Raw genomic sequence first — 57,671 nt, 5'->3', positions numbered from 1 at the left:
CCGGCTGCGGCCATTGCTATCTGGCACTCTGCTAAACCGGAAAACCGCGCAAAAGTGGGCGGTATCATGATTTCCGCCGCGCTGACCTCGTTTTTGACGGGTATTACCGAGCCTATCGAGTTCTCCTTCATGTTCGTGGCGCCGATCCTGTACATTATTCACGCGATTCTGGCAGGTCTGGCATTCCCGATCTGTATTCTGCTGGGGATGCGTGACGGTACGTCGTTCTCCCACGGTCTGATCGACTTTATCGTGCTGTCCGGTAACAGCAGCAAATTGTGGCTGTTCCCGATTGTTGGCGCCGGTTATGCGATTGTGTACTACACAGTGTTCCGCGTGCTGATCAAAGCGCTGGATCTGAAAACGCCGGGTCGTGAAGACACTACTGATGACGCAAAAGCGGGCGCGACCAGCGAAATGGCGCCGGCTTTGGTTGCGGCGTTTGGCGGTAAAGAGAACATCACTAACCTGGATGCCTGTATCACGCGTCTGCGCGTGAGCGTAGCCGATGTAGCGAAAGTGGATCAGGCTGGCCTGAAGAAACTGGGCGCGGCAGGCGTTGTCGTCGCGGGTTCCGGCGTTCAGGCTATTTTCGGTACGAAATCCGATAACCTGAAAACGGAAATGGATGAGTACATCCGTAACAGCTAAGCAGTAATGATGTTGGGGAGAATTAAGGCAGCCATTCGGCTGCCTTTTTTAATGGCGCTTTATATGCCGCTCTCCGACAGTCTGTCAGAACTGATAATTGGCGGTGAGGCTGACGTTACGCGGCGCGCCGTAAACAATGGAACCATCAATATTGGTGTCGTAGGTTTTATCGAACAGGTTGTTGATGTTTCCCTGTACGGAGAAATTTTTCGTCACCTGATAGCGGGTAAACAGATCGACCAGCGCATAGCTGCCCTGTTCGGCGCGGAAAGTGCCGTACGGCGTCGTGGTATCTTTGTAAACCCGATTCTGCCAGTTCACGCCGCCGCCGACCGTCAGCTCCGGCATCGCCGGCAGACGATAGCGGGTGAATAACTTCACGCTGGTGCGCGGGAGATTAGGGTTCACGGCGTTACCTTCATTGTCCTCGGCAACATACCGGGTAGCCCCGAAAGTCATCTGCCAGTTATCGGTAATTGCGCCGTTCACTTCAAATTCGACGCCTTTGCTCACCGTTCCGTCAGTAGACTTCCAGGCAAACTCCCCATTACTGCCAGGGATAGGAATAGTGGTTGCCTGAGCGACGTTATTCTGCTCAATGCGGAACACGGACAACGTGGTGGTGAGGCGGCTGTTCATCCAGTCGGACTTCAGGCCCGCTTCATAGTTATTACCGGTAATCGGAGCCAGATATTGACCTGCTTTGTCACGTTTATTCTGCGGCTGAAAGATAGAGGTATAACTGGCATAAGCGGACCAGTTGTCGTTGATATCATAAATCAGCCCGGCATACGGCGTGGTATGGTTTTTCTCCATGCTGTAGGTCAGTGTATCAACACGCCAGTTGGTATAACGAGCGCCAAGAATCAGATGCAGCGGATCAGCCAGCGAAATGCGCGTAGCGGCATACAGCGATTTCATATGCGTGGTATCGTCCTGCGCCAGATTTTGTGGCGCCCAGTGGGTTTGGGGGAAATTACCGTTAAAGGCGCTGAAGTTGCCAATGTCGTCCGGAAAGACGTTCGCCCAGGCGCTAAAATAGCGGTTATTCTGCTTACTATAACTGCCGCCAAACATCATATTGTGCTGACGGCCAAACAGCTCATAAGCGCCATCGGCAAAGAGATCTATGGCATCTACTTTGCGCTTGCCGCTGTTCCAGCCCGTACCGCCGACCACGGGGTAGCTTGCGCCATAAGGACTCACTAGCGTACCTGTCTCTTTATCGACTAACGCATCGATATACATCATTTTACTGTCGAATTTGACCTCAGTATGGGTCGCATTCAGGGTCGCCTGCCAGCTTTCGGCAAAACGCTGCTTAAGCGTGACGAAGAATTTATTTATCTCTTTGTTGTTATAAGCCCAGTCCGGGGCGGTACTACGCGCGCGGTCATAGCTATTTTTGCTGCCATCGGTGTTCCAGCGCGGCAGACCGCCCCAGGTCGGGCTATTGACATCAATTTTTTGATATTCATAACCGGCTGAAAGGCCAGTGGTTGCACCCAGATCGGCATCGACAATTCCGGAAAAGAACGCTTTCTCACTGTTATAGCGGTCCAGCCAGGAATCATTATTCTGATAACCCGCCACGATGCGCCCACGGACATTGCCGTCTGCGGTGAGCGGACTTTGCAGATCCATGACGTAACGCTGCTTATTCCAGCTACCGTATTCTGTGGAGACGTTACCTTTGAACTCCCGACTGGTGGCGTGTTTACGAATCATATTTATTGAGGCAGAAGGATTACCGGTTCCGGTCATCAGCCCATTCGCGCCGCGAACCACCTCCACGCGCTCATACAGCGCGGTATCCGTTAGCGCATCGCCCAGATTCCAGCGGGACTCAAAATACGTTGGAATACCGTCAACCATATAGTTGTCAATTTCAAACCCGCGCGAGTAATAGCTGATGCGATCGGAGTCAGCCTGGCTTCCGCTGATCCCCAGCGTATTGGTCATCACCTCGCCCAGGGTTTGCAACTGCTGGTCTTCCATACGCTGTTGGCTGACAATACTGACCGACTGCGGGATATCGCGCTGAGTCATCGTCATTTTGGTGCCCGCAGCGGTCGTTTTCACGCTGTAATCCTGTTCTTCGCGGTTTACGGCGTCAGCGGTCGTCGCGCCCTCGACAATAACGGTATCCTCAGCCGCGAAGGCGGCAGGCATAAATGCCATCGCCATACCCATAGCTAACAGCGACGGTGCGGCGGTGGACTGAAGGTGTTTGTCCCGGCGGTATTGAATGAAAGACATCTGAAAATCCTTGCTTGTTATTGGGGTAAGTTCAGGACGTATGACGTTGAACCTTTTCATTCTTTGCTAGTTAATGCGCATAAAAATGCAAATGAGAAATATACGCATTTGTATTAAATGTGTAAAACGGTATAAACAGGCAAACTAAAAATATTTTTTAAGCGTACAAAGGCGTCATGGCAGGGGGATATGGCGGTAAGTCCAGCATGTAGTCATTTTTCGCTTAATAAATCGTGGGTTAAAGTTGAAAGAGCGTCGGTAACTCGCTCATACTCTATACTCGCAGTATGGCTCGGCGTAGCATGTGCGCTGCAAGGGCTATTATGAAAAAGGAAAACGTCGTGGCAGAAGAAACTATATTCAGCAAAATTATTCGTCGTGAAATCCCTTCGGATATCGTTTATCAGGATGAGCTGGTCACCGCCTTTCGTGATATTTCACCGCAGGCGCCGACGCATATCTTGATTATTCCCAATATTCTGATCCCAACCGTCAATGACGTGACGGCGGAACATGAACAGGCGTTAGGTCGGATGATCACCGTGGCGGCGAAAATCGCCGAACAGGAAGGCATTGCCGAGGATGGGTATCGTTTAATCATGAATACCAACCGTCATGGGGGCCAGGAGGTTTATCATATCCATATGCACCTACTGGGCGGCCGCCCGCTAGGCCCGATGCTGGCGCATAAAGGCTTGTAAGTATGATCAAAGGATGCATCGCGGTTTCTCTGGGCTTGCTGCTGCTTACCGGCTGCCGGTCACACCCTGAAATTCCGGTAAGCGACGCGCAGTCGCTGGTGATGGAGTCCACGGTTCTGGCGGCGGGCGTGACCGCAGAGCCGCCTGAGCTGACGGCGTCTGATATCCAGCCATCAGCCTCTTCCCGCGTCTATAACGAAAGGCAAGAGCCCATAACCGTTCATTATCGGTTTTACTGGTATGACGCGCGGGGGCTGGAGATGCATCCGCTGGAGGCGCCGCGTAGCGTAACCATACCCGCGCGTTCGTCGGTAACGCTATTTGGCAGCGCCAATTATCTGGGGGCGCATAAGGTCAGGCTTTATCTTTATTTGTGAGGAGTGAATTTTGATGACAAAAATGCATCGCTACGCTGCCATTGCTGCGCTGGCGATATTTCTCTCCGGGTGTATGGCGCAACGTCAACCTGCGCCAGTTGAAGAGGTAAAACCAGCGCCAGAACAACCCGCGCAGCCACCACAGCCTCCTGTTGTGCCGTCTGTGCCAACCATTCCACAGCAACCGGGGCCGATCGAACATGAAGATCAAACGGGCCAGCCAGCGCCTAAGGTGCGCCACTATGACTGGAACGGCGCGATGCAACCGCTGGTCAGCAAAATGTTGCAGGCTGATGGCGTGACGGCCGGAAGCGTATTGCTTGTCGACAGCGTGAATAACCGGACGAATGGGTCGTTAAATGCGAACGAGGCAACGGAAACGTTACGTAATGCGCTGGCGAACAACGGTAAATTTACGCTGGTCTCCGTACAGCAACTCTCGATGGCAAAACAGCAGTTAGGGTTGTCTCCGCAGGATAGTCTGGGAACGCGCAGTAAAGCTATTGGCATTGCGCGCAATGTCGGGGCGCAATATGTACTTTACTCCAGCGCATCCGGTAACGTTAACGCGCCTGCATTACAGATGCAGTTAATGCTGGTGCAAACGGGCGAGATAATCTGGTCAGGTAAAGGTGCGGTCCAACAACAATAATCCCTTAACGCGCGACGAGATCCTGTCGCGCTATTTTCCCCAGTATCGTCCCGCCGTCGCCGCATCGCAGGGGCTAAGCGGCGGGAGCTGTATTATTGACCACGATACTCACCGTGTCGTGCTGCGTCGTCATCACGACCCCGACGCTCCACCAGCCCATTTTTTACGTCATTACCGCGCCTTATCCCAATTGCCGGCCAGTCTTGCGCCGCGAGCGCTTTTTTATACGCCAGGCTGGATGGCGGTAGAATATCTGCATGGTGTGGTAAATTCCGCTCTGCCAGATGCCGACGAACTGGCGGCCTTACTGTATCATTTGCATCAACAGCCGCGTTTTGGCTGGCGTATCGCGCTATCGCCACTATTGGCGCAGTACTGGTCGTGTTGCGATCCGGCAAGGCGTACGCCGTTTTGGTTGCGGCGGCTCAAACAGTTGCAAAAAAACGGAGAACCTCGCCCGCTGCGGCTCGCGCCTTTGCATATGGATGTCCATGGCGACAATATAGTATTAACGTCCGCCGGGTTGAAACTGATTGACTGGGAGTATGCCGGCGACGGCGATATTGCGTTGGAGCTGGCGGCAGTATGGGTTGAGGATGAACGCCAGCACCGACAACTGGCAGACGCTTATGCCGCGCGCGCGCGAATCGACGCCCGGCAGCTATGGCGACAGATACGATTATGGCACCCCTGGGTCATTATGCTAAAAGCAGGGTGGTTCGAATACCGCTGGCGACAAACCGGCGAGCAACAATTTATCAGGCTGGCCGATGAAACCTGGCGCCAGCTACGTATGAAAGGATAAGGAGAGCAGTGTGGGCCCAGTAATGTTGAATGTCGAAGGATGTGAGCTGGATGCGGAGGAGCGCGAGATACTGGCGCATCCGCTGGTTGGCGGGCTTATTCTGTTCACGCGTAATTACCATGACCCGGAACAGCTGCGCGAATTAGTGCGCCAGATTCGGGCGGCATCGCGTAACCATCTGGTGGTGGCCGTCGATCAGGAAGGCGGGCGCGTACAGCGTTTCCGTGAAGGGTTTACCCGCCTGCCCGCGGCGCAATCTTTTTTTGCGCTGCATGGGCTGGAAGAGGGGGGACGACTGGCGCAGGAGGCAGGGTGGCTGATGGCCAGCGAAATGATCGCGATGGATATTGATATCAGTTTTGCGCCAGTGCTGGACGTCGGGCATATCAGCGCGGCAATTGGCGAGCGCTCCTATCATGCCGATCCCGCAAAAGCGTTGGCAATGGCAACGCGCTTTATTGACGGCATGCATGACGCCGGGATGAAAACGACCGGTAAGCATTTCCCCGGCCACGGCGCGGTCACGGCGGACTCCCACAAAGAGACGCCGTGCGATCCACGTCCTGAAACGGATATCCGTGGCAAAGATATGTCGGTGTTCCGCACGCTGATTAGCGAGAATAAACTGGATGCGATTATGCCTGCCCACGTGATCTACCGCGCTATCGATCCACGCCCGGCAAGCGGTTCGCCGTACTGGCTGAAAACGGTGCTGCGTCAGGAGTTAGGCTTTGACGGCGTCATTTTCTCCGACGATCTGTCGATGGAGGGCGCGGCGATTATGGGCAGCTATGCTGAGCGCGCTCAGGCGTCGCTGGATGCGGGTTGCGATATGATTCTGGTCTGCAATAATCGTAAAGGCGCAGTCAGCGTGTTGGATAATCTGTCGCCGATCAAAGCAGAACGTGTTACACGTTTGTATCATAAAGGTTCATTTTCACGCCGGGAGCTCATGGACTCAGCACGCTGGAAAACAGCCAGCGCCCAGCTCAACCAGTTACATGAACGCTGGCAGGAAGAAAAAGCAGGTCATTAACTCGAGTTTTCGTGAGGGTGCCAGATGATTATTTATTTACACGGTTTTGATTCAAATAGTCCGGGCAACCATGAAAAAGTGTTGCAATTACAGTTTATCGACCCGGATGTTCGGCTGGTAAGCTACAGTACGCGGCATCCTAAGCACGATATGCAGCATCTGCTGAAAGAAGTGGACAAAATGTTGCAGTTGAATGTGGACGAGCGCCCTTTAATCTGTGGCGTGGGGCTGGGCGGTTACTGGGCGGAGCGGATTGGCTTTTTGTGCGATATCCGTCAGGTGGTTTTTAACCCGAACCTGTTCCCCTATGAAAACATGGAGGGGAAAATCGATCGCCCGGAAGAATATGCGGACATCGCCACAAAGTGCGTGACCAACTTTCGCGAAAAAAATCGCGATCGTTGTCTGGTGATCCTCTCGCGTCATGACGAAGCGCTGGACAGCCAACGCTCAGCGCAAGCTCTTCACCCGTATTATGAAATTGTGTGGGATGAGGAACAGACTCACAAATTCAAAAATATTTCGCCGCATTTGCAACGTATCAAAGCGTTTAAAACGCTGGGGTAACGCCCCCGGCAATATGGCGTTATCAGTGACCGGATAACCAGCCTTGCGGCTGGTTTTTTTATGCTCAATTCTCGCAAGCTGTCTATCTTTTCAGCATGAAAACTTGATGCACATCAATTTTGGTATGACCAATGCACCGTTCATGCTATTCTCATATCAGAAGCTTATTCTCATTAACGTAACTTGTTGTTAATTAAAGGCTATACTAATAACGTTTAATTAACAATTGGTTAATAAATTTAAGGGGGTCACGTTGACTACACCATTAAAAAAGATCGTGATTGTCGGCGGCGGCGCTGGCGGGCTGGAAATGGCGACGCAGTTAGGCCATAAACTGGGGCGCAAGAAAAAAGCGAAAATCACGCTGGTAGACAGAAATCACAGCCATCTGTGGAAACCATTGCTGCACGAAGTGGCGACTGGCTCTCTGGACGAAGGTGTGGATGCGCTGAGCTATCTGGCTCATGCGCGTAATCATGGTTTCCAGTTCCAACTGGGGTCGGTGATGGATATCGATCGCGAAGCGAAAACCATCACCATTGCCGAGTTGCGTGATGAAAAGGGCGAACTGCTGGTGCCGGAGCGCAAAATCGCGTATGACACGCTGGTGATGGCGCTGGGCAGCACCTCTAATGATTTCAACACGCCGGGCGTGAAAGAGCACTGTATCTTCCTCGATAACCCGCATCAGGCGCGCCGTTTTCACCAGGAGATGCTGAACCTGTTCCTCAAGTATTCGGCTAATCTGGGCGCGAACGGTAAGGTCAATATCGCCATCGTTGGCGGCGGTGCGACGGGGGTTGAGCTGTCGGCTGAACTGCATAATGCGGTAAAACAGCTGCATAGCTATGGTTATAAGGGGCTGACCAACGACGCGCTGAACGTGACATTGGTTGAGGCTGGCGAGCGTATTCTGCCTGCGTTGCCGCCGCGTATCTCCAGCGCCGCGCATAATGAACTGACCAAACTGGGCGTTCGCGTGCTGACGCAAACTATGGTCACCAGCGCCGACGAAGGCGGTCTGCATACGAAAGAAGGTGAATATATTCAGGCCGATCTGATGGTGTGGGCGGCGGGTATCAAAGCGCCAGATTTTATGAAAGAGATTGGTGGTCTGGAAACGAACCGCATTAACCAACTGGTGGTGGAGCCGACGCTGCAAACCACGCGCGATCCTGATATTTATGCGATTGGCGACTGCGCTTCCTGCGCACGTCCGGAGGGAGGTTTTGTGCCGCCTCGCGCTCAGGCGGCGCATCAGATGGCTACCTGCGCGATGAATAACATTCTGGCGCAGATGAATGGCAAACCGCTGAAAGCTTACCAGTATAAAGATCATGGTTCGCTGGTCTCTCTGTCCAACTTCTCTACCGTGGGTAGTCTGATGGGGAACCTGACCCGCGGTTCAATGATGATTGAAGGACGTATCGCCCGCTTCGTGTATATCTCGCTATACCGTATGCACCAGATAGCGCTGCATGGATACTTTAAAACTGGCCTGATGATGCTGGTGGGCAGTATTAACCGCGTCATTCGTCCGCGCCTGAAACTGCATTAATTTCTCTGCGCCTCACCGGCTGCTCGCGCCGGTGAGCGCTTCTCCATCACTCGCTTCGGAGTTGTCCGAATCCTTCAGCTTTACCGCCTCATCCCGCATTTTTCATCCTCATTCCGATTGGCTTTGTTCGCATACTGGTTGCAAAATTGTTACCAATAGCAACGAAGGAGGAACTCCCGTGAATAAATCAATGTTGGCGGGTATAGGGATTGGCGTAGCGGCTGCGCTGGGTGTGGCGGCAGTGGCCAGTCTCAACGTATTTGATCGTGGTCCGCAATATGCGCAGGTGATATCGGCTAAACCGATTAAAGAGACGGTAAAAACGCCGCGTCAGGAGTGCCGTAATGTCACGGTCACGCATCGCAGACCGGTTCAGGACGAAAACCGTATTGCCGGCTCGGTGCTTGGCGCAGTAGCAGGCGGCGTGATTGGACATCAATTTGGCGGCGGTCGTGGTAAAGATGTGGCGACGGTCGTCGGGGCGCTGGGCGGCGGTTATGCTGGCAATCAAATCCAGGGATCAATGCAGGAAAGTGATACTTATACTACCACGCAGCAACGCTGTAAGACGGTGTATGACAAATCTGAAAAGATGCTTGGCTACGACGTGACCTATAAAATTGGCGATCAGCAGGGCAAAATCCGCATGGATAAAGACCCCGGAACGCAAATTCCCCTCGACGGCAATGGTCAACTGGTTCTGAATAACAAAGCATAAAAAAGCTGTACTCTGCAAGTTAGCCCCTCATTCGCTCAGGCTGAGGGGCTTTTTTTATCCGAAGCTGCGTTGTTCAGGACTTGAGCAGTTCAGGCCAGATGCGCAGGGTCGTACGCGTAATTTGCATCAGTTGTTCGAAGGTGGCTCCCTCGCGGGCGCTGATCGACATTCCCTGTAAAATACAGTTGATATATTCCGCGAGCGCCTGCGGGTTACAGTGCGCCGGAATTTCACCGCGCTCCTGACGTTGGCGCAAAAACTGGATGAGCGTCTGTTCCTGCATGGCGTGGCGTGATTTTACCGTGCGAGCGATATCGCGTGAGGAGGCGGCGAGGGTGGCGGACGTATTAATCATAAAGCAGCCAGCCGGCGTGTCCGTACTGGTAAAGCAGGCGGCAATTTCTGTGAAGTAATCTTCCAGCGCCGATTCCACGCTTTTCTCTTCACAAAAGAGCTGGGCTTCGTGCTTTGAGGCAAAGCGAGTGATGTAGCGATCCAGGACAGCGCGAAATAATCCTTCTTTGTTAGTGAATTCCGCATAGAGAGTAGGCGCTTTCGCCCCGGTAGCCTCTACGAGATCGGCAAGCGAAGTTGCTTCATAGCCGTGCTGCCAGAAGAGAGTCATGGCCTTATCAAGCGCAGCTTCCCTGTCGAACACTTTTGGTCGGCCACGGCTTTTCTTCGCGCAACTCGTGGTATCCGTTGTCATGATGCCGTTGTACCTGTTTAAAGAGCGGTCTCTCTATTATAAAAACAAACCACTTCTGGCTCCAGAGTATTCATTAGAAAAATAAATCAATTCTATTCACATGAAAAATAACATCTTTATAAATTATATAACGATCATTATAAAAAGAAGTTGACGTGTGATGTAGATCACATCTATGATTAACTTATCGATCGTTAAGTTAATGCTTACGACACCCATTCATCTGCTAAAGGTCATCACTATGAAAAACATAAAAACCCTCATCGCTGCTGTGGTACTGAGTTCGCTCTCATTCGCCAGCTTCGCCGCCGTTGAAGTTCAGGCAACGCCAGAAGGTCAACAGAAGTTTGGCACCATTTCCGCGAATGGCGGCACGAATCTGGGCTCGCTGGAAGATCAGCTGGCGCAAAAAGCGCAGGAGATGGGGGCGAAGTCTTTCCGTATTACCTCTGTTACCGGCCCGAATACCCTTCACGGTACGGCGGTAATCTATAAGTAAGCATTAACCCTCATTAATGCCGCTGCGATTGCCACAATAAAAAGAGAAAGCCTCGCGATGCATCGCGAGGCTTTTTTGTCGGTCAGCTATTCACGCTTACAGCGACTGCGGTTTCGCCTCTGATTGACGGGTTACATCCACCGGCATTCCGGAGCGCACTTCCATAACATGTTCCATCACCGCGGCGTCGGTCTGCGGCGCGTCCTTAAAGGTCTGCATCGGGCCATTCAGCACAATCGGCAGCACCTGCGGATCGTCGCCTATATTTTTAGACAGCGGCTGATGAACTTCCACCAGTCGCACGCCGCCTGGCTCCACCGAGGCTTTAATCGGCGTATTGATAATATTCACTTTGGTTCCCGGCGTGACCTGACGGAACAATGTCTCTATATCACCGTCGCGCAGACGGATACAGCCGGAACTGACGCGCATACCAATGCCAAAATCGGCATTCGTGCCATGTAACAGATAGACGCCGCCGTAGGCCGCTAAACGAATCGCGTGATGCCCCATTGGGTTATCGGGACCGGCAGGCACCACGGCGGGGAGATCGATGCCTTGCGCTTTATAACGGGCGCGAATATTGGCGGTCGGCGTCCAGGTTGGATTGGCGCGTTTATCCGAAATGGTCGTCACCATCGTTGGCGTCAGGGTATCGCCGCCCAGTTGGCCAATCCCGATAGGGTAGACCGTGACCGTATTTTTCCCCGGTTGATAATAGTAAAGCCGTAATTCCGCGAGGTTAATGACGATACCTTCACGTGGCGCGTCCGGTAGCAGCGTTTGCAGCGGAATCGTCAGCACGCTGCCTGCGCGTGGCACGTAAGGATCAATGCCGGGGTTGGCCTGTAACAGGGCTAAAAAGCCCACGTTATATTTTTTGGCGATCGCCTCCAGCGAGCCGCCGTCGTCTTCAACGACATGGAATTTATTTTCTCCCACCAGTCGACTGCCGGGGGGCGGAAGAGGCCACGTATTTGCCTGCGCGGGAAGGGCAAGCATGATGGTCGCGGTAAGCGCAAACAACGCCCACCAGCGAGAGAGTCGCGTATTGTTGAACATTATAATAAACCCATGATTATTATGTGGTTATTTTTATAAAAGAGGAAATAAGAATTATGGCGGCTGGCTGTGTCTGGAACTGCAGGGAAGTGCAAAGAATTTGTAAAGATTAGGCCGGACGCAGGGTAATGACGCCCGGCCTGACGCTTATGCAATAGCGTTTTCTTCCAGTTGCTGCATGAACTGGCGTACCCAGTCTATACGCGTTTTACGTTCGCTTAAATCCTGAATAAACTTGAGGCGCGTCGGGCCATCCAGACGGAAATGCTGCGGTTGTTTTTGCAGCAACCCGATAAGCCAGGCAGGGTCAACGTGGTTTTTCTCGGCGAACTCAATCGTTCCGCCTTTCTCGTTACCCTCCAGTTTTCGGATGCCGAGCTTTTGCGCCTGTTGGCGAAGGTGGGCGATATCCAGCAGATTACGCGCTGGATCGGGCAGCAGGCCGAAGCGATCGATCAATTCCACTTTGATCTCTTCCAGCTCGTTTTCGTTCTTCGCGCTGGCAATGCGTTTATAGAATGACAGCCGGGTATTAACATCCGGAATAAAATCATCCGGCAGTAACGACGGCATTCGCAGCTCGACTTCCGTTTGCTGACTGGTGAGATCTTCCAGCGAGGGTTCGCGGCCTGCTTTCAGCGCATCGACGGCGTTTTCCAGCAGTTCCATGTAGAGTGAGAAGCCGATGGTTTCCATTGAGCCGCTTTGCTCTTCGCCAAGCAGTTCGCCTGCGCCGCGGATCTCCAGATCGTGGGTCGCCAGCGCAAACCCGGCGCCTAAATCCTCCAGCGACGCAATCGCCTCCAGCCGTTTTTGCGCATCGGTGGTCATGGCCTTAGGATGTGGCGTCAATAGCCAGGCGTAGGCCTGGTGGTGCGAGCGCCCTACGCGGCCACGCAACTGGTGCAACTGCGCGAGGCCGAAATGATCCGCGCGTTCAATGATGATCGTGTTAGCGGTGGGAATGTCGATCCCCGTTTCGATAATGGTAGTACACACCAGCACGTTAAAACGTTGATGGTGGAAATCGTTCATGACCCGTTCCAGCTCACGTTCGCGCATCTGCCCGTGGCCTATAGCGATTCGCGCTTCCGGCACCAGTTCCGCCAGCCGCTCTGCGGCTTTCTGAATATTTTCGACGTCATTGTACAAATAGTAAACCTGACCGCCGCGCAGGATTTCACGCAGAATCGCTTCCCTTACTACTAGGCTATCATACTCGCGGACAAAGGTTTTTACCGCCAGACGACGGGCAGGGGGGGTGGCGATAATGGAGAGATCGCGCATACCGCTCATCGCCATATTCAGCGTCCGCGGGATCGGCGTCGCCGTGAGCGTCAGAATATCGACATCGGCGCGCATCGCCTTGATTCGCTCTTTGTGGCGCACGCCGAAACGGTGCTCTTCATCGACAATCAGCAGGCCGAGGTCGCGCAGCTTCACATCGCTTTGTAGCAGTTTATGCGTACCGATCAGAATATCGATCTTACCCTCGGCGGCTTCCGCCAGGATTTGCGTCTGCTCTTTGGCGCTGCGAAAGCGGGACAGCATCTCAATGCGTACCGGCCAGTTGGCGAAACGGTCGCGGAAGTTGTCATAGTGTTGCTGCGCCAGCAGCGTAGTCGGCACCAGTACCGCCACCTGTTTATGGTTTTCCACCGCCAGGAACGCGGCGCGCATCGCCACTTCGGTTTTGCCGAAGCCGACGTCGCCGCACACCAGCCTGTCCATCGCCAGCGGTTGGCACATATCGCTCAATACGGCGTTAATCGCCTGTGCTTGATCGGGCGTCGTTTCAAACGGGAAGCTGTCGCAGAATAACTGATATTGCTCACGATCATGCTTAAAGGCAAAACCCTCTTTTGCCGCCCGTTGCGCATAAATATCCAACAGTTCCGCTGCGACATCGCGCACTTTTTCCGCCGCTTTCTGCCGGGCGCGCGACCAGGCGTCGCCGCCCAGTTTATGCAGCGGCGCACTTTCTTCCGCGCCGCCAGCATAGCGGCTAATCAGATGCAACGAGGAGACCGGCACATACAGTTTGGCGTCATTGGCGTAAGTGAGCATCAGATACTCACCCTTGATGCCGCCAGCCTCCAGCGTGGTCATGCCGGCATAACGCCCGACGCCGTGCTCCAGATGCACTACCGGTTGACCGACGTGGAGCTCCGCCAGGTTACGAATCAACGTATCCGGGTTGATCGTACGACGGGAATCCAGGCGGCGACGTGCAACCCGCTCACCCAGGAGATCGCTTTCACAAATCAGAGCCAGATTGCGTTGGGTGTCAATAAAACCATGTTCTGCGGCGCCAATCATCAGATAGCGCCCCGCATCCTGCGCCTCGTCCAGGCGTAATATCCGCTTCGGCGCGATTTTTATGCGAGCCAGGAGCTCTCCCAGCGCTTCGCGGCGTCCTTCGCTTTCCACCGAAAAAATCACCGGGCCGCTGAAAGATTCGAGGAACTTACGCAGCGCGTCCAGCGGCGCTTTCTGCTGTGCCTGGATAGCCAAATCCGGTAATTTCTGGAAACCGAGATTGGTATTGGCGGCTTTTTCCGGCAGATGGTCGGTTTTAAGCTGGAGGCGAGGCCAGCGTTTAAGCTCGGAAAAGAGCTCATCTACCCGTAGCCAGAGGGCTTCCGGCGGCAAAAGTGGGCGCATAGGATCGACGCCGCGATTTTCAAAACGCGCCAGCGTATCGGCCTGAAAGCGTTCGGCGCTGGTTTCCAGCGAGCCGGTATTCACCACCAGAGTATTGGCGGGGAAGTAGCTAAATAATGGCGGTAACGGTTCGCTGAAAAAGAGCGGCTGCCAGTATTCGATCCCGGCGGGCAGGGTGCCTTTGCTGACCTGCTGATAGATGTGCTCGGCGTCGCGTTTTACCTCAAAGGTATCGCGCCACTGGCTACGGAAAAGCTCAATAGCGGCTTTGTCGGTAGGAAATTCGTGCGCGGGCAACAAATTGATGGCCTCGACCTCCTCCAGCGTACGCTGGGTATCCGCGTCAAACAGACGCAGGCTGTCGATTTCATCATCAAAAAAGTCGAGGCGATAAGGCTGTTCGCTGCCCATCGGAAAGAGATCCAACAGCGCGCCGCGCGTCGCGTATTCGCCATGCTCCATCACCTGATCGACATGCCGATAACCGGCGCTGTCAAGCTGCGCGCGCAGAGCGTCGCGGGACAGCCGCTGGCCTTTTTTCATCACCAGCGCATGACCATGCAGATAGCTATGCGGACAAACGCGCTGCATCAGGGTGTTTACCGGTACAATCAAGACGCCGCGCTGCATCGACGGCAACTGGTAGAGTGTGGACAGGCGCGAAGAGATAATTTCCTGATGCGGGGAGAAGCTGTCATACGGTAGCGTTTCCCAGTCCGCCAGGTTCATGACCATCTGATCGGTAAACTGGCGGATTTCATCATGCAATCGCAGAGCATTTTGCATGTCAGGCGCTATGAGTACCACCGGACCGGCATGGCGTTCGGCTATCTCCGCCACCAGCGTAGCGCAGGCGGCGCCGGTAAGTTCGCCCAACTGGCGCTGATCGCCCGCTTTTGTCGGCAGCGTGTAACGTTGTTTTTCAGGCATAACGGTTGTCAGTATCTCTTTTTGTTTTACGCCGCACTCTACGCGTCACCCTTCAGGCTGCTTCATGGTTGGCTGCGCGCCGGGACAGCATGAAGGACTCAGGTATTCAGGGGCATATGACTGATAAGCAATGTTCTTTATTATCCGCGATCGTTGTTTATTAGCAAATTGAATCCGCCGGATAACGCGCCGAACAGGTAAAGTATGAACATGTAAGTGACTTGATTTGTCGGCCTTTTTCAGAATAACGCTGACGAACTCTTACGGTTCAGACATTTACGCATTCCGCTTTCGCTTATATACTCGGGACTTTGCTAACAGCAACCAGACGGATTACATGTATCAACCTGTCGCTCTATTCATTGGCCTGCGTTACATGCGCGGGCGTGCAGCAGATCGCTTCGGTCGCTTCGTTTCCTGGCTTTCCACTATCGGCATTACCCTGGGGGTGATGGCGCTGGTCACGGTATTGTCGGTGATGAACGGTTTTGAGCGCGAACTGCAAAATAACATTCTTGGTTTGATGCCTCAGGCCATCCTCTCTGCTGAACATGGTTCTCTTAACCCGAATCAGATGCCGGAAAAAGCGGTGAATCTGCAAGGCGTTAACCGTATTGCGCCGCTGACGACGGGCGATGTCGTACTGCAAAGCGCGCGTAGCGTTGCGGTTGGCGTGATGTTGGGTATCGATCCGGCGCAAAAAGATCCGTTAACGCCGTATCTGGTCAATGTGAAGCAAAGCGAATTACAGCCGGGTAAGTATAATGTCATCCTCGGCGAGCAGCTCGCCGGACAGTTAGGGGTCAACCGCGGCGATCAGATTCGGCTAATGGTGCCATCTGCCAGCCAGTTTACGCCAATGGGACGTCTGCCCAGCCAGCGTCTGTTTACGGTGATTGGCACATTTGCCGCCAATAGCGAGGTCGATGGCTATGAAATGCTGGTCAATATTCAGGACGCATCGCGTTTAATGCGCTATCCGGCAGGCAATATTACCGGCTGGCGTCTGTGGCTGGATGAACCGCTGCAAGTCGATACCCTCAGCCAACAGACGCTGCCGCAAGGCACGAAGTGGCAGGACTGGCGCGAACGTAAAGGCGAGTTGTTCCAGGCTGTGCGCATGGAAAAGAACATGATGGGATTGTTGCTGAGCCTCATCGTGGCGGTCGCGGCTTTTAACATTATTACTTCGTTGGGTCTGATGGTCATGGAGAAGCAGGGCGAAGTGGCGATTTTACAAACTCAAGGGCTGACGCCGCGACAAATTATGATGGTCTTTATGGTGCAGGGTGCCAGCGCCGGGATTATCGGCGCGCTGTTGGGCGCCGCGCTGGGCGCATTGCTTGCCAGCCAACTGAATAACCTGATGCCGATCATCGGCGCGTTTCTGGATGGCGCTGCGTTGCCCGTGGCGATAGAGCCGTTACAGGTGATCGTTATCGCTCTGGTGGCAATGGCCATCGCGCTGCTTTCTACGCTTTATCCTTCCTGGCGCGCTGCCGCCACTCAACCCGCTGAGGCTTTACGTTATGAATAAGATCCTGTTGCAATGCGACAACCTGTGCAAACGCTATCAGGAAGGCACCGTACAAACCGACGTGTTGCACGATGTCAGCTTCAGTATCGGCGAAGGCGAAATGATGGCGATCGTCGGCAGTTCCGGTTCGGGTAAAAGTACGTTGCTGCATCTGTTAGGCGGGCTGGATACGCCTACCTCTGGCGATGTGATTTTTAGCGGCCAGCCGATGAGCAAACTCTCTTCTGCGGCAAAAGCGGAATTACGTAACCAGAAACTGGGGTTTATCTATCAGTTTCATCATCTCCTGCCGGATTTTACGGCGCTGGAAAACGTGGCGATGCCATTATTAATTGGCAAAAAGAAACCGGCGGAGATTGACGCTCGGGCGCGAGAAATGCTGCACGCCGTAGGGCTGGAGCATCGCGCAACCCATCGACCTTCGGAACTTTCCGGCGGTGAGCGCCAGCGTGTCGCGATAGCGCGCGCGTTGGTGAATAACCCGCGTCTGGTACTGGCGGATGAGCCGACCGGTAATCTGGATGCGCGTAATGCCGACAGTATTTTTGAGCTTCTGGGCGAGTTAAATCGTCTGCAGGGAACCGCGTTTCTGGTGGTGACTCACGATTTGCAACTGGCGAAACGTATGAGCCGCCAGCTTGAGATGCGCGATGGTCGCCTGACGGCGGAACTGAGCCTGATGGGGGCTGAGTAATGGCGTCGCCTTTATCATTATTAATTGGGTTGCGCTTCAGCCGTGGGCGGCGGCGCGGCGGTATGGTTTCGCTCATTTCCGTCATTTCTACCATCGGTATCGCGCTGGGCGTGGCGGTATTGATTGTCGGTTTAAGCGCGATGAACGGTTTCGAACGCGAGTTGAACAACCGTATTCTGGCGGTGGTTCCACACGGGGAGATTGAAGCGGTCAATCAGCCGTGGACTAACTGGCGTGAAGCGCTGGCAAAAGTGCAGAAGGTGCCGGGCATTGCCGCCGCCGCGCCGTATATCAATTTTACCGGCCTGGTAGAGAGCGGGGCGAATTTGCGCGCCATTCAGGTTAAAGGCGTCGACCCTAAGCAAGAGCAGCAGCTTAGCGCGTTACCGTCATTTGTGCAAAATCACGCCTGGGATCATTTCAAAGCGGGCGAACAGCAGATCATTATCGGCAAAGGTGTCGCCGATGCGCTGAACGTGAAACAGGGCGACTGGGTGTCCATCATGATCCCCAATGCGAATGCCGACCATAAGCTGCTCCAGCCCAAACGCGTGCGTTTGCATGTCATCGGGATTCTGCAACTGAGCGGCCAGCTCGATCACAGCTTCGCCATGATCCCGCTTGAGGATGCGCAGCAGTATCTGGATATGGGGTCCAGCGTTTCCGGTATCGCGCTTAAAGTCCATGACGTGTTTAATGCGAACAAACTGGTGCGTGACGCGGGTGAGGTGACTAACAGCTATGTCTACATTAAGAGCTGGATCGGCACCTACGGCTATATGTATCGCGATATCCAGATGATTCGCGCCATTATGTATCTGGCGATGATTCTGGTGATCGGCGTGGCCTGTTTTAATATCGTTTCCACCTTAGTGATGGCGGTAAAAGACAAAAGCGGCGACATTGCGGTATTAAGAACGCTGGGGGCGAAAGATGGTTTGATTCGTGCCATTTTCGTCTGGTACGGACTACTGGCGGGCTTGCTGGGCAGTTTGATTGGCGTGGCGATCGGCGTTGTTGTTTCGCTTCAGCTTACCGCCATTATTAATGGGATTGAAAAGGCGATCGGGCATCAGTTTTTGTCCGGCGATATCTATTTTATCGACTTCCTGCCATCCGAATTACATTGGCTGGACGTTGTTTACGTACTGGTCACGGCGTTGTTGTTAAGCTTACTGGCGAGCTGGTATCCGGCGCGGCGGGCGAGCAACATTGACCCTGCGCGAGTATTGAGCGGCCAGTAATCGCGGAATATAAAAACAAGGAGCGGTGATGTATTACGGGTTTGACATTGGCGGAACAAAGATTGCGTTAGGCGTATTTGACTCAACGCGGCGGCTGCAGTGGGAAAAACGGGTTCCCACGCCCCATACCAGCTATAGCGCCTTTTTAGACGCCGTGTGCGAGCTGGTCGCGGAAGCCGACCAGCGATTTGGCGTAAAAGGGTCGGTAGGGATTGGCATACCTGGTATGCCGGAAACCGAAGACGGCACGCTGTACGCCGCGAATGTCCCGGCAGCCAGCGGTAAGCCGTTGCGCGCCGATCTCAGCGCCCGACTGGATCGCGATGTGCGTCTGGACAATGACGCTAACTGTTTTGCCTTGTCCGAAACCTGGGATGATGAATTCACGCAATATCCTTTGGTTATGGGGCTTATCCTCGGCACCGGCGTCGGCGGCGGCCTGGTGCTAAACGGGAAGCCGATTACCGGTCAGAGCTATATCACCGGCGAGTTTGGTCATATGCGTTTGCCGGTTGACGCGCTAACGTTGATGGGGTTTGATTTTCCTCTCCGCCGTTGTGGATGCGGTCAGATGGGCTGCATTGAGAATTATCTGTCCGGGCGCGGGTTTGCGTGGCTATATCAGCATTATTATGATCAATCGCTGCAGGCGCCGGAGATTATCGCGTTGTGGGAGCAGGGCGATGAGCAGGCGCACGCGCATGTTGAGCGCTATCTGGATTTACTGGCGGTTTGTCTGGGGAATATACTGACGATTGTCGATCCCGATTTATTAGTGATCGGCGGCGGACTATCGAACTTTACGGCAATAACAACGCAACTGGCGGAAAGACTGCCGCGCCATCTCCTCCCTGTTGCCCGCGCGCCGCGCATTGAGCGTGCGCGGCATGGGGATGCAGGTGGGATGCGCGGTGCTGCTTTTTTACATCTTACCGACTAATCAAAAAAAGAGGTTGTTATGCAGTCGCGTCGGTTTCATCGATTAAGCCGCTTTCGTAAAAATAAACGTCTGTTGCGTGAACGTCTGCGCCAGCGGATCTTTTTCAGAGACAGAGTGGTGCCGGAAATGATGGAAAACCCAAGAGTATTAGTCCTTACAGGTGCAGGAATTTCTGCAGAGTCTGGTATTCGTACGTTTCGCGCGGCGGATGGCCTTTGGGAAGAGCATCGGGTTGAAGATGTGGCCACGCCGGAAGGATTCGCCCGTAATCCGGGGCTGGTGCAGACATTTTATAATGCCCGCCGTCAGCAGCTTCAACAGCCGGAAATACAACCCAATGCGGCGCATCTGGCGTTAGCGAAGCTTGAAGAAGCGCTTGGCGATCGCTTTTTGCTGGTGACGCAAAACATCGACAATTTGCATGAACGCGCGGGCAATCGCAACATCATTCATATGCATGGCGAGCTGTTGAAGGTGCGTTGTTCGCAAAGTGGCCAGATTCTGGAATGGAACGGTGATGTGATGCCGGAAGATAAATGTCACTGCTGTCAGTTCCCGGCGCCGCTACGTCCGCACGTGGTGTGGTTTGGCGAGATGCCGCTTGGCATGGATGAAATTTATATGGCGCTGTCGATGGCGGATATTTTTATCGCCATTGGCACATCCGGTCATGTCTATCCGGCTGCGGGTTTTGTGCATGAAGCAAAACTGCACGGCGCACATACGGTGGAACTGAATCTTGAGCCAAGCCAGGTCGGCAGCGAGTTTGAAGAGAAGCACTACGGCCCGGCAAGCCAGGTTGTGCCGGAATTTGTTGATAAATTCCTGAAAGGGCTGTAGTGCTGTTTGCCCGGTAACGCCTTATCCGGCCTACATTTCACGTTACGTTCATCTGTAGGCCCGACAGGCGCTTTGGCTGAATTAGCGTCCTGCTTTTAGCTTTTGATAATACTCTTCATAAATGGCGCTGGCGTCGCCGACATCGTTTTGCCACTCGCCTTTGCTGATGGTTTGCGCATCCGGATAGAGCGACTTATCATTGGCGACCTCCGGGCTTAACAGCTTACGCGCCGCCAGGTTGGGGGTAGGGTAGCCGATGGTTTCTGCCACCTCTTTCGCGACGTCAGGACGCAGCAGGAAGTTGATTAGCTTCAGCGCGCCCTCTTTATTTTTCGCGTTCGCCGGAATAGCCAGGCTGTCCATCCAGAAAATACCGCCTTCCTTCGGCCAGACGACCTCCAGCGGCGTGCCAGCCTGACGAGCAACGAAGGCCGAACCGTTCCACACCATCCCCAGGTTGACTTCCCCTTCCATATACGGATTCGCCGGATTATCGGAGTTGAAGGCCGCTACGTTCGGCATCAGTTTTTTCAACTCTTCATATGCCGCTTCGATCTCTTTCGGATCGGTAGTGTTACCGGAATAACCTAGCTTGCGCAGCGCCATCTGGAAGACTTCTCGCGCATCGTCGGTTAAAAGCAGGCTGTTTTTATATTCCGGTTTCCACAAGTCAGCCCAGCTGGTAATGGTTTTTGGATCGATAGCATCGCTGTTCACGCCAATTGCCGTTGCGCCCCAGATATATGGAACGGAATAATCGTTGTTGGGGTCAAACGGTTTGTTGAGCATTTCCGGATCGAGGTTGTGGAAATTGGTTAATTTCGACTTATCGATCTTCTGGATCATGCCTTCTTTGCGCATTTTGTCGACATAGTATGTAGAAGGAACAACCAGGTCATACGCGCCATCTTTATAGGTTTTGAGTTTGGCATACATGGTTTCGTTCGACTCGTAGGTCGAATAAATCACCTTAATGCCAGTCTCTTTAGTGAACTGTTCCAGCAGGCCCGGCGGCACATACTCAGTCCAGTTATAGAAATAGAGCGTGTCGTTGTCGGAGGCATGAGCGGCACTCATACCCAGCGCCAGGGCGCCCGCCGCGAGCAGGTGGCGTGACCATTTTTTCATTTAACGTCCCCTGAATTACGGGCCTTATCGGCCCTTGGTTTTATCACGAGCAATAAGCTGGCTGGCAATGACCATTACCAGAGACAGCACCAATAAAACGGTCGCCAGCGCGTTCACTTCTGGTGAAACGCCGACTTTTACCATGGAATAAATCTTTAAGGGTAAAATTTCATAGCCCGGCCCGGTGACAAACGACGAGACCACGACATCGTCCATCGACAACGTAAAGCTCAGCAACCAGCCCGCCGCCACCGCCGGCATCGCCAGCGGCAGAATGATTTTGCGTAAAATCGTTACCTCACTGGCCCCCAGGTCTTTTGCGGCTTCCAGCATTCTGACATCAAAGCCTTTCAGGCGCGAATAGACCGTGACGACCACAAACGGCAGGCTAAAGGTGATGTGCGAGAACAGCAACGACCAAAAGCCCAGTTGAATGCCGAGTAACATAAACAGCACCAGCAGGGAGATCGCCATCACGATATCCGGCGACATCATTACTACAAACAGCATCCCGCTGACGAATGGCTTCCCGCGAAAGCGGTAGCGATAAAGCGCCACCGCGGTTAACGAGCCAATCAACGTGGCGAAGGTCGCTGAAAAAATCGCCATCGTCAGTGAATGTTGAGCGGCCTGCAACAGACTGTCGTTATTGACCAGTAGTTCGTACCATTTAGTGGTAAAGCCCTGCCAGTTAATGCCGAACCGCGAACTGTTGAAGGAGTTCACGATCAGAATAATGATGGGAATATACAGATACGCATAGATGGCAGTCATGAAACCGCCACGGAGCAGCCGACCGATCATTCAAGTTCCACCTTCTTATTCAGAGGATGGGGTGCTTTTAGAGTATTGAAAATGATCAATTTTTTCTCTTCTCCAAAATCTCTCCAAAACGTCTCGCGGTTATCAGCAGCCAGGAAGAAGCAAGCTGCCGCTTGAAGCCGCGAATTTTACAACAAATTGCCAGACGAGCGGGAAAAAAAGGCCATTTAAATGACTATTCTCATCCGATCCGGTCATATGCGGCATTATTGCGCCAGGCAAGAGGTTACTCTGTAGGCAAACATGGAGTACGTGAGTAAACCCTGAACGTGACGTTTGAGAAAGCGTCGTCTGATTTTATAAAAAACAACATAAACAGCCGCTTTGTTGTTCTGAGCGAACGTGTAGCGTGGTTAACTGTTCTTCCGCCATTTTTTGTATAGCCTGGGGGTCTATTCTAAAAATGGCGTGAAAAACCTGATCAGAGAGGGTTTCGATTATCTCAGCTAACATGCTTAGGCTGGCGCTGGGATCCGTTACAAGGAACGCCTGAAACGTCTTATCCGCCAGTAAAACCTCTTCTACCATTTTTTCAATAGGTATGTGGGTATGCGGTGGTGGTATTTCAATCTGTTTTAAGCCACACATCGTCATTGTTTCTAAAAATGCGTTTTGCTGAGTACTTTCGGATATATTCGCATGCTGTAAAATGCGCGTTGTCTTTTCAATCCCAGACTGAATTTTCGCTGCCAGGTAGGTTACCTTTTCTTGCGTTTTCCACTCATCTAAATTTCCTTTTCTCCATTCAGAATATAAATACCCCTTTATGTTGTCTAATGGAACCGATAATGTCGGCGCGCCAGCAGGATTGAGACATAATGTCGAAGGGAGGGGGTAATCTACGATTTCGCTATATCTTCTATTAATCATGGCCGTCATTTGTGGATGCGGTTTTAAAATATCGGGGCGATCTTTTATTAAAAAATAAGCATTCCCCATGACTTCACAGGTAAAGGCATCGGTATTTTGAGTGATACGTAACAATTCGTTCTCTTCGTTTTGATCCATGATGCGAAGAATAATAGTGTCATCATTTTCATTAGGATTATAAACCTGAAATCTATCTCTTTGTGATGCGCAGGCTAACTCTTTTAACTCAAAAAAAATCTCTGTAAGCCGCTCTCGTGTGGGGGTGCGATCGGCAAACAACATCTCATGTAGACAACTGTCCGCTTTTGCTTTGCCAGTAGAAAAAAAGAAGTCTTTAATTTTTTCCCATAAAACTTTCCACCATGCTTCTTTCGTATTCCTTGGGGAGTTGGTAAGGATTTCACTTTTTAAAAAACCATTCCCTATAGTAATCGGCATATTAATCTCACTTATACTGGAGTAAAAATGACTACATAATTGATTAAATCGGCCCTTTCTATCTCTACTGCGGGCGCATCGGATGTAATATAATTTTTAAAAGAGACTGGCAATCAGTATAAAACCTGAGAGCTTCGCGTATAAACGCATTACTGTCTGTGATAGCGTCGCTACAGGTAAAAATAAAAGAAGGCCTGGCGCGGATGATGCTGTAGATTTGCAATACTGGCGGCAACTGCTTTCATGCGTTTTTTATGCCGGAGGCATGAAGTTTACCCTTGAATAAACTTCATGCCTGAATGCGTATGGATTTGTTAGCGTTGCGCAATTAATCGCTTATATCACTCACCTTCTTATTCAATAAGCGGGAAGCCCGCCAGTAAATCAACAGCATGAGTCCCATCACAATGGTCAGCGTAATGCTGGTAGCCGCGCCAAACGGCCAGTCGCGAATATTCAGGAACTGTACCTTAATGACGTTACCAATCAGCAGGTTTTTCGCGCCACCCATTAAATCGGAGACGTAGAACAGGCCCATTGCCGGTAGCATCACGAGCAGGCAACCGGCGACAATGCCCGGCATGGTTAATGGAATAATGATGCGGATGAACGTTTGCATTTTACTGGCGCCGAGATCGCGTGCGGCCTCCAGTAGTGGTTTGTCGAGCTTCTCAATGCTGGAGTAGAGCGGCATGACCATAAACGGCAGCAAAATGTAAACCAGGCCGATAATAACGGCGCTCGGGGTGAACATGATGCGAATCGGCGTATCAATCACGCCCAGCCACAGCAGGAATTCATTGAGATAACCTTTAGTGCTCAGGAATATTTTCAACCCATAGATGCGGATCAGTGAGTTGGTCCAGAAAGGAACAATCAGCAAAAACAGCAATAACGGACGTATCTTTTCCGGTAACTTCGCCAGAAACCAGGCAAAAGGATAGCCCAGCACCAGGCAGGAGAGGGTGGCGATCAGCGCCATATTCAGAGAGTGCAGGAGCACTTCAAAATAGAGCGGATCGAGCAGGCGTGCGTAGTTATCCAGCGTAAAGACCATCTTAACGAAACTGGCGTCGTCACGGGTCAGAAAGCTGGTGCCAATGATCATCAGGTTGGGCAGAAAAACAAACAACACAAGCCAACCGACGATAGTGACAATCACTACATTCTGGAATTTACTTGTGTTCTTCATCAGCCAGTACGACCTCCCAGCTTTCTACCCAACTAATGGCCATTTTTTGGTCAAGTGAATGGTCGAAGTCAGGATCGTCTTCGTTGAAGAATTCGCTGACCATCACCATTTTGCCATTTTCCAGTTCAACCACCGACTCCAGCGTCATACCTTTATAATTGCGCTCGCGCACGTAGCCGATAAGCCCTTCGATGTGGTTATCATCGTTGATCTCTTCGACGCGTAGATCTTCCGGTCGCAGCAGGACGTTCAGTTTTTGGCCTGGTTCGACAGCGAAATTGACGTATATATTGCACTCCCGACCTTCTACGCTGGCGCGGACGCGCTGTTCATCAAGCCGTTCAATGACGGTTGCGTCAAAGCGGTTAATTTCGCCGATAAAACCGGCGACAAACAGGTTTTTTGGCTCTTCATAGATTTCACGCGGCGTGCCGTCTTGCTCAATCACGCCATTACGCATTACCACGATACGATCGGACATGGTGAGCGCTTCTTCCTGATCGTGAGTGACAAAAACAAACGTGATACCGAGTTTACGCTGTAATGCTTTAAGCTCGTTCTGCATTTGTTTGCGCAATTTATAGTCCAGCGCGGAGAGCGATTCATCCAGTAATAACAGGCGAGGTTTATTCACCACCGCGCGGGCGATAGCCACACGCTGCTGCTGTCCGCCGGAAAGCTGGTGCGGTTTACGTTGTGCAAACTCTTCAAGCTGCACCATACGCAGCGCATCGGTCACGCGGGGCGCAATCTCGGCGGCTGGCGTTTTTTGCATCCGTAAGCCAAACGCGACATTTTCAAACACCGTCATATGCGGAAATAAAGCGTAGCTTTGAAATACGGTGTTCACATAACGATTTTCGGCGGGAACGTGGGTGATATCCTGGTTATCCAACATGATATGCCCGGCATCAACGGTTTCCAGGCCGGCAATCAGGCGAAGAACGGTTGTTTTACCGCAGCCGGAAGGGCCAAGCAGCGTGAGGAATTCGCCATTGTTAATGGTCAAATCCAGTTGTGAAATGACCTCTTTGCCATCGAAACTTTTGCTAATTCCCGACAAAAGCACCAGCGGTGAAAGCGAACGCGGTTGTTTATTCAATTTCTTACTCTGTCCCATGTAAACGCAACGGATGGCTGACCGCTGCGGGGTTTGTGGTTAACCACCTTAATCACTCTTAATGAGGGCGGTCATTCTACGGCAAACCACTGTGATCGCCAATCCTTGTTGCGAATTACTGACTTAGCTTTATAGTCAGAAAACGTGTCAAAGTGAAATATTCTTGTTTGCAGGGATAAAAGTGACCTGACGCAATATTTGTCTTTTCTTGCTTATTAATAATGTTGTCACGAAAAGTGAGGGTGACTGCATGGATAAACTACTTGAGCGTTTTTTACACTACGTATCGCTGGATACCCAATCAAAGTCGGGTGTTCGGCAGGTTCCCAGCACTGAGGGGCAGTGGAAGTTACTACGTTTGCTCAAACAGCAGCTCGAAGAGATGGGGCTGGTTAACATTACATTAAGTGAAAAAGGGACGTTGATGGCGACGCTCCCGGCCAATGTTGAGGGGGATATTCCCGCCATTGGTTTTATCTCCCATGTGGATACCTCTCCGGATTTCAGCGGTAAAAACGTTAACCCGCAGATTGTCGAGAATTATCGCGGCGGCGATATAGCATTAGGGATTGGCGATGAGGTGTTGTCACCCGTGATGTTCCCGGTACTGCATCAATTACTGGGACAGACGCTGATTACTACCGATGGTAAGACATTGCTGGGCGCGGACGATAAAGCCGGCGTTGCGGAGATCATGACCGCGCTGGCGGTGCTGAAAGGTAATCCTATTCCCCACGGCGACATTAAAGTGGCGTTTACGCCTGACGAAGAGGTAGGGAAAGGCGCGAAGCACTTCGATGTTGAGGAGTTTGGCGCGCAGTGGGCCTATACGGTCGACGGCGGCGGCGTGGGCGAACTGGAGTTTGAAAACTTCAATGCCGCCTCGGTGAATATCAAAATCGTCGGCAATAACGTGCATCCCGGTACGGCGAAAGGCGTGATGGTCAATGCGCTGTCATTGGCGGCGAGGATTCACGCGGAAGTGCCGGCGGATGAAGCGCCTGAAACCACTGAAGGTTACGAAGGGTTTTATCATCTGGCCAGCATGAAAGGCACCGTTGACCGGGCCGAAATGCACTACATCATTCGCGATTTCGACCGTAAGCAGTTTGAAGCGCGTAAACGCAAAATGATGGAGATTGCCAAAAAAGTCGGTAAGGGGCTGCATCCGGACTGCTATATCGAACTTGTGATTGAAGACAGTTATTACAATATGCGCGAAAAAGTAGTTGAACATCCGCATATTCTCGATATCGCCCAGCAGGCCATGCGCGACTGTCATATTACGCCGGAGATGAAACCGATTCGCGGCGGTACAGACGGGGCGCAACTGTCGTTTATGGGCCTGCCGTGTCCTAATCTCTTTACCGGCGGATATAACTATCATGGTAAACATGAGTTTGTGACGCTGGAGGGGATGGAAAAAGCGGTACAGGTGATTGTACGTATCGCGGAGTTGACGGCGAAGCGCGGCCAGTAGCGAATGTTACGCATTGTGGTGAAGCGTTTTATTATTTATGGCGGGATATTTTCCGCCATAAATTTTTCTGCCTGGAGCGCCGAATATCCGCCTTCCTGGTCTCAGCGCCAGCAACAATCTGCAGCATGTTTTATGACCGGCGATGAAACCTGCATAACGTTTATTGATGATGCGGTGAGGCTGGCCTCGCGGCAATATGGCAAACGCTCAATACAGCTTGTTCGTAGCCTGCTATTACAAAGCGATATTTATCAATGGCTGGGTAAACCGGAGTTAACGCCGCAAATGCTGCTGTGAGCGCGGGCAATAATGAAAACATTTCCGGCGGGCACTTATCCGGGCGATCGGGCCGATATGTTTGAACACCTGGCGGCGATCGTTGTGGATAGTTTGCGTCAGCCCGGCGGTCGCCGGGCATTGCGATGTTCTTATCCTTCGAAAAACCAGTATCCGCTATTCACCAGCGCCGCCAGCATCGCGAGGAAGGACGGGTCTTCCAGCGCATCGCCGAAGTTTTCAGCGGTCAGTGCAATATGACTGGCGAGCGCCTCCAGAGCGGGGCGATGCGGAGAGTCTATTTTTTCGCCATTCGCATAGACCTCATCGCCGATACGCAATACGCGAAGCCCGCCGAGACGTACTAATACCTCGCCTTGCTTTAAGGCATCGTAAATTTCATCAGGCTGATACGGCGGCTCCGGCGGCGCAATATCCAGTTCGTGGCGTGACTGAGAGAGAAACTCGCCAAGCCACTGTTGGAAATGCGCGGGTTCATTGATCAAATCGAGCATCATATTACGCAGTTTATCCATCTCCTGCGGCAGGATATCCGCCGGATGCTTGCGGGACGGCATATCCGGATCGCTGTAGTATGTATTGCCCAACTCCCGTTGCAGGACGTAATCGGCAAAACCGCTGATCAGCTCACGGCTATTGGGCGCGCGAAAACCAACCGAATAGTTCATGGCGTTTTCCAGCGCATAGCCTTCATGCGGGAATCCTGGCGGAATATACAGAATGTCGCCCGGCTCCAGCTCTTCATCAATAATGGCCTCGAACGGATCGACTTGTAACAGGTCGGGATGCGGGCAGTGCTGACGCATTTGCAGCTTTTCGCCCACGCGCCAGCGACGGCGACCGGTTCCCTGGATAATAAACACATCATACTGATCCAGATGCGGGCCAACGCCGCCGCCGGGGACGGAAAAGGAGATCATCAAATCGTCGATACGCCAGTCCGGCAGAGCGCGGAACGGGCGCATCAGCGCGGCGGTGGGTTCATGCCAGTGGTTTACCGCCTGTACCAGCAGCGACCAGTTGCTCTCACCCAGATGATCGTAGCTTTCGAAAGGGCCATGACTGACCTGCCATTTGCCATCCTGATGGCTAACGAGACGACTGTCGATTTCGCTTTCCATCGCCAGCCCCGCCAGCTCATCCGGCGAGAGCGGATCGATAAAGTTGCTAAACCCACGTTTTAACACCACCGGGCGTTTTTGCCAGTGGCGTTCAAGAAAGTCGGGCCAGTTAAGAGTTAATTGGTATTCCATGTTAAGTATCCGCAGGCTGGTATCTGACACCGATTATAACGGATGCTTAACGAGATGCGTGGAAGAACGCACAGAAATGTTTATTCCTCTTTCTGAGTGGGATGCTGTCGGCCAAAAACGACCTCCATACGGGCGCCGCCGAGCAGACTGTCGCTGGCAATGATCTGCCCGGCGTATTGTTCCGTAATCTCGCGTGCGACAGCCAGCCCCACGCCTTGTCCTGGTCGCAGGGTATCGGCGCGCTGACCGCGATCAAACACCAGGGAACGTTTGCTGTGGGGTATGCCTGGGCCGTCATCTTCGACGAAAATATGCAAATGATCGTCGGTCTGGCGAGCCGAAATCTCGACAAACTCCAGGCAATATTTACAAGCGTTGTCCAGTACGTTGCCCATTACTTCGACAAAGTCGTTTTGCTCGCCGACAAAACTGATCTCTGGTGAAATATCCATACTGATATTCACCCCTTTACGCTGATAAACTTTATTTAGCGCAGAAATCAGGTTATCTAACAACGGCGCGACGGGATGCAGTTCGCGGCTTAACAACACGCCGCTACCGCGCATACTGGCGCGATGCAGATAATAGCCGATCTGTTGGGAAATCCGGCTGATCTGTTCCAGCATCACCGGTTCAGCTTTGCTGACGCTCATCTTTTCGTTGCGTAAAGAGCGTAACGTACTCTGCAAAACCGCGAGCGGCGTTTTTAAACTGTGCGTCAGGTCGGTCAGGGTCGTGCGGTATTTGTTATAACGTTCGCGCTCGCTTTTGAGCAGTTGATTAAGGTTGCGCACAAGGCTGGTCAGCTCACGCGTCGTCTCCGGATTGAGCATTTCGCGATGATGATCTTCAAGCTCGCGCACCTCCCGCGCCAGCGCCTCGATAGGGCGTAAGCTCCACCAGGCGGCGATCCACAGTAAAGGAATGACTAACAGTAAATTGGCGGCCAGCACGTATACGAACCAGCTCCACACCATATAGGAGCGTTTTAGCTCTATCGGAATGGTATCGACCACCACGATGGTTAACTGCGGCATCCGCGCTGTGGCAGGATAAATATTTACCGCTACCGAGTGGGTCATCTCCGCATCATCGTCATCTTCACGTACTTCTTTGAGTTTTTCCTGCGCGGAATGGTCTTCGCTCAACAGCGTGCTGGTGGCGTCTACGTTGGTTTCAATTTCATGGAAGCCGTTCGTTTTTAACCATTCCGGTTGAATGCTTTTAATCAACCAGGGGATGTTGCGCTGCGTCCATAATAATTTGCCCGTTTCATCGTAAATAAGGGTCATGGTCGGGCTTTGCATGTCCAGATTTTCAGGCAGCTCAACGCTGATTTTATTATTTTCCCATTTGGCGAGGGTATAAAACAGGTTGCTTTCGCCGCGCAGTAGACGAAAGGTGGTTTTATCAAAACTTACGCTATAGCCGACCAGCGCCACTATGCCATATGCCAGAGAAAGCACCAGCACGACGCCGGCTGTCGCCAGCAAAAAACGAACCCGCAGCGACAGCGGCAGAAAATGGCGAGCAAATTTATTCATTAGCGCAATTCAAAAAGATATCCTTGTCCGCGTACGGTGGTAATGACATCGTGCGGATACTGGGCCTGTATTTTTTTCCGCAGACGCCCCATGAGAACATCAATGGTATGACTTTCCCGCAGTTCCGCATCCGGATACAGCTGAAGCATCAGCGAATCTTTGCTGACCACTTTACCGTTGTTACGGATAAGCGTTTCCATAATGGTGTATTCGAACGCCGTGAGTTTGATGACCTCTTCATTGACGGATAATTCCCGGCGTGAGAGATCCACCTGGAAAGGCGGGATGTTGATCACCTGGGAGGCCAGACCGCTATTACGGCGCATTAACGCCTGCATACGCGCCATTACCTCTTCGATGTGGAATGGCTTCGTCACGTAGTCATCGGCCCCGGAGCTGAGAACCTCGACTTTATCCTGCCAACCTTCGCGCGCGGTTAACACCAGAACCGGCAGTGAAACATCACTGCTGCGCCAGCGGCGTATTAAGGAAAGGCCGTCTTCATCCGGCAGACCTAAATCGACAATAGCGATATCCGGAAGGTGTTCATTAAGGTAATAATCAGCTTCCCTGGCATCTTCTGCGGCATCGACCTGGTGACCTGAATCCTGGAGCTGAACCTTCAGGTGGTGGCGTAATAATGCATTATCCTCTACAACCAGTACGCGCATCATCTCTTCTCCCTTGTGTTAACAATAAGAACAGTCTAGCGTTGATTATGGTGCTTTGGGGATAAACAGTTAATAAACCAGACAAATAGTCACCCTCTTTCTGAAGAAAAGAGGGTGAGGCAGGCATTATTTAAGTTCGTCGACCAGAGTCACAGCACGACCGATATAATTTGCCGGCGTCATGGCTTTAAGGCGCGTTTTTTCTGCTTCCGGCAGGGCCAGACTATCAATAAACTGTTTCATTCCTTCGGCATCAACACGCTTGCCACGGGTCAACTCTTTCAGTTTTTCATATGGTTTTTCAATACCATAGCGGCGCATGACGGTCTGGATCGGTTCGGCTAATACTTCCCAGTTGTGATCCAGTTCGTCAAGCAGATGATCGCGGTTTACTTCCAGCTTGCTGACGCCCTTCAGGGTGGACTGATAAGCGATAAGCGCATAGCCGATGCCGACACCCAGGTTACGCAGAACGGTTGAGTCGGTCAGATCGCGCTGCCAGCGGGAAACCGGCAGTTTGTTTGCCAGATGGTGCAATACTGCATTAGACAGACCGAGGTTGCCTTCTGAGTTTTCAAAGTCAATGGGGTTAACTTTATGCGGCATGGTAGAAGAACCGATCTCCCCGGCGATGGTTTTCTGTTTGAAATGGTTCAACGCAATATAACCCCAGACATCGCGATCGAAATCGATCAGGATGGTGTTAAAGCGCGCGATACAGTCAAACAGTTCCGCAATATAATCATGCGGTTCAATCTGGGTGGTGTAAGGGTTCCACTGGATGCCCAGCGAGGTGACGAACTCTTCGCTGAACTGATGCCAGTCAACTTCCGGATAGGCGGCGATATGCGCGTTATAGTTGCCTACGGCGCCGTTGATTTTACCGAGGATCTCCACCTGGTTGAGCTGGCGGAACTGACGCTCCATACGGTAAGCCACGTTAGCCATTTCTTTGCCCAGCGTAGACGGGGTGGCAGGTTGACCGTGGGTACGGGAGAGCAGAGGGATATCGCGATACTGTACGGACAGATCTTTCACTGCATCGATAAGCTTACGCCAGTATGGCAGGACTACTTCGTCGCGAGCGGTTTTCAACATCAGCGCGTGAGACAGGTTGTTGATGTCTTCTGACGTACACGCGAAGTGGATAAACTCGGAAACGTCATGTAGCGCCGGGATCGCGGCGACTTTTTCTTTCAGGAAATACTCAACTGCCTTCACATCATGGTTAGTCGTACGCTCAATGGTTTTAATGCGCGCGGCATCTTCTTCATTGAAGTTTGCAACAAGCGTATCCAGGTAACCGTTTGCGTCGGCAGCAAAAGCAGGAACTTCCTTGATCGCTGCGTGCGCGGCTAATTTCTGCAGCCAACGTACTTCGACTTGTACACGAAATTTCAGCAAACCGTATTCGCTAAAAATTCCGCGCAGCGCGCTGACTTTATCGCCGTAGCGTCCATCGACAGGGGAAACGGCGGTCAGTGAGGATAATTCCATAGATCATAACTCCGGGGTTAAATGAGCAAGAATTTGTTTTGCCTGAGTCGTTAGGCGATGACGAGAAAACATAAGCTGTAGGCGACCACCGCCTACCTGATGCCAGAGCACGGCTGCACGGATGCCTGCCAGTAGCGAAGCGCGGACTTTGGCCTGAACCTGCGGACTTTGCAGAACGGCCGGGGAGCCCGTCACCTGAATGCGTGGGCCCAATGGGCTAATCACATCCACGTAGATGCCCGCCATGGCGCTCATTAACGTGTCTGACTGTAAATCAAAATGGTCAAGCTGGCGCTGCAGGCCGTTAATGCGATCGCCTAACGTATTCAACGCGCCTTTGGCGGATGACAGCTTGCGCTCCAGCACCATCAGGCTAAGCGTATAACGCGTCAGTTCGGCGTTAAGTCCTTGTCGGCTGCTGGCATTCAGCACGCCGAGCAGTGTTTCCAGACCAAGACGCAGGTTAGCTTCGCTGCCGCCGAACACGCCCAGAGTAGAACTGGGATTCATATCAATGACACTGTTGAGTGAAACGTGCAACGCGTCGGCATCACAGTGCCCCTGGTGCGCCAGTTGTTGCACCAGGCGTGCCGACTGGCAAATGCCAGACAGCGCGAGGGTGATGTCATAATAATTCTTTGCCACAATCACTGCTTCCTTGTATCAAATAAAATACACTTCATCTTTTAAGCCGCTTTGAGGCGACTTGAATGATGTTGTGTATTGAATAATCAGACCGTCAGCGGCAGTCGCTGCTCGATAATGCCGCCGCCCAGGCAGACTTCGCCGCTGTAAAAGACAGCGGACTGGCCCGGCGTAACGGCGGCAACCGGCTCGTCAAAAATGACCTCGATACGATCGTCATCCAGCGCGTTAATCGTGCACGGAATATCGGTCTGGCGGTAGCGGGTTTTTACCGTACAGCGCAGGGTGCCGGTGAACGGTTCGCGATCGACCCAATGTAGCTGCTGGGCGATGAGGCCTACCGACATCAGGCGTGGGTGCTCATGCCCCTGGGCGACAATTAACACATTGTTTTCAACGTCTTTATCCACCACATACCAGGGGTCTTCGCTACCGTCTTTGGTGCCGCCAATTCCCAGCCCTTTACGCTGACCGAGCGTATGATACATCAGACCCTGATGCTCGCCGATTTCATCGCCGTCAACGGTAATGATTTTCCCCGGCTGCGCAGGCAGATAGCGCCCTAAAAAGTCGCGGAATTTGCGCTCGCCGATAAAGCAGATACCGGTAGAATCTTTTTTCTTGGCGGTTACCAGCCCCAGATCTTCGGCGATTTTACGCACCTGCGGTTTTTCCAGCTCGCCAACCGGGAACAGACTTTGCGCAATCTGCTCATGGCCAAGCGTGTAGAGGAAGTAGCTCTGATCTTTGTTGCCGTCGAGCCCGCGCAACAACCGGCTTTTGCCGTTTACATCCGCGCGGCGAACGTAGTGACCGGTGGCGATATAGTCGGCGCCTAAATCTTCTGCGGCAAATTCAAGGAAGGCTTTAAATTTGATCTCTTTATTGCACAGAATATCCGGGTTCGGCGTACGGCCCGCTTTGTACTCTTCAAGGAACAGTTCAAAGACGTTATCCCAATATTCTGCGGCAAAATTGACGGTATGCAGTTCAATGCCAAGCTTGTCGCACACGGCCTGCGCGTCAGCCAGATCGGCTGCTGCGGTACAGTATTCCTCACCATCGTCCTCTTCCCAGTTCTTCATGAACAGGCCTTCTACCTGATAACCCTGTTGTTGCAACAGCCAGGCGGAAACGGAGGAATCGACACCGCCGGACATGCCGACGATCACTTTTTTTGGGTTTTCTGACATTGGAATACTCGCGACATTGAACTTCAAGGCGGCGTATTCTACCACGCAGCCCTTTACTTGACACCCTCTGTAAACGGCCAGTTAAATTCGCCCACTATAGATAAGGGGTAACATTGCCCCGTTTGATAACTGTGAATGCTTTCAGCCACCAGCGGAGAACGTAAATTCGGCGCGTTCAGAATCTCGTCGGCGCTCACCCAACGGCAGCAATCGATGTCATTGTCATGGGGGGCAGTCGCGCAAATATGATCAAGCTTGATGGCGAATAAAAAGCGCAGGAACGGGGTCTTATCCGGCGCAATCCACTGATGCATACGGATAAAATACTGTGGTTGCGCCGTGATGCCAGTCTCTTCCCACAGTTCACGCGCGGCGGCCTGCGCCAGCGTTTCATCTGCCTCCAGGTGTCCGGCAGGTTGATTCCATAACGATTTACCGTTGATGGTCTCTTCCACCACCAGAAATTTATCTTCGGCATGTACGATGCAGGCAACGGTCACGTGCGGCTTGAACATAGGCATTCTTATTACAGCGGTTTATCAATGTGGTCATAGATCGCGTCAAGCTGTTTCAGACGCTCGTTATAAGCTTTTGTCAGGCAGGTGACGTCGGCCTTGCACTGCTGACGCTGTTTAAGCCAGCTCTGCTGGGCGTCCTGCAGCGCGCCGCGACTGCCCATCGCGAACAACCCTTTCAGAAACTGATATTTGGTGTGCATTTCCACGTCTTTATCATTCAGCGTCAGGTGCGCGCAGATAGCCTTTTCATCCGCAGCCTGCGCTTTCTGGCAGTCGAAGCTGGCCGCATTAACGGATAACGGTGTTAATAAAGCAAAAGCAATGAGAAGCCGTTTCATCTGTCTTTCTCCTGTGCGATCTCGCGCCACTGTCCATTATCGAGGCCGCTGAGCGTGTAGTCGCCCATGCTGTAACGAATTAATCGTAGAGTGGGATGACCGACATGCGCAGTCATGCGTCTTACCTGGCGGTTGCGGCCTTCATATAAGGTGACTTTTAGCCAACTGGTGGGAATATTCTTCCGTTCGCGAATCGGCGGGGTGCGCGGCCACAGCCAGTCAGGTTCCGCGACAATCTCAATACCGGCGGGCAGGGTAGGGCCATCGTTGAGCGTGACGCCAGTACGAAGCGCCTGTAGCGCTTCATTATCCGGGATGCCTTCTACCTGAACATAGTAAATCTTGCCGGTGCGCTTGCCCGGTTGCGTGAGGCGCGCCTGCAGCGCGCCGTCATTAGTCAGCACCAAAAGCCCTTCGCTGTCGCGGTCCAGGCGGCCTGCGGCATAAACGCCTTGCACAGGAATAAAATCTTTTAACGTGCGGCGTCCTGCTTCATCCGTGAACTGCGGCAACACATCGTAAGGTTTATTGAACAAAACCACGCGTTTTGGCTGGTTTTCTTTCCGTGATTTAGATGCTTGTCGTGAGCTGAATCGCTTAACGTAGTGATTTCTAAAAGAAGTTTTTTGCATGGTGTTTTCAGAACTTATTAATTGCCGCATTATAGCGCAATAATGAGTGTCTTTCATGGCGGCAAACAATAGGGTAGTATTGACATGCTCATTACAAAACATTAACAAAAAATTGCTCTAACGCAGTCGTGCAGCAGGACGCCATTGCACATGCAGCGCGATAACAGACGAGCAAACCAGAAGCGCTCGAAGGAGAGGTGAATGGAAAGCAAAGTAGTTGTTCCGGTGGAAGGTAAGAAGATCACCCTGCAAAACGGCAAACTCAACGTTCCTGAGAATCCGATTATCCCGTTTATTGAAGGCGATGGTATCGGTGTTGATGTCACTCCAGCCATGCTTAAAGTGGTCGATGCCGCCGTCGAGAAAGCCTATAAAGGCGAGCGTAAAATTTCCTGGATGGAAATTTACACCGGAGAAAAATCCACACAGGTTTACGGCCAGGATGTCTGGCTTCCCGCTGAAACCCTTGATTTAATTCGTGATTACCGCGTAGCGATTAAAGGTCCGTTGACCACGCCGGTTGGCGGCGGTATCCGCTCTCTGAACGTTGCCCTGCGTCAGGAGCTTGACCTGTACGTTTGTCTGCGTCCCGTTCGTTACTATCAGGGCACGCCAAGTCCGGTGAAACATCCGGAGCTGACCGATATGGTCATCTTCCGTGAAAACTCTGAAGATATCTACGCCGGAATTGAATGGAAAGCTGACTCTGCAGACGCTGAGAAAGTGATCAAGTTCTTGCGCGAAGAGATGGGCGTGAAGAAAATTCGCTTCCCGGAGCACTGCGGTATCGGTATCAAACCGTGTTCTGAAGAAGGCACTAAACGTCTGGTTCGCGCGGCGATTGAATACGCTATTACTAACGATCGCGATTCCGTCACGCTGGTACATAAAGGCAATATCATGAAGTTCACCGAAGGCGCGTTTAAAGACTGGGGCTACCAGTTGGCGCGCGACGAGTTCGGCGGTGAGCTTATTGACGGCGGTCCGTGGCTGAAAATTAAGAACCCGAACACGGGTAAAGAGATCGTGGTTAAAGACGTTATCGCCGATGCGTTCCTGCAACAGATCCTGTTGCGTCCGGCGGAATACGACGTTATCGCCTGTATGAACCTGAACGGTGACTATATTTCCGATGCCCTGGCGGCTCAGGTTGGCGGTATCGGTATTGCACCGGGTGCGAATATCGGCGACGAATGCGCGTTGTTTGAAGCCACTCACGGGACTGCGCCGAAATATGCGGGCCAGGATAAAGTCAACCCAGGCTCCATTATTCTGTCTGCGGAGATGATGCTGCGCCACATGCAGTGGTTCGAAGCGGCGGATCTGATTGTTAAAGGTATGGAAGGCGCGATTGCCGCGAAGACCGTGACCTATGACTTCGAACGTCTGATGGACGGCGCTAAGCTGCTGAAATGTAGTGAGTTTGGCGACGCGATTATCGCAAATATGTAATAACGATAATTGTTAAAATAAAAACGGGGACTTAACGTTCCCGTTTTTATTATTAGTATTCGAACGGTTATCAAAATAATTTATCAAAACTCTCTCAATTCAGACCGCAATAGTAATCCATCCTTTACCCCGATCGTCATGGTAACCTGAGACTCCCTGAAAATTGATAGTTACCGATTTTGATTGTAGTGGTTTTCTTTATGATGTGTGGTTTGGCTATTTTTTGAAAGTGCCTTATCAGATTTGTTGTTATTATCAGGATAATATTTCAATAAAAGGTGATAATTTATAGACTGCAATAGTGGGTAGATTAAGTATTTTATGAAATTATTAGTATGCTTTATTTGCACTTCTACAAGGCGGCTAAGAAGTGTTGAAATATCAGCCTGATAAAGAATACGTCAGCGAAAGTGAATACTATTAGTCGTAAAAATTCAGGAGACATATGCTCAAACCTATCTGCTATAGTGGAAGCGTAAAGGTTCCGCAATATCTGGAAACAGATAAGGAAAAAAATGTCGGACATACTCCTCTGTCTTCAGACATTCAGCAAGTTAAAAATGTTGTTGAAGATGTTCCGCCATTTCCAGAAAGCAGAGCGGCGAGAGGTTCTGTAAGCGCAGCGTACAGGCTTTCTTTTGACGAAGTGTTTTGCGGTATCAGCAATGAAGAGCGTAAAAAGGCGTATGGTCGCCTTTTTGGAAAACAAGTACTTGCACATATTCATTCCAGGTGTCAGCGCGACGCTGACATAATAAGAGAAAAAGCGCTCAGGCGGATAAGCCGTGAGTGTGGTGCCGAAATAGATTGCACTCTTTTGCTAAATAAGATGGTGGATGTTTTACAAAATGCCCGGTTGACAATAAATTTTAATGCAGCAAAAATTGACTTTGTCTCTCTCTTAAAAAATAAAGAATATCTGAACTCTTATGCATTAGGTTGCAGACCAGGCGATTTACCCGCTTATAATGTCGGACGTGATTCAGTTGAAACTAAAGCATTTGAACTGGAGAAGCTTGCAGATTCACCTTATGCCCCATATGGTCAGACAGGCGGTTTTTCCGTAGCATATACTCCCAACAATAGAACTTTTAGCCCTACAAGCAGACCAATTTATGCTGCACTGGACTTTCTGAACGGTGAAAATGGAGGTGCCAGCGCCTATGGGAAATCATTTTTTGAATTAAATGATAATGTAAAAACAAATTGTACATTTTCACCTTTTGATACCTACGGCCACAGATTTGGTCTGGATACGAGTAAATTATCTACATTTTGGCATATGGAGAACCTGATCGCATCCTGTCAAAATGATTTTTTTGGTTATAATTGCTTTAAGAGTTTGGTTAAAATGGCTAAGGGCGAAAAGTTTTTAGCTCACTCTAATTATGGTACAGGCTATGAAGGGAATTATATAGAGGCTCATATCCATGGTGATGTATGCTTATTTAGAGATATAAAACACGTTTATTTGTCTTTGCAAGAAAATTCTTACTCGAAAAGTCAACTATATGATTATGCAAAACAAATAAACCAGGCGCTTAATAGAGACTGCATAATATTATATTGACAAGCTTATTATCAGTTTCTTGAAAAGAGCTTTAAATGATCATGAGCGCATATTTCTTGAGGTAGGCAGTAACTGCTTTTATATTTATTAGCTTAGGACCGCTCTGGCAGATACCTGTGTGGCACTTCAGTATGGCCTGGCAAAATAGAGGAATATGGACCAGCAGAAGCGCCTGCTGGCTACTTTTCACCTTAAATCGCTGGACTTCAGCGGCGCTTCAGATGAAGCGACCTTCACAGTCATCAGGTGGCCTGCATTACCACAGGAGTGATTTACTGGCTATCGATATTCCTGCTCATCAGGTTTTTACGCCATCTACGTACATTTATTCTGCTATAAATTGAAATACTGCAAAAAATATTAAGGCTTATTATTTTTTCTTTAAGTAAATTTTCGTTCAACAAACTTGGATGCGGGAATGTTTGAAATATCATTGCCTTATACTAGATCTCAGATACCTACAACTCACAACTTTATTAGATCATCTTTCTGAACATATTAATTTTCTGGCGGTTATCAACAATAGGCTGACTAAATTGCCAGACACTTTACCTGGAGGGTACAGACAGATTACGCGGGTAGGATCACTACACCGGAAAAAGATTGCCAGTTAATAAGATGTCGTCCATGATTCAGTTGGATGATAATGATTTATTCCCCACTCTTTGATCCTACAATAGTGATCTGATAGTTATCCAGAACGTTCTTGCAAAGAACGGGCTTGTTAAATTATCGTCAATTTCTTAATGAGTTATGTCCTGCTTTGCTGAAAATGAAAACCAGTAGACAGACGACGGCGATCAATACGAGCCGGAAGTACCTGTGTTATTACCGTGGCAGGAATTCTGTAACTGATAAAACAGGTGTGCTTATTATCAGTGATGAAATTTTTTATATATGTATTAATTGCTATTCACAAGTAATTTGAGTGTTTGTTGTGGTTGGTAACATTGTGTTGAAGTAAATCATGATAGACTGGATTTAGATGTGATGAGATATAATAAATTTGTGCTTTGTTAATTATTTTAAATGTACAGGAGAGTAGCATGTATATAAATAAGTTTGTGCCTGTTTATACATTATTAATTCTCCTTTATTCTTTTAATGCCAGCGCTGAGTGGACAGGAGATAAAACGAACGCCTATTACTCAGACGAAGTTATCAGTGAAATACATGTTGGTCAGATAGATACTAGTCCTTATTTTTGCATAAAAACGGTTAAAGCTAACGGTAGTGGTACACCAGTTGTTGCATGTGCGGTATCAAAGCAGAGCATATGGGCACCCTCCTTTAAAGAACTTCTTGACCAGGCAAGATATTTTTATAGTACAGGGCAATCCGTAAGGATTCATGTTCAAAAAAATATCTGGACCTATCCGCTTTTTGTAAATACCTTTTCAGCAAATGCTCTTGTGGGACTATCATCGTGCAGTGCGACACAATGCTTTGGACCCAAGTAAGAGGGGGGAAGAAATAATGAAAAAGTTAATACTCTTAACCTTATCTATAGTTAGCTTTAATAACTATGCAGTAGATTTTGTGTATCGTGTGGACTCAACCCCGCCGGACGTTATTTTTCGCGATGGGTTTTCACTACTTGGGTATAACCGTAACTTTCAGCAATTTATCAGTGGAAGGTCATGTAGTGGTGGAAGTAGTGACAGTCGCTATATTGCAACAACCTCAAGTGTTAATCAAACATATGCTATAGCCAGGGCGTACTATTCTCGCTCAACATTCAAAGGTAATTTATACAGATATCAGATTCGTGCAGATAATAATTTCTACAGCTTGCTCCCATCCATCACCTATCTGGAAACGCAAGGTGGTCACTTTAATGCTTATGAAAAAACGATGATGCGATTGCAAAGAGAGTATGTTTCCACATTATCTATTTTACCCGAGAATATTCAAAAGGCCGTGGCGCTTGTTTATGATAGCGCAACAGGTCTGGTAAAGGATGGTGTAAGCACAATGAATTCCAGTTATTTAGGTTTAAGCACTACGTCTAATCCTGGCGTGATACCTTTTCTTCCGGAACCGCAGACGTATACCCAACAACGAATTGATGCATTCGGCCCATTAATAAGTTCATGCTTTTCAATAGGTAGCGTATGTCAATCACATCGAGGGCAAAGAGCTGACGTATACAACATGTCTTTTTATGATGCAAGACCTGTAATAGAACTTATACTTTCTAAATAAATGAAACTTACCTATGTTGCCTATTAAATTAAACAGACCGTTTATTAGTGGTCTGGTTAATATTGTTTATTAAGTTGGCTATCCACTTAAATATAAATTGTTTATATACTTCAATAAGTTTTTTATCAGATTCATTGCATTATCAATCATAGCATTCAGGTACGTATTTTATTAATATTAGAAGGAGTCATTATGACTAAAGATGAAATCTTTGCAGCTATCCTTAGTAGAGAAGGTGGTTACGTTGATCACCCTGACGACAGGGGGGGACCAACGCATTGGGGTATAACCCTGACGACGGCCCGGGCTAATGGCTATATGGGGGATATGCGGAATCTTACCCGTAATCAAGCATTAAAAATCCTTGAGGCAGATTATTGGTATGGTCCACGACTTGATCAGGTTGCCATTATCTCTCACTCTATCGCAGCTGAGCTTTGTGATACTGGTGTGAACATGGGACCCTCAATCCCGATTAAGTACTTCCAGCGTTGGCTTAATGTTTTTAATGATCAGCAAAAAATTTATCCGGATTTGATAGCAGATGGTCAGATTGGGCCACGGACGCTTTCGGCACTAACATTTTTTCTCTCTCACCGGAGAGATGAGGGCGAAATGATACTTATCCGTGCATTGAATTGTAGTCAGGGACAACGCTATCTGGAGTTAGCTGAAAAGCGCCAGGCGAATGAGTCATTTGTTTATGGATGGATAAAGGAACGGGTAAGGTTGTAATTCCCTTACTTACCACTATGGCGGTTTGTGATGATAGCATATAATGATATATTCACACAGAGAACTGGTGAAAGCCACTAAGTCTCATTATTACTATATTAAGGCGTCAGGTTTTTCTATAGTTCTTTGTGTGTTAAAAACGAGAAATTAATTATGTTGTATGGTATGAGAATGATAGTATTTCCAGCCAAATATTCTTACGGCTAAATACATTATTATCCTTTTCCATTTTGGCACGCCCAGAACTTTCATTCCATCCAGGAATATGAGATCGGACTCTTTTCTGTTACGTAATGGATAATGATACAGGTAGTCATGAATGATTGCCGCTTTGGCATATTCACCATCCGGTGGCAATAATGACCAGAAAATACGCGGAACAGTGGCAAGGTCGGTAACGAATCCTACCGGTACTTCAATGACATCATTTTTATCTTCACTGAGATAAAACCTGAATGGCTCATAAACACGCCATTTATAATGACCTAACATTTCCATAATTGCTGGACTGGTAAAACAACTCATAATTTTACCTTACAATAAATATATATTCTGCACCTTACGCTCAAAGTACATGTCGTCAACGCTATTTACTCATTAACAGCTTCGTGCCAAAAAGGCTACGGGATAATGATCAGAAGCGAGTTGTGGATTACGTAATGCTTCAACCCTTTGTGAATAAGGTGCTCGATCGACAATGACCCCATAATCTAAAATACCACCGCCAATTTGCGTGGGTTCTGTAGGTGCGAGTACGGCTACAACTCGTTCCAGATGCTCAGTCATCAGGTCATTTTCAAGTCTGTCTGGGCTGCGATTAAAATCCCCGGCAAGAAACCAGGATAAATGCCGCATCTGAGGTTGTCTAAAAAAATTAATGGTAACCCTGACAATAGCTGCAGCATCCGGACCTCCACTAGCCAGTGCGTGCGCTGTCAGAAAAACATCATTACCCAGTCCGATGCCAATGACGGGGCGAGATGCGACAGTTGTCGGACGCAAGACATAAACATTATCCGCTCTTTGTCTGGAAACTATTGCCAGATTAACACGGCGCGCTCCAACATCAATAGCCGAGTGGTAGATATATCTTATATCCTGACGGCTGGTGGTTCCGAGATTCCAGGTGTATTCATCAATGGGAATACCCACTCCAAAAGGCTGAATATGTCGTCCGGTAGGAACCGCTGAGGTGGGAACAGCACCGGCCTCCTGTACCATAAGAATATCCACACCGGCAGTACCACTTAAAAGCTGTCTGACATTGACATTCCATTTACTTTCTGTAGATGCTGAAGAGCCCTGAAGATTCCAGGTCATAACTTTGTAGTCACTGATATTAGCGCAGGCAAAAGAAATATAGCTGCAGATGATCATGGTCAGAAGGAAAAAAACAGGTTTTTTCATGATATCTACTCTCCCGATTATTACTTCTTTATCTGAATGATATATGTGTTCATAACCCATTGTTTCATGACGTTGATTTTATTCTGGCAATGCCTGACTTGTTTCTGGTTCTATGTCTTGTGCAGATAGTAAGATACATAGTCTAACGTCAATAAAACTAAAATAGATGTCTATTACAGAGGTAAAATGATAGTTTATTCAGTACAATCAATTAATTATTGTTAATACCAAAGAGACAACTATAGATAAACAACTAACTGAATTTAAAACTACATTCACTTATCTCATTGTAACTGTATTGGGTTGATTTATATGCGGTAATAGAGATTCGATATCATTAGTAATTTATAAGCAAACATAAATTTTTAATTACCAGGATTATTATATCCCTGTGTGGAAGGTAACATTTCATCTATTCTCATTCTTGTAGTGACACAGTAAATTTGGTCACCTGATTAAAGGTGATATTCTCACCTCAACACAAAACAGGTGACTTAATGAACAAGAAAACCGGACAAATTAATGGATACATCTTGAACGACTACAATAGCGTCACACCTCACCATTATAACGGTGCACTGACGCCGGAAAAACCTGAGAACAGGTACCGTTTTTACTGTAAAACCGTGACCAATAGTGTCGATGCGCAGCAAAACGTATAATCCGTTGATAGGGCGTACAGGTGTGGCACTGGGCAAAACGTTCAGTGGCAAGGACTGGAGCTGGCGGCATTTGGCAAATAGAATGTTGACCACGCTATAAACGCCACTTCCGCTACATGTTCTGAGTGGTGGCGTTTGCGTTATATCGTCACAGACAGCGCCTCAGGGCGCTGTTTTCGATCGGATATGTCGCTTTCGCAGGAGGGGACGTTATTCGGCGACCAGCCACATATCAGCCTCTTCAAACATCTCTTCCAGCATACGGTGCAGCCGTTCTTTCTCGGTTTTTGTACAGTCACTGTTTAATGCGTTCGCCTGCATTGGCTTAACTTTCACTTGCGCATCGGGAAAAAGTTGATGTACACGTTTTGTGAGTTCATTGAGGATGATTTCGCGTGCGCCTGGCAAACCTTCAACATTTCGCTTGTCATAAACGAGTTCGACGAACATCGCCATTTCCTTTTTACTGGTTGGATGACCAGTATTTAAGCTGGGTATATAACCTGTGTCAAGGTTTAGCCGCCGTTTTGTCATCCTGACGTCGCGGACGTAAAGTAAATTGGCCACACGTGGAAGTAAAGGTCGCTAACCTGTTGTCGTGTCATGAGGTTAGCGGCTCTCTCTTCACAGCGGTGTCCTGCTACCTGATGGTAAATTCCAGGGCGCGACTAAAATCGCAATCGGCCAACACAACAGGGTCGCCTTTTCTGACAATAATGCTATTTGTGCCCAGGCATTTTCGGCTCTGTTTCCCCTTAATTTTGTTATCATCAGTGAGCCAGCGCTGGTTATCATTACCCGTGCATGAATAAAGAATGATTGGCGTGCCTTCTTTCGTACCCTGTCCTGCAGCATCCAGACATTTCTCACCCTGCATTATTCTGTCTCGGTGAAATGAGAAAAGCTGAGATTGCACATGCTTACACTCCCGCAGCGTCAAACGATTCTGTTGATCTGAGCCTGTATCAAGGCACAGACCATCAGTTGTCCGAATTTGTTCCGCGTCATTTATGTAATAACCACCGGAATTAATCTGGTTTTGTGTAATGACTGGGAACGACACATTAATACTATAAGGTGCGGGTAAGCCGTTCGTCGTACATCCACATAAAATAGAGGAGAGGCAGAGAACCAGTGTGGTTTTTCCTGAAAGCAAAGTCATTCAATTATTACCCTAAAAATAAATAGCGTTACAACTATATTGGCGATTTATACCCACTGAATATGACGTAGCATTGAGCGGCAATAGAGATAATTCCGATAGAATCACATAAATACTTCGGTTAAATGCGCGCAGCCAGCCACTCCTGTGACGATGGGTATATAGCGTTAAATACTTTTGCAATATTAGATGCTATCACAGTGAAAAACGGCTGTACATTTCTTCACGTTAAACAAAGTGAGAAGGGGGCTGACACCCGATATATGATAAGAGAGGTCACGGGAGTCATCAGCAAAATAAATCCTTTAGATTTTCGTCACTGAAAACATTCTGCAGCCTTTCAGACAAAGCCTCATAGCAGACTGCGGAGGTATACGGGCTCGCTAAATTTTTCTGAAAAAATGCCGAGGGACGAATTATGAAAGATAAACGTTGGCGGCGGTAGGTCCGCGGAGGCCATTAATACGACAAAACTCAACGCGTATACCGGGGATAAGCGCTTCTGTTTCGTGTTGGCTAAATGCTGAAATGTGGACCTGAACATCTTTGCGTCCATCGGAGGGGGTGATGAGACCTTTACCGCTCTTACAATCAAAGGTTTTGACAATTCCTGTCATTTTACGAGACAAACAAATTCCTTAATGGGGATAACGGGGCGCACTATACACGTCAGGAAAAATAATGCCAGCTATATTTGATGGCAATCAAGATTTCCGGATGGCTAAAAGTAGTCGTTCGGCACCATTGTAGATAAATAACATTATGTTCTGGAGAAAGTATTCCCTTTCCTGGCGTCGTTGGTTGGTGCGGACATCATGGGTTTTGCCGTCGGGCAGGATGGTGAACTAATCTGCCTGGCTTGCTTTTTATCGGTATTTGCAGGCGGTTGCGGGGTTTTACTACCAAAATCGTAGATAAAAATTTCCCATGATGTCTGTTGTAAACCAGAACAATGGCCTGAACTGGCCAAAACATGGAATGAAAAAATAAGTAATGTCCAAAGCATAAAAGCATGATGTCTCATAACACCTCCTGTTATATGTAATGACTTGTGAAGTTCATCTAATGAATTATGGAACGTCATTGGCATTTTTTATTCAACGAAGAGTTAACCACTCTTAATAATAATGGGTTTTATAGCGAAATAGACTTTTTTATCGCGCGTTCAATATTTGCGTCTGTTATTATTTTTCTGGAATGTAAATTTTCTCTCAACACGGGTGATATTTATGTTGGAATTGTGGTGTTGATTCTATTCTTATAACAAGAAATGTTGTAACTGATAGATATATTAAAAGATTAAATCGGAGCGGGAATAAATCGTGCTAAGCATTATCGTGGATATGATTACAGCGCCTGCGATGACATATAACGGTATTGCGGCTGGAGCGTCACGTGAGGACTGTGAAGCACAATGCGATATGTTCTGGTTATATGGCGAGTTTGCTTAATGACATGTTTTTAGCCGATCGGCGTCAGGTTTCTTAATGTGGTTGTGAGGGTTTTTCTTTAAATATCAAATGGTTGTATGGCGAGTTTGTTGTTCTATAGTGGCTAAACACTTTATGGTTTCTGTTAAAAATATATGCGTGAGAAAAATTAGCATTCAAATCTATAAAAGTGAGATGACATTGTAGAACCGGTTACCTTAAGGAGCGATAGAGAACTTCGGTAGTAAAAATCTCTTTCAGGAAGTAAACGTATCAGGAGCGATAGTGGTGAATTATTCGTGGTTTTGTCGATTCGGCATAGTGGCGATAACTGAATGCCGGATCGGTACCGCAGGTGTTTAAACACACCGTAAATAATAAGTAGTATTAAGGAGTTGTTATGAAAAATATTATTTTATCCACTTTAGTTATTACTACAGGCGTTTTGGTTGTAAATGTTGCACAGGCCGATACTAACGCCTTTTCCGTGGGGTATGCACAAAGTAAAGTTCAGGATTTCAAAAATATCCGAGGGGTAAATGTGAAATATCGTTATGAGGATGACTCTCCGGTAAGTTTTATTTCCTCGCTAAGTTACTTATATGGAGACAGCCAGGCTTCCGGGTCTGTTGAGTCTGAAGGTATTCATTACCATGACAAGTTTGAGGTGAAGTACGGCTCTTTTATGGTTGGGCCAGCCTATCGATTGTCTGACAATTTTTCGTTATACGCGCTGGCAGGTGTCGGCACGGTAAAGGCGACGTTTAAAGAACATTCCACTCAGGATGGCGATTCTTTTTCTAACAAAATTTCCTCAAGGAAAACGGGATTTGCCTGGGGCGCAGGTGTACAGATGAATCCGCTGGAGAATATCGTCGTCGATGTTGGGTATGAAGGAAGCAACATCTCCTCTACAAAAATAAACGGCTTCAACGTCGGGGTTGGATACCGTTTCTGAAAAGCATAAGCTATGCGGAAGGTTCGCCTTCCGCACCGCCAGTCAATAAAACAGGGCTTCTTTACCAGTGACACGTACCTGCCTGACTTTTCTCTCTTCGTCATACTCTCTTCGTCATAGTGACGCTGTACATAACATCTCACCAGCATAAGCACAGATAAAGGATTGTGGTAAGCAATCAAGGTTGCTCAGGTAGGTGATAAGCAGGAAGGACAATCTGGTGTAAATAACGCCAGATCTCACAAGATTCACTCTGAAAAATTTTCCTGGAATTAATCACAATGTCATCAAGATTTTGTGACCGCCTTCGCATATTGTACCTGCCGTTGAACGACTACTGAAAAGTAGCAAGGTATGTATCTTATCCAGGAGAGCACCTTTTTTGCGCCTGGCAGAAGTCCCCAGCCGCCACTAGCTCAGCTGGATAGAGCATCAACCTCCTAAGTTGATGGTGCGAGGTTCGAGGCCTCGGTGGCGGTCCAATGTGGTTATCGTATAATGTTATTACCTCAGTGTCAGGCTGATGATGTGGGTTCGACTCCCACTGACCACTTCAGTTTTGAATAAGTATTGTCCTGCAATACTGTTACAGAATAATTTCATTTATTACGTGACAAGATAGTCATTTATAAAAAATGCACAAAAATGTTATTGTCTTTTATTACTTGTGAGTTGTAGATTTTTCTTATGCGGTGAATCCCCCTTTGCGGCGGGGCGTCCAGTCAAATAGTTAATGTTCCTCGCGAGCCATATTGACTGTGGTATGGTTCACCGGGAGGCACCCGGCACCGCAATTTTTTATAAAATGAAATTCACACCCTATGGTTCAGAGCGGTGTTTTTCTACATCAGGTGGGCAAGCATAATGCAGGTTAACGTGAAAGATACGAGCAATAGCAGAAACCTGTGATTTCGTTTATGGCCTGGGGATTTAACCGCGCCAGAGCGTATGCAAGACCCTGGCGCGGTTGGCTGGTAATCGTTCAATAGTGCGAATATGAATGGTTACCAGCCGCTGTGAATTCTACCTGGGCCACTTAATAAAGCAAAACATTTAAGCACTAAACAACGACAATTAAGACAGTTCGAACTTTTCTTTAAAAATAGGATTAGCCATGTTTAAAAGTGGTTACTAATTAGCCATTATTTTATTGTAGTGATTCACATATTTTTTAACGTTACGTTACAGGAAGGTTGAAGTGGAAATGCCTGATGAGCCTTCAGGCATTTCTGAAGGTTAGTTAGCTAAGGAACAGTTACTGAGAACAGGTTTATCATCACCTTCCACCAGTTCAGCCGTTTTGCCTTTGGTATAAAGTTTATAAGTATAATTTTTGTCTATGGCTTCGTAATTTGCTCCGGAGGCCATTTTCATTAACCGCATCGGGATCATCTCGTTTACCTGGCTGATAATCGCATAGGCGTTTCCAGCCTCAGTGTTGACGTAAATCACCTCCATAACCTGGTTATCATTACAGGTGTATATAGATTTAGAAATCTCCTGCGAAGCTGCTATAGAGGTGGTACTGGCGCTAAGCGCAGCGAGAAAGAGGGCAAATGGGATCAATTTACGTTTCATCATTAGTATCCTTTGTGCATAAAATTGTCGTTAATTCCCTGAAGAACGGGAGATAAAGCGGCATCAATACGATGAATGCTGTAGTATTCCTGTTTACTGACGAAAAGTGCGCCAGAAAAGCGTATTATAATTTATCCATCACTGACATAGGTGATGAGTAGACAAATCTTAAAATCATAAACTATAGGCTGCAAATCATTATGGCGCGATAGAAAATGATTGTCACCACTGCTCAATACTATGGCATAAAAACCGAAGAAAACGGTACTGTTCACTGTCTCGTTTCATACGGTATCTGTCAGTGAAACTATTTCTTCAAATGATGGTCTTTTTATTATCGATCAGATAATGACATCAACAGGGGTTATTCAGGAGTATATGTGAAAAAGTGGCTTATAGGAGGGATATTGATCGCAAGTTTTCTGACCGGTTGTCTGATGTGGCACAACATTGATAAATGGTTTAATAAAGATATCGAATTTTTCTACGCCGGAGACGATGACTAAAATTCCTGTCAGTTGGCAACGGGTGTCATATCTTCAGGTATGGCGCCCGGAGTAGCCGGGCGCAAATTGTAGATGTATAAATGTCATTTCAAATGTCATTTCATTAAAATTTTAGCGACAACATGGACAGCCACTATCGCGTGCTAACGACCCTCTGAAGTCACAAGATGAATAAGCCAGTTTTTTGTTTCAGCGGTGACTGAAACATATTTTGTTCCTGGTGGGCTTACCGCCAGTTGCTGAAAAAGACAACGCTGATGTAACTGTTGCAGAGACTGATGAATACGACGACCGTGAATTTTATTTTTGGCGACCATATTTCCTCCCAAAAGGCCGCCCGAAGGCGGCGCTGGGTTTGATAATGGAGAAGGGCGTTGGTCACTGCCATAACCAACCTGTATACATTAATGCAATTGATAATCATTATCAATTGTGCTGATGAAGAAAAATTGTAAAGATGAAGGGACAACGGAAATGGCAATGAACGGGATGAGATTTTTCGTTAACCACTTAAATTTGTGACTAAAAAAAGGCTTTTATAGGCTTGAAAATGTTTTTTCCATCCCTATGTAGTCAGTGGACAAGCAATGCTTGCCTTGATGTTGAACTTTTGAATAGTGATTCAGGAGGTTAATGATGGCACTCAGAACCTTGTCAGCACTTCCCGTGTTTGCTGATTCTCTTTTCTCTGACCGTTTCAACCGTATTGATAGACTTTTCAGTCAATTAACAGGAGATACGCCAGTCGCTGCGACGCCAGCTTACGATCTGCAAAAGCGCGATGCGAATAACTATCTGCTTACCGTGAGCGTTCCTGGCTGGAAAGAGGAAGAGCTTGAAATTGAAACGGTTGGCGGCAACCTGAATATTACGGGTAAACACACTGAAGATACGGTAGAGGATCAGACGCACTGGATTTATCGGGGGATTCGTAAGGCGGATTTCCAGTTGAGTTTTTCTTTGCCTGAACATGCTAAGGTGAATAATGCGAAACTGGAACAGGGCCTCTTGTTGGTAGAGATTTACCAGGAGATCCCTGAAAGCGAGAAACCGAAAAAAATTGCCATAGAAAGTAAACCAAAGGCGATTGAACACAAATCATAATCGCGTTAATGAAGGCCCGTTTAGACGGGCCTTCATTGCCTGTAGCGAAAAGTATCCCGTCATGCTTGTAGGCACAGATCGCTAAATATTATAACCCTGACCTCTATATTATCCCGTGCCACTGACCTCGTCGCCATTGGACGGCGGTAAGTTGGAATTATCCGCGAGGTCAGTCCAATTTTTGTCCACTCTCGACATTCTGCCTGTTATGGGCGCGATATCTGAACATAAATTCGTATAGCGGTTCATCGTTTTCACCGCGTTGATGCTATTTCTGCTAACACTACTTTCATACGTAAAAAAGCTGATGCTTTTTACCTTATTTAATAGAGGCAGGTATGAAATTAGCGCTCGTCAATCGGCAGGTCATTTTACCGGAAAGCGGAACCGAGTTCTTCCAGTGCCATGCCTCTACGCTTGTTCGCTTACCGTGCGGTACGCTCGTGGCCGCATGGTTCGCGGGGTTGCGCGAAGGAAGCGAAGATACAGCCATCTGGCTATCTCGCTATGAACATAATATCTGGACAACACCGCAGCGAGTGGCGGCACGCGAGGGGGAAGCGCACTGGAATCCGGTGTTATTTTACCCGTCGGATAAATTGTGGTTATTTTATAAAGTAGGCAGCGACGTACACGTGTGGAAAACCTGGTTTATCACCTCCAGCGATCGAGGATTTACCTGGAGTACGCCAGCTCCGTTGGTCAACGATGATATTTTGCCGCGCGGTCCCGTGAAAAATAAACTCCTGCTGGCATCAAATGGTGCCTGGATTGCGCCAGGGTCGATTGAAAGTCCTGAACGGTGGAGGGCATTTGTGGATCGATCCTCTGACGAAGGAAAACACTGGAATATCTCTTTTGTTCCACTGGAGGCTGATAACGCTATTCCCGGGACAAACGTAGCGTTGTGGGATGGTGTAAAAAAGGGGATGTTGTGGGAATGTTGTCTGGAAAACCTCCTGCGCTGGGATGGCGTTATTCAGCCTACGCTGTGGGAGTCTTCTCCGGGGCATATCCATATGTTGTTACGAAGCACACGCGGGGCAATTTTTCGCAGTGATTCAATCGACTATGGCGCTACCTGGTCTGTTGCCCGCGCGACATCTTTACCGAATAATAATAGTGGTATCGATCTGGTTAGTATGCCGGACGGTACGCTGATTCTTGCGTTAAATCCGGTCAACGGCAACTGGGGAAAGCGCTATCCGCTTTCACTGATTGCTTCCCAGGATAATGGCGAATCATGGCTACCGCTACTGGACCTGGAAAGTGACCACGGTGAGTATTCTTATCCCGCTATTATTAGCGAGGGCGGCGTCGTACATATCACCTACACATGGAACCGGAAAAATATCGTATATTGTCGATTACAAACGGTGTAAGGCGCTATCAGTCGAAACCGATAGCGCTGGAATAATAATGCCTTGCCCGGCGTGCTCTCTCACGCCGGGATGGCCGAAATAGTCATGATTTACCGGGTAACATCCTTGAAAATGTATCGTCTTTTTGTATGTAATGGTGAAACAACGCCGCTGCTGCATGCATAGCAATCAGGAAATAGCCGATATTGGCCAGCATTTCATGAATACGCTTTATATCCGATTTTAGGGTGCTATCTGGCGTCAAAAATACCGGTACAGTAAAACCAAAAAAGCTCCAGCTTTTCCCGCCTGATGCCATCATCGCGACGCCCAGCAGCGGTAAGGCGAGAAAAGTGAAATAAAGCGCGATATGCATTAATTTAGCGGCTACGTGCTGCCAGTGAGGAGGGGGAGGCGTAATGACCGGATCCGGGTATTTGTGTTTAAGGTATAACCGTAAAAACATCAGCGCCCAGACCAGAACGCCCATATCATAGTGCATGTCTTTCATAAACAGGTAAACGCTGGAGCCTTTTGGTGCCCACCCCCGTAACTCAATAGCTGCATATGCGATGCCTGTCAGGAGCAGTGTTAACCAGTGAAGCGTTATTTGCAGTCTTGAGAAATGTGCCATTATTATTATCCTTTATTAACAACTGCTTGTAGAGTATGCGTAAAATCTTAACAGAACCTTAAAGCGGGGGCTGAGTCGCAAGGAACAGACAGAGATAGCGGCACGTAAAATGGGATAAAAAGCCGGCGGCATCGCCGGCTTACTGTTGTTATTGTCCTCTTACGACAACACAGGTTTTACCATAAAACGGATATGAGCCCGTAGTTTCATAATCAACACTCGACACTAAAGAAATATCGCCCGCTTTTTTCGCTGAATCAATAGATGCGTCGCCGGTATTTACAATACCCAATACCGTTTGCGCACACGCTTTACCGGTTTTGGTTGCCGGGAGACTCGTGGCAGTAATTGGCCCTTTAACATCCGTATATAAGCCAATCCCTGTCGGTGATGGTCCTGTAGCACACCCCGTTAAAAGAGAACCAATAAAGATAATTGAAAAAATGTGTTTTTTATTTGTCATGGGATTAGTCCATTATAAATTAATAGAAAATTTACCGTCCGAAAATGTCCGGACAGTCATTTAAAAAGTGGTGTATATTAAATATGCGATATTACTCTTTGCACCCTCCTGTTGATGTCGTACCTGATGGACAAATATCCGTTGAAGCCGGATATATTCCCCACGCCGTGTTTTTATAACTTGCGCATCCTGTCAGCAATGAGAACAGTACGGCTAAAAAAATCATCACGAGCCCTGGCGGCGTTAACATTTTTCGGTTGGACTCCATAGCATGTCATTTCATCGGGTTGCCATATGACTGGTGTTCTGCTGGTAAGTTTCATTAACGCCCGGTTCGTTTAATATTGGTTTAGGTTTAAAGCCAGGAGGCGCTAATTACGATACCTTCTTACGTTTCAGCACTGACTAATAACGTTGAGAAAATGAACAGCGTCGGATGGGAAGACGTAATACAGAATAGAAAGGCAATAAGAGAATAAGATGGCGTTAATTAACCCGCTATTCCTGGCATCATTTCTCTTGCGTTTTATCCCCATCAAAAGCGGCCTTTAGCCCACGTTGGCGCTCCCGGCGTTTGTGCGTATGATGTTTTTAAAAGATCGTCATACTTTCTGTTCTGCATCAATTTTTTCATTACAAATGCTCGCCATAATGCCGTCCTCAGGAGGCCTCCCGACGTTTATGCTGCGCCGGGAGGAACAAAAACAACGTATAATCTGGGGTAAACTGATGATTAAAGGCAAACTGGCGCTCATAACGTGCGCGATGGCTCTGGCATTCACCTCGCCGCTTTTCGCCGCGTCGGACACGGCAGATGGCCATACCTTAAAGCTGGCCATTGGCCCTGAGCCAACGGAAGGCTTTGATCCTATGCTGGGCTGGAGCCACGGCAGTTACTTATTGCTTCATGCGCCGTTGCTCAAGCAAAACGCCGATATGAGTTGGGGTAATTTACTGACGGAAAAAGTGGACACCAGCCCCGATGGTAAAACCTGGATACTGACCTTAAAACCCGATCTGAAATTCTCCGATGGCTCGCCATTAACTGCCGAAGATGTCGTTTTTACATATAACAAAGCGGCGAAGAGCGGCGGTAAAATTGACATGGGCAACTTTAGTCATGCGCGAGCGCTGGATGCGCGCCGAATTGAGATGACGCTGAGCCATCCGCAGAGTACCTTTGTGAATGTACTCGGGTCGTTAGGGATTGTTCCGGCCAGCCGTTATGATGAAAAAACGTTTGCCCGCGAACCGATAGGCGCCGGTCCGTACCGACTGGTCAGTTTCCAGCCTGGTCAGCAACTGATTGTTGAAGCCAACCCCTGGTATGCAGGTAAAAAGAATGACTTTAACCGGCTGGTTTTTGTCTTCCTGGATGAAGATAATGCTTATGCCGCCGCGCGCAGCGGACAGTTGGGACTGGTGCGCATTGCCCCTTCTATGGCGGTGGCTCCGCAGCAGGATAATCTTAAACTCTGGGTACGCGATAGCGTTGAAAACCGGGGCATAGTCTTCCCGATGGTGCCAGCCGGTAAAAAGGATGCTAACGGTTATCCTGTCGGCAACGATGTGACCGCTGATGTCGCTATCAGACGCGCAATTAACTATGCCATTAATCGTAAGCAACTAGCGGAACAGGTGATGGAAGGCCATGCGATACCCGCCTATAGCGCGGTGCAGGGATTGCCGTGGCAAAATCCTTCAGTGGTATTCAGCGATGGCGATATTGCAAAAGCGCGCGCCATCCTGGAAGAGGCTGGCTGGAAGATAAACAGTGCGGGCGTGCGTGAAAAAGCAGGTAAAGAAGCGCGTCTGACCTTATGGTATGCCAGTGGCGACAGCACCCGGCGGGATCTGGCCGAGGCGGTGCGCGCCATGTTGCAGCCTTTAGGCATTGTCGTCTCGTTGCAATCGGGAAGCTGGGAAACCGTAGAGCGCCATATGCACGCTAACCCTACGCTGTTTGGCTGGGGAAGTCTGGACCCGATGGAACTCTTCCATCACTACAGCGGGAAAGCCGCTGGTGTGGAATATTATAACCCGGGCTATTACAGCAACCCTGCGGTAGAAGCACATCTGAAACAGGCTATAGATGCGCCTGACTGGCAAAAGGCGATTCCTTTCTGGCAGCAGGTTGAGTGGGATGGAAAGCAGGGCGCGGGCGTTCAGGGCGATGCGGCATGGGCATGGCTGCTTAATATTCAGCATACCTATTTGGCCAACCCTTGTATTGATCTGGGGAAAGGCGCGCCAGAAATCCACGGTAGCTGGTCGGTGTTAAACAATCTTGATGACTGGACCTGGACCTGTCGGTGATGAAATTGTTCTTCAGCCATTTTTTGCGGCTGATTATTCTGTTGGTGCTGGTGGCTGCCGGCACCTTCATTTTGCTCAGCTTTTCGCCCGTTGATCCTATCCGTGCTTATATCGGCAACGATCTGCTCCATGTTCCGCCAGAACAATATGCGCGGATTGCGGCGCGCTGGGGGCTTGACCAGCCGCTGTGGGAGCGTTTCGGTCACTGGTTTTGGCGTCTGCTCCAGGGAGACATGGGGTATTCCATGCTGTTCAACATGCCTGTCGCCAGCGTGATCCGGGAACGTTTTGCGACGTCATTCGCGCTGCTGGCAGGCGCCTGGCTATTGTCTGGTGTGCTGGGCGTGACATTGGGTTTTCTGGCCGGACGTTTTCTCCACCGCTGGCCGGATAAGATGATTTGCCGTATCAGCTACTTATTGTCATCGTTGCCCACTTTCTGGATAGCAATGCTGTTGCTGGCGCTGTTTGCCGTCCGCTGGCCGATATTACCTGTTTGTTGCGCCTGGGACCCCGGAAATAATGCAGGAACAGCTCTTTTATCGGAACGTTTACGCCATCTTGTGTTGCCGGTATGTGCGTTAAGTCTGTTGGGCATGGGGCAAATTGCGCTGCATACGCGAGAAAAAATAGCCAGCGTAATGAAGAGCGAATTTATTCGTTTTGCGCGCGCTCAGGGGGATAAAGGATGGTCGCTGTTACGTCACCAGGTGTTACGTCATGCGATTACCCCAGCGCTCTGCTTACAGTTTGCTTCTCTGGGCGAACTGATGGGGGGGGCGTTACTGGCAGAAAAAGTCTTTGCGTATCCGGGGCTGGGACAGGCCACTATCGATGCCGGCCTGCGTGGCGATGTCCCGCTACTCATGGGGATCGTTTTATTCTGTACGCTATTAGTGTTTGCCGGAAATACGATTTCAGCCTGGCTTGTGGTGGTGCTTAATCGATCGCTGGAGCGTCCCGATGCTCTATAATCCTGCCCCAACGTTGCTTCGTCTGATCCTCTCCGTTACCTGTCTGCTGTTTATTGCTGGATACGGTTATGCCACGTTGAGCCAGCCGCCAGAGGTTAATCTGCTTGCCCGGCATCTGTCGCCTGATATCCAGCACTGGTTTGGCACCGATAATCTGGGGCGTGATGTATGGCTGCGTTGCTTTCAGGGGGCCTTCACCAGTTTACAAATTGGCGTTGGCGCCGCGCTGTGCAGCGGCGTTATCGCGCTAGTGATGGCGGCAGCGGCGCGCATTCATCCCCGGCTGGACCTCCTGATGCGGCTGATAACCGATGCCATGCTCGCCATGCCGCATTTACTTTTGCTGATCCTTATCTGTTTTACGCTCGGCGGCGGTAAAAGCGGCGTCATTGCGGCCGTGGCGTTAACGCACTGGCCCCGTCTGGCGCTGATTCTGCGCGCCGACGCGGAGCGGGTAGCGCAGAGTGACTACCTGACATTGACCTATCGTCTGGGGCATGGACACCTTTATTGCTGGCGATATCACTATTTTCCGGCGCTATTGCCGCAATGGTTGACGGGAACGTTATTGATGTTTCCTCATGCGGTATTGCACAGCGCGGCGTTAAGTTTTCTGGGGTTTGGGCTGGCGCCGCATGAGCCTTCGCTGGGGCTGTTGCTGGCGGATGCGTTACGGTTTATTAGCCATGGAAACTGGTGGCTGGTGCTGTTTCCCGGCCTAATGTTATTCACGCTGGTGATGCTCTTCGATCAGTTTGCGCGCGCCATTCAGCGGCTGTGGCTAAGGAGTGACGTATGCTGAGTTTTCAACAGGTTACGCTGGAAAACGCGCGTTATCGCTGGTATGGCGCGAGACGCTGGTCGCCGTTATTACAGAATGTCTCTTTTGATATCGCGCCCGGAGAAATGGTGGCATTGGTTGGCGGCAGCGGGGAGGGCAAAAGTCTGCTGCTGCAATGCCTGCTCGATCTGCTGCCGGAAAATTTACGCTTTCGGGGGGAAATTACGCTTGATGGCAACCGGCTGGACAGACATACCATCAGGCAGCTTAGGGGCAATACGTTTAGCTACGT

General features: G+C 49.5%; 58 protein-coding genes, 1 tRNA gene and 4 pseudogenes (2 of these 63 running past the window's edge). 35 read left to right on the top strand and 28 right to left on the bottom strand.

Translation table 11 applies throughout. The annotated features are described in order from the left end of the window. Positions 1–651 carry the end of a PTS glucose transporter subunit IIBC gene (gene ptsG / locus LDB27_RS12830; RefSeq protein ID WP_000475705.1) on the top strand. It extends 783 nt beyond the left edge of the window, so the window shows 651 of its 1,434 coding nt (coding positions 784–1,434); its start codon lies beyond the left edge, outside the window; its stop codon occupies positions 649–651. A gap of 84 nt (positions 652–735) precedes the next feature. On the opposite strand, the gene fhuE is transcribed toward ptsG, so the two are convergent. Then, positions 736–2,910, bottom strand: a complete 2,175-nt coding sequence (gene fhuE / locus LDB27_RS12825; protein ID WP_000008418.1) for a ferric-rhodotorulic acid/ferric-coprogen receptor FhuE — start codon at positions 2,908–2,910, stop codon at positions 736–738. A gap of 341 nt (positions 2,911–3,251) precedes the next feature. Here fhuE and hinT point away from each other — a divergent pair, with 341 nt between their 5' ends. The 8 genes from hinT (at position 3,252) to LDB27_RS12785 (ending at position 9,324) form a co-directional block, all read left to right on the top strand. Then, positions 3,252–3,611: a purine nucleoside phosphoramidase gene (gene hinT, locus LDB27_RS12820; protein ID WP_001532068.1), complete on the top strand. Its 360-nt coding sequence runs from the start codon at positions 3,252–3,254 to the stop codon at positions 3,609–3,611. Between the two features lie 2 nt (positions 3,612–3,613). Then, positions 3,614–3,988, top strand: coding sequence for a YcfL family protein (locus LDB27_RS12815; RefSeq protein WP_000589563.1), 375 nt, complete (start codon positions 3,614–3,616; stop codon positions 3,986–3,988). Between the two features lie 13 nt (positions 3,989–4,001). Continuing rightward, positions 4,002–4,640 carry a penicillin-binding protein activator LpoB gene (gene lpoB, locus LDB27_RS12810; protein ID WP_000164359.1) on the top strand — a complete coding sequence of 213 codons (639 nt, stop codon included), beginning with the start codon at positions 4,002–4,004 and terminating at the stop codon, positions 4,638–4,640. Further along, positions 4,621–5,445 (top strand): thiamine kinase, encoded by an 825-nt coding sequence (gene thiK, locus LDB27_RS12805; RefSeq protein ID WP_001257339.1) that lies wholly within the window; start codon positions 4,621–4,623, stop codon positions 5,443–5,445. Before lpoB ends, thiK begins: the two co-directional genes overlap by 20 nt. 10 nt (positions 5,446–5,455) lie before the next feature. Beyond that, positions 5,456–6,481, top strand: coding sequence for a beta-N-acetylhexosaminidase (nagZ, locus tag LDB27_RS12800; protein WP_000529340.1), 1,026 nt, complete (start codon positions 5,456–5,458; stop codon positions 6,479–6,481). A 24-nt stretch (positions 6,482–6,505) separates the two neighbouring features. Next, the gene (gene ycfP, locus LDB27_RS12795; protein WP_000587945.1) at positions 6,506–7,048 is read left to right on the top strand and encodes an alpha/beta hydrolase YcfP; all 543 of its coding nucleotides are present in this window, start codon (positions 6,506–6,508) and stop codon (positions 7,046–7,048) included. Between the two features lie 253 nt (positions 7,049–7,301). Beyond that, entirely contained in the window at positions 7,302–8,606 is a 1,305-nt protein-coding gene (gene ndh, locus LDB27_RS12790; protein ID WP_000211053.1) for an NADH-quinone dehydrogenase, read from the top strand. A 178-nt stretch (positions 8,607–8,784) separates the two neighbouring features. Further along, positions 8,785–9,324, top strand: a complete 540-nt coding sequence (locus LDB27_RS12785) for a glycine zipper 2TM domain-containing protein (protein WP_001043449.1) — start codon at positions 8,785–8,787, stop codon at positions 9,322–9,324. A 73-nt stretch (positions 9,325–9,397) separates the two neighbouring features. Here the strand turns inward: LDB27_RS12785 and comR are convergent, their stop codons facing one another. Then, positions 9,398–10,033, bottom strand: a complete 636-nt coding sequence (gene comR, locus LDB27_RS12780) for a TetR family copper-responsive transcriptional repressor ComR (RefSeq protein WP_000205986.1) — start codon at positions 10,031–10,033, stop codon at positions 9,398–9,400. Between the two features lie 241 nt (positions 10,034–10,274). Here comR and bhsA point away from each other — a divergent pair, with 241 nt between their 5' ends. Beyond that, entirely contained in the window at positions 10,275–10,532 is a 258-nt protein-coding gene (gene bhsA, locus LDB27_RS12775; protein WP_000789664.1) for a multiple stress resistance protein BhsA, read from the top strand. Positions 10,533–10,628: 96 nt separating this feature from the next. Here bhsA and ldtC read toward each other — a convergent pair whose 3' ends face one another. Then, complete coding sequence (ldtC, locus tag LDB27_RS12770; RefSeq protein ID WP_000482962.1) at positions 10,629–11,594, bottom strand: L,D-transpeptidase LdtC; 966 nt, start codon at positions 11,592–11,594, stop codon at positions 10,629–10,631. A 147-nt stretch (positions 11,595–11,741) separates the two neighbouring features. Next, a complete protein-coding gene (gene mfd / locus LDB27_RS12765; RefSeq protein WP_001114322.1) occupies positions 11,742–15,188 on the bottom strand; it encodes a transcription-repair coupling factor in 3,447 nt (1,148 codons plus the stop codon). Positions 15,189–15,525: 337 nt separating this feature from the next. Between mfd and lolC the strand changes: the two genes are divergently transcribed. The 5 genes from lolC to cobB are packed head-to-tail and all read left to right on the top strand — an operon-like array spanning position 15,526 to position 20,443. Next, positions 15,526–16,725: a lipoprotein-releasing ABC transporter permease subunit LolC gene (gene lolC / locus LDB27_RS12760; protein WP_001518787.1), complete on the top strand. Its 1,200-nt coding sequence runs from the start codon at positions 15,526–15,528 to the stop codon at positions 16,723–16,725. Beyond that, positions 16,718–17,419, top strand: coding sequence for a lipoprotein-releasing ABC transporter ATP-binding protein LolD (gene lolD, locus LDB27_RS12755; protein WP_001033714.1), 702 nt, complete (start codon positions 16,718–16,720; stop codon positions 17,417–17,419). Before lolC ends, lolD begins: the two co-directional genes overlap by 8 nt. After that, a complete protein-coding gene (gene lolE / locus LDB27_RS12750) occupies positions 17,419–18,663 on the top strand; it encodes a lipoprotein-releasing ABC transporter permease subunit LolE (RefSeq protein ID WP_000168091.1) in 1,245 nt (414 codons plus the stop codon). Before lolD ends, lolE begins: the two co-directional genes overlap by 1 nt. Positions 18,664–18,691: 28 nt before the next feature. Next, positions 18,692–19,603 (top strand): N-acetylglucosamine kinase, encoded by a 912-nt coding sequence (nagK, locus tag LDB27_RS12745; RefSeq protein ID WP_225519850.1) that lies wholly within the window; start codon positions 18,692–18,694, stop codon positions 19,601–19,603. 18 nt (positions 19,604–19,621) lie between these two features. After that, positions 19,622–20,443, top strand: a complete 822-nt coding sequence (gene cobB, locus LDB27_RS12740; protein WP_001191856.1) for a Sir2 family NAD+-dependent deacetylase — start codon at positions 19,622–19,624, stop codon at positions 20,441–20,443. Positions 20,444–20,524: 81 nt separating this feature from the next. On the opposite strand, the gene potD is transcribed toward cobB, so the two are convergent. The 5 genes from potD to potA all read right to left on the bottom strand — a co-directional run bounded on the left by potD (position 20,525) and on the right by potA (position 26,013). Further along, positions 20,525–21,571, bottom strand: a complete 1,047-nt coding sequence (potD, locus tag LDB27_RS12735) for a spermidine/putrescine ABC transporter substrate-binding protein PotD (RefSeq protein ID WP_000759329.1) — start codon at positions 21,569–21,571, stop codon at positions 20,525–20,527. A gap of 24 nt (positions 21,572–21,595) precedes the next feature. Continuing rightward, positions 21,596–22,375 carry a spermidine/putrescine ABC transporter permease PotC gene (gene potC / locus LDB27_RS12730; protein WP_000580299.1) on the bottom strand — a complete coding sequence of 260 codons (780 nt, stop codon included), beginning with the start codon at positions 22,373–22,375 and terminating at the stop codon, positions 21,596–21,598. A gap of 315 nt (positions 22,376–22,690) precedes the next feature. Then, entirely contained in the window at positions 22,691–23,701 is a 1,011-nt protein-coding gene (gene sifA, locus LDB27_RS12725; RefSeq protein WP_001531091.1) for an SPI-2 type III secretion system effector SifA, read from the bottom strand. A gap of 328 nt (positions 23,702–24,029) precedes the next feature. Beyond that, on the bottom strand, positions 24,030–24,893 hold the full coding sequence (gene potB / locus LDB27_RS12720) for a spermidine/putrescine ABC transporter permease PotB (RefSeq protein ID WP_000799391.1): 864 nt from the start codon (positions 24,891–24,893) through the stop codon (positions 24,030–24,032). After that, a complete protein-coding gene (gene potA, locus LDB27_RS12715; protein WP_000531582.1) occupies positions 24,877–26,013 on the bottom strand; it encodes a spermidine/putrescine ABC transporter ATP-binding protein PotA in 1,137 nt (378 codons plus the stop codon). The genes potB and potA overlap by 17 nt, the downstream gene beginning before the upstream one ends. Positions 26,014–26,263: 250 nt before the next feature. Between potA and pepT the strand changes: the two genes are divergently transcribed. Continuing rightward, entirely contained in the window at positions 26,264–27,493 is a 1,230-nt protein-coding gene (gene pepT / locus LDB27_RS12710) for a peptidase T (RefSeq protein ID WP_000359412.1), read from the top strand. A gap of 3 nt (positions 27,494–27,496) precedes the next feature. Continuing rightward, positions 27,497–27,883 (top strand): annotated as a pseudogene (locus LDB27_RS12705) (hypothetical protein); the annotation flags it as partial. 38 nt (positions 27,884–27,921) lie between these two features. Here the strand turns inward: LDB27_RS12705 and LDB27_RS12700 are convergent. From LDB27_RS12700 to rluE, 9 genes are all read right to left on the bottom strand, one after another. After that, complete coding sequence (locus tag LDB27_RS12700; protein ID WP_000456512.1) at positions 27,922–29,043, bottom strand: cupin domain-containing protein; 1,122 nt, start codon at positions 29,041–29,043, stop codon at positions 27,922–27,924. Positions 29,044–29,123: 80 nt separating this feature from the next. Beyond that, on the bottom strand, positions 29,124–30,587 hold the full coding sequence (phoQ, locus tag LDB27_RS12695; protein WP_001031687.1) for a two-component system sensor histidine kinase PhoQ: 1,464 nt from the start codon (positions 30,585–30,587) through the stop codon (positions 29,124–29,126). Further along, the gene (gene phoP / locus LDB27_RS12690; RefSeq protein ID WP_001537766.1) at positions 30,587–31,258 is read right to left on the bottom strand and encodes a two-component system response regulator PhoP; all 672 of its coding nucleotides are present in this window, start codon (positions 31,256–31,258) and stop codon (positions 30,587–30,589) included. The genes phoQ and phoP overlap by 1 nt, the downstream gene beginning before the upstream one ends. 126 nt (positions 31,259–31,384) lie before the next feature. Further along, complete coding sequence (purB, locus tag LDB27_RS12685; protein WP_000423764.1) at positions 31,385–32,755, bottom strand: adenylosuccinate lyase; 1,371 nt, start codon at positions 32,753–32,755, stop codon at positions 31,385–31,387. Between the two features lie 3 nt (positions 32,756–32,758). After that, a complete protein-coding gene (hflD, locus tag LDB27_RS12680) occupies positions 32,759–33,400 on the bottom strand; it encodes a high frequency lysogenization protein HflD (RefSeq protein ID WP_001519653.1) in 642 nt (213 codons plus the stop codon). Between the two features lie 86 nt (positions 33,401–33,486). After that, a complete protein-coding gene (mnmA, locus tag LDB27_RS12675) occupies positions 33,487–34,593 on the bottom strand; it encodes a tRNA 2-thiouridine(34) synthase MnmA (RefSeq protein WP_001293799.1) in 1,107 nt (368 codons plus the stop codon). A gap of 53 nt (positions 34,594–34,646) precedes the next feature. Then, complete coding sequence (locus LDB27_RS12670) at positions 34,647–35,108, bottom strand: NUDIX hydrolase (protein WP_000476063.1); 462 nt, start codon at positions 35,106–35,108, stop codon at positions 34,647–34,649. A gap of 11 nt (positions 35,109–35,119) precedes the next feature. After that, entirely contained in the window at positions 35,120–35,449 is a 330-nt protein-coding gene (locus LDB27_RS12665; protein ID WP_000825956.1) for a lysozyme inhibitor LprI family protein, read from the bottom strand. Then, positions 35,446–36,111, bottom strand: coding sequence for a 23S rRNA pseudouridine(2457) synthase RluE (rluE, locus tag LDB27_RS12660; protein WP_001249416.1), 666 nt, complete (start codon positions 36,109–36,111; stop codon positions 35,446–35,448). The genes LDB27_RS12665 and rluE overlap by 4 nt, the downstream gene beginning before the upstream one ends. A 171-nt stretch (positions 36,112–36,282) precedes the next feature. On the opposite strand from rluE, the gene icd reads away from it, so the two are divergent. The 3 genes and pseudogenes from icd to LDB27_RS12645 all read left to right on the top strand — a co-directional run. Beyond that, entirely contained in the window at positions 36,283–37,533 is a 1,251-nt protein-coding gene (gene icd / locus LDB27_RS12655) for an NADP-dependent isocitrate dehydrogenase (RefSeq protein WP_000444506.1), read from the top strand. 445 nt (positions 37,534–37,978) lie between these two features. Further along, complete coding sequence (sopF, locus tag LDB27_RS12650; RefSeq protein ID WP_000917280.1) at positions 37,979–39,103, top strand: type III secretion system effector SopF; 1,125 nt, start codon at positions 37,979–37,981, stop codon at positions 39,101–39,103. Between the two features lie 190 nt (positions 39,104–39,293). Continuing rightward, positions 39,294–39,374: pseudogene (locus LDB27_RS12645) on the top strand (tail fiber assembly protein); the annotation flags it as partial. Between the two features lie 16 nt (positions 39,375–39,390). On the opposite strand, the pseudogene LDB27_RS12640 reads toward LDB27_RS12645, so the two are convergent. After that, positions 39,391–39,537 (bottom strand): annotated as a pseudogene (locus LDB27_RS12640) (hypothetical protein); the annotation flags it as partial. Positions 39,538–40,149: 612 nt separating this feature from the next. Between LDB27_RS12640 and pltB the strand changes: the two are divergent. The 3 genes from pltB (at position 40,150) to LDB27_RS12625 (ending at position 42,043) form a co-directional block, all read left to right on the top strand. Next, the gene (gene pltB, locus LDB27_RS12635) at positions 40,150–40,563 is read left to right on the top strand and encodes a typhoid-like toxin S-CDT binding subunit PltB (RefSeq protein ID WP_000275700.1); all 414 of its coding nucleotides are present in this window, start codon (positions 40,150–40,152) and stop codon (positions 40,561–40,563) included. A gap of 16 nt (positions 40,564–40,579) precedes the next feature. After that, positions 40,580–41,308 carry a typhoid-like toxin S-CDT ADP-ribosylating subunit PltA gene (gene pltA / locus LDB27_RS12630; protein ID WP_000733630.1) on the top strand — a complete coding sequence of 243 codons (729 nt, stop codon included), beginning with the start codon at positions 40,580–40,582 and terminating at the stop codon, positions 41,306–41,308. Positions 41,309–41,500: 192 nt separating this feature from the next. Continuing rightward, positions 41,501–42,043 (top strand): glycoside hydrolase family 108 protein, encoded by a 543-nt coding sequence (locus LDB27_RS12625; protein ID WP_000158843.1) that lies wholly within the window; start codon positions 41,501–41,503, stop codon positions 42,041–42,043. A 147-nt stretch (positions 42,044–42,190) separates the two neighbouring features. Here LDB27_RS12625 and LDB27_RS12620 read toward each other — a convergent pair whose 3' ends face one another. After that, positions 42,191–42,568 carry a DUF1353 domain-containing protein gene (locus LDB27_RS12620; RefSeq protein ID WP_001277616.1) on the bottom strand — a complete coding sequence of 126 codons (378 nt, stop codon included), beginning with the start codon at positions 42,566–42,568 and terminating at the stop codon, positions 42,191–42,193. A gap of 72 nt (positions 42,569–42,640) precedes the next feature. Next, positions 42,641–43,450, bottom strand: coding sequence for a cytolethal distending toxin S-CDT (gene cdtB / locus LDB27_RS12615; protein WP_001529135.1), 810 nt, complete (start codon positions 43,448–43,450; stop codon positions 42,641–42,643). 497 nt (positions 43,451–43,947) lie between these two features. Between cdtB and LDB27_RS12610 the strand changes: the two genes are divergently transcribed. After that, positions 43,948–44,112: a hypothetical protein gene (locus tag LDB27_RS12610; RefSeq protein ID WP_001036548.1), complete on the top strand. Its 165-nt coding sequence runs from the start codon at positions 43,948–43,950 to the stop codon at positions 44,110–44,112. Then, a pseudogene (locus tag LDB27_RS23950) lies at positions 44,087–44,170 on the top strand (hypothetical protein); the annotation flags it as partial. The gene LDB27_RS12610 and the pseudogene LDB27_RS23950, both read left to right, overlap by 26 nt. 152 nt (positions 44,171–44,322) lie before the next feature. On the opposite strand, the gene msgA reads toward LDB27_RS23950, so the two are convergent. The 4 genes from msgA to pagD form a co-directional block, all read right to left on the bottom strand. Then, entirely contained in the window at positions 44,323–44,562 is a 240-nt protein-coding gene (msgA, locus tag LDB27_RS12605; protein ID WP_000497451.1) for a virulence protein MsgA, read from the bottom strand. Positions 44,563–44,752: 190 nt separating this feature from the next. Then, entirely contained in the window at positions 44,753–45,274 is a 522-nt protein-coding gene (locus LDB27_RS12600; protein ID WP_001531094.1) for an RICIN domain-containing protein, read from the bottom strand. A gap of 416 nt (positions 45,275–45,690) precedes the next feature. Then, a complete protein-coding gene (gene cspH, locus LDB27_RS12595; protein WP_001529140.1) occupies positions 45,691–45,903 on the bottom strand; it encodes a cold shock-like protein CspH in 213 nt (70 codons plus the stop codon). Between the two features lie 131 nt (positions 45,904–46,034). Then, complete coding sequence (pagD, locus tag LDB27_RS12590) at positions 46,035–46,298, bottom strand: virulence protein PagD (protein WP_001531085.1); 264 nt, start codon at positions 46,296–46,298, stop codon at positions 46,035–46,037. An 806-nt stretch (positions 46,299–47,104) separates the two neighbouring features. Between pagD and pagC the strand changes: the two genes are divergently transcribed. Both pagC and LDB27_RS12580 read left to right on the top strand, forming a co-directional pair. Further along, positions 47,105–47,662 (top strand): virulence membrane protein PagC, encoded by a 558-nt coding sequence (pagC, locus tag LDB27_RS12585; protein ID WP_000789469.1) that lies wholly within the window; start codon positions 47,105–47,107, stop codon positions 47,660–47,662. Positions 47,663–48,067: 405 nt separating this feature from the next. Then, positions 48,068–48,144: transfer RNA gene (locus LDB27_RS12580), tRNA-Arg, on the top strand. A 754-nt stretch (positions 48,145–48,898) separates the two neighbouring features. Here the strand turns inward: LDB27_RS12580 and LDB27_RS12575 are convergent. Then, positions 48,899–49,243: a c-type lysozyme inhibitor gene (locus tag LDB27_RS12575; RefSeq protein ID WP_000977720.1), complete on the bottom strand. Its 345-nt coding sequence runs from the start codon at positions 49,241–49,243 to the stop codon at positions 48,899–48,901. Positions 49,244–49,620: 377 nt separating this feature from the next. Here LDB27_RS12575 and LDB27_RS23835 point away from each other — a divergent pair, with 377 nt between their 5' ends. The 4 genes from LDB27_RS23835 to LDB27_RS12560 all read left to right on the top strand — a co-directional run bounded on the left by LDB27_RS23835 (position 49,621) and on the right by LDB27_RS12560 (position 52,232). Then, complete coding sequence (locus LDB27_RS23835; protein ID WP_000758944.1) at positions 49,621–49,746, top strand: hypothetical protein; 126 nt, start codon at positions 49,621–49,623, stop codon at positions 49,744–49,746. 211 nt (positions 49,747–49,957) lie between these two features. Next, a complete protein-coding gene (locus LDB27_RS12570) occupies positions 49,958–50,185 on the top strand; it encodes a hypothetical protein (RefSeq protein WP_077906426.1) in 228 nt (75 codons plus the stop codon). 197 nt (positions 50,186–50,382) lie between these two features. Beyond that, on the top strand, positions 50,383–50,850 hold the full coding sequence (locus LDB27_RS12565; protein WP_001218117.1) for an Hsp20 family protein: 468 nt from the start codon (positions 50,383–50,385) through the stop codon (positions 50,848–50,850). Positions 50,851–51,188: 338 nt separating this feature from the next. Beyond that, entirely contained in the window at positions 51,189–52,232 is a 1,044-nt protein-coding gene (locus LDB27_RS12560; protein ID WP_000761731.1) for a sialidase family protein, read from the top strand. A gap of 82 nt (positions 52,233–52,314) precedes the next feature. On the opposite strand, the gene LDB27_RS12555 is transcribed toward LDB27_RS12560, so the two are convergent. Both LDB27_RS12555 and LDB27_RS12550 read right to left on the bottom strand, forming a co-directional pair. Beyond that, positions 52,315–52,845 (bottom strand): cytochrome b, encoded by a 531-nt coding sequence (locus tag LDB27_RS12555; RefSeq protein ID WP_000929971.1) that lies wholly within the window; start codon positions 52,843–52,845, stop codon positions 52,315–52,317. 148 nt (positions 52,846–52,993) lie between these two features. Beyond that, positions 52,994–53,308, bottom strand: a complete 315-nt coding sequence (locus LDB27_RS12550) for a TRL-like family protein (RefSeq protein ID WP_000182479.1) — start codon at positions 53,306–53,308, stop codon at positions 52,994–52,996. A gap of 681 nt (positions 53,309–53,989) precedes the next feature. Here LDB27_RS12550 and LDB27_RS12545 point away from each other — a divergent pair. The 4 genes in view from LDB27_RS12545 to LDB27_RS12530 are tightly spaced (each overlapping or abutting the next) and all read left to right on the top strand, a layout consistent with a single transcriptional unit that may run on beyond the window. Further along, positions 53,990–55,624, top strand: a complete 1,635-nt coding sequence (locus LDB27_RS12545; RefSeq protein WP_000946070.1) for an ABC transporter substrate-binding protein — start codon at positions 53,990–53,992, stop codon at positions 55,622–55,624. Next, positions 55,624–56,598: an ABC transporter permease gene (locus tag LDB27_RS12540; RefSeq protein WP_001529169.1), complete on the top strand. Its 975-nt coding sequence runs from the start codon at positions 55,624–55,626 to the stop codon at positions 56,596–56,598. Before LDB27_RS12545 ends, LDB27_RS12540 begins: the two co-directional genes overlap by 1 nt. Beyond that, positions 56,588–57,400 carry an ABC transporter permease gene (locus tag LDB27_RS12535; protein WP_000966647.1) on the top strand — a complete coding sequence of 271 codons (813 nt, stop codon included), beginning with the start codon at positions 56,588–56,590 and terminating at the stop codon, positions 57,398–57,400. Before LDB27_RS12540 ends, LDB27_RS12535 begins: the two co-directional genes overlap by 11 nt. Next, positions 57,394–57,671, top strand: partial view of an ATP-binding cassette domain-containing protein gene (locus LDB27_RS12530; RefSeq protein WP_000948308.1) — the start only. The gene runs 520 nt beyond the window's last position; the window shows 278 of its 798 coding nt (coding positions 1–278); its start codon is at positions 57,394–57,396; its stop codon lies off the right edge, out of view. Before LDB27_RS12535 ends, LDB27_RS12530 begins: the two co-directional genes overlap by 7 nt.

Source organism: Salmonella sp. JXY0409-18 (assembly GCF_020268625.1).
GTDB classification, from domain to species: domain Bacteria; phylum Pseudomonadota; class Gammaproteobacteria; order Enterobacterales; family Enterobacteriaceae; genus Salmonella; species Salmonella enterica.
This window is presented reverse-complemented; position numbering and strand designations above follow the sequence as displayed.

Bases quoted from the DNA above. Each gene is read 5' to 3' on its own strand.
- fhuE (WP_000008418.1), bottom strand. From the start codon at position 2,910: ATGTCTTTCATTCAATACCGCCGGGACAAACACCTTCAGTCCACCGCC.
- LDB27_RS12815 (WP_000589563.1), top strand. From the start codon at position 3,614: ATGATCAAAGGATGCATCGCGGTTTCTCTGGGCTTGCTGCTGCTTACC.
- lpoB (WP_000164359.1), top strand. From the start codon at position 4,002: ATGACAAAAATGCATCGCTACGCTGCCATTGCTGCGCTGGCGATATTT.
- ycfP (WP_000587945.1), top strand. From the start codon at position 6,506: ATGATTATTTATTTACACGGTTTTGATTCAAATAGTCCGGGCAACCAT.
- comR (WP_000205986.1), bottom strand. From the start codon at position 10,033: ATGACAACGGATACCACGAGTTGCGCGAAGAAAAGCCGTGGCCGACCA.
- bhsA (WP_000789664.1), top strand. From the start codon at position 10,275: ATGAAAAACATAAAAACCCTCATCGCTGCTGTGGTACTGAGTTCGCTC.
- ldtC (WP_000482962.1), bottom strand. From the start codon at position 11,594: ATGTTCAACAATACGCGACTCTCTCGCTGGTGGGCGTTGTTTGCGCTT.
- mfd (WP_001114322.1), bottom strand. From the start codon at position 15,188: ATGCCTGAAAAACAACGTTACACGCTGCCGACAAAAGCGGGCGATCAG.
- lolC (WP_001518787.1), top strand. From the start codon at position 15,526: ATGTATCAACCTGTCGCTCTATTCATTGGCCTGCGTTACATGCGCGGG.
- lolD (WP_001033714.1), top strand. From the start codon at position 16,718: ATGAATAAGATCCTGTTGCAATGCGACAACCTGTGCAAACGCTATCAG.
- lolE (WP_000168091.1), top strand. From the start codon at position 17,419: ATGGCGTCGCCTTTATCATTATTAATTGGGTTGCGCTTCAGCCGTGGG.
- nagK (WP_225519850.1), top strand. From the start codon at position 18,692: ATGTATTACGGGTTTGACATTGGCGGAACAAAGATTGCGTTAGGCGTA.
- cobB (WP_001191856.1), top strand. From the start codon at position 19,622: ATGCAGTCGCGTCGGTTTCATCGATTAAGCCGCTTTCGTAAAAATAAA.
- potD (WP_000759329.1), bottom strand. From the start codon at position 21,571: ATGAAAAAATGGTCACGCCACCTGCTCGCGGCGGGCGCCCTGGCGCTG.
- potC (WP_000580299.1), bottom strand. From the start codon at position 22,375: ATGATCGGTCGGCTGCTCCGTGGCGGTTTCATGACTGCCATCTATGCG.
- sifA (WP_001531091.1), bottom strand. From the start codon at position 23,701: ATGCCGATTACTATAGGGAATGGTTTTTTAAAAAGTGAAATCCTTACC.
- potB (WP_000799391.1), bottom strand. From the start codon at position 24,893: ATGAAGAACACAAGTAAATTCCAGAATGTAGTGATTGTCACTATCGTC.
- potA (WP_000531582.1), bottom strand. From the start codon at position 26,013: ATGGGACAGAGTAAGAAATTGAATAAACAACCGCGTTCGCTTTCACCG.
- pepT (WP_000359412.1), top strand. From the start codon at position 26,264: ATGGATAAACTACTTGAGCGTTTTTTACACTACGTATCGCTGGATACC.
- LDB27_RS12700 (WP_000456512.1), bottom strand. From the start codon at position 29,043: ATGGAATACCAATTAACTCTTAACTGGCCCGACTTTCTTGAACGCCAC.
- phoQ (WP_001031687.1), bottom strand. From the start codon at position 30,587: ATGAATAAATTTGCTCGCCATTTTCTGCCGCTGTCGCTGCGGGTTCGT.
- phoP (WP_001537766.1), bottom strand. From the start codon at position 31,258: ATGCGCGTACTGGTTGTAGAGGATAATGCATTATTACGCCACCACCTG.
- purB (WP_000423764.1), bottom strand. From the start codon at position 32,755: ATGGAATTATCCTCACTGACCGCCGTTTCCCCTGTCGATGGACGCTAC.
- mnmA (WP_001293799.1), bottom strand. From the start codon at position 34,593: ATGTCAGAAAACCCAAAAAAAGTGATCGTCGGCATGTCCGGCGGTGTC.
- LDB27_RS12670 (WP_000476063.1), bottom strand. From the start codon at position 35,108: ATGTTCAAGCCGCACGTGACCGTTGCCTGCATCGTACATGCCGAAGAT.
- LDB27_RS12665 (WP_000825956.1), bottom strand. From the start codon at position 35,449: ATGAAACGGCTTCTCATTGCTTTTGCTTTATTAACACCGTTATCCGTT.
- rluE (WP_001249416.1), bottom strand. From the start codon at position 36,111: ATGCGGCAATTAATAAGTTCTGAAAACACCATGCAAAAAACTTCTTTT.
- icd (WP_000444506.1), top strand. From the start codon at position 36,283: ATGGAAAGCAAAGTAGTTGTTCCGGTGGAAGGTAAGAAGATCACCCTG.
- sopF (WP_000917280.1), top strand. From the start codon at position 37,979: ATGCTCAAACCTATCTGCTATAGTGGAAGCGTAAAGGTTCCGCAATAT.
- pltB (WP_000275700.1), top strand. From the start codon at position 40,150: ATGTATATAAATAAGTTTGTGCCTGTTTATACATTATTAATTCTCCTT.
- pltA (WP_000733630.1), top strand. From the start codon at position 40,580: ATGAAAAAGTTAATACTCTTAACCTTATCTATAGTTAGCTTTAATAAC.
- LDB27_RS12625 (WP_000158843.1), top strand. From the start codon at position 41,501: ATGACTAAAGATGAAATCTTTGCAGCTATCCTTAGTAGAGAAGGTGGT.
- LDB27_RS12620 (WP_001277616.1), bottom strand. From the start codon at position 42,568: ATGAGTTGTTTTACCAGTCCAGCAATTATGGAAATGTTAGGTCATTAT.
- cdtB (WP_001529135.1), bottom strand. From the start codon at position 43,450: ATGAAAAAACCTGTTTTTTTCCTTCTGACCATGATCATCTGCAGCTAT.
- LDB27_RS12610 (WP_001036548.1), top strand. From the start codon at position 43,948: ATGAACAAGAAAACCGGACAAATTAATGGATACATCTTGAACGACTAC.
- msgA (WP_000497451.1), bottom strand. From the start codon at position 44,562: ATGTTCGTCGAACTCGTTTATGACAAGCGAAATGTTGAAGGTTTGCCA.
- LDB27_RS12600 (WP_001531094.1), bottom strand. From the start codon at position 45,274: ATGACTTTGCTTTCAGGAAAAACCACACTGGTTCTCTGCCTCTCCTCT.
- pagD (WP_001531085.1), bottom strand. From the start codon at position 46,298: ATGAGACATCATGCTTTTATGCTTTGGACATTACTTATTTTTTCATTC.
- pagC (WP_000789469.1), top strand. From the start codon at position 47,105: ATGAAAAATATTATTTTATCCACTTTAGTTATTACTACAGGCGTTTTG.
- LDB27_RS12575 (WP_000977720.1), bottom strand. From the start codon at position 49,243: ATGATGAAACGTAAATTGATCCCATTTGCCCTCTTTCTCGCTGCGCTT.
- LDB27_RS12565 (WP_001218117.1), top strand. From the start codon at position 50,383: ATGGCACTCAGAACCTTGTCAGCACTTCCCGTGTTTGCTGATTCTCTT.
- LDB27_RS12560 (WP_000761731.1), top strand. From the start codon at position 51,189: ATGAAATTAGCGCTCGTCAATCGGCAGGTCATTTTACCGGAAAGCGGA.
- LDB27_RS12555 (WP_000929971.1), bottom strand. From the start codon at position 52,845: ATGGCACATTTCTCAAGACTGCAAATAACGCTTCACTGGTTAACACTG.
- LDB27_RS12550 (WP_000182479.1), bottom strand. From the start codon at position 53,308: ATGACAAATAAAAAACACATTTTTTCAATTATCTTTATTGGTTCTCTT.
- LDB27_RS12545 (WP_000946070.1), top strand. From the start codon at position 53,990: ATGCTGCGCCGGGAGGAACAAAAACAACGTATAATCTGGGGTAAACTG.
- LDB27_RS12540 (WP_001529169.1), top strand. From the start codon at position 55,624: ATGAAATTGTTCTTCAGCCATTTTTTGCGGCTGATTATTCTGTTGGTG.
- LDB27_RS12535 (WP_000966647.1), top strand. From the start codon at position 56,588: ATGCTCTATAATCCTGCCCCAACGTTGCTTCGTCTGATCCTCTCCGTT.